Here is a 55,888-nt window from a genome sequence, read left to right on the forward strand (position 1 = left end):
CCTCCGCCTCCCGGCCCTCGTACAGGGCCTGGGCGAACTTGGTCTTCACTACGGCCGGGGCGATCGCGTTGACCCGCACGCGGGGCGCGAACTCGTGCGCCAGCTGCTGGGTCAGGTTGATCATCGCGGCCTTGCTGATGCCGTACGCGCCGATGAAGGGCGAGGCCGACAGGCCCGCGAGGGAGGCGATGTTGACGATCGCGCCGCCGTTGTCCTTCTGCCAGGCGTGCCAGGTCTTCTGGGCGAAGCCGAGCGCGGAGACCACGTTGGTCTCGAAGACCTTGCGCGCCACCTCGAGGTCGAGGTCGGCGATCGGCCCGAACACCGGGTTGGTGCCCGCGTTGTTGACGAGGTAGTCGACGCGGCCGAAGGCCGCCATCGTCGCCTCGACGGCGGCCGTCTGGTGGTCGAGGTCGTGCGCCTTGCCGGCCACGCCGATGACCCGGTCGGCGCCGAGCTGTTCGACGGCCTCCTTCAGCGCGTCCTCGTTGCGGCCGGTGATGCAGACCCGGTCGCCGCGGGCGACGAGCGCCTCGGCGACGCCGTAGCCGATGCCGCGGCTGGCGCCCGTGACGAGCGCGACCTTGCCGGAGAGTTCCACGGTCATGGTTCCTGATCCCTAGTCGAGCGGTCCGCCGGCGACGTACAGCACCTGGCCGGAGACGAAGCCGGCGGCCTCGTTCGTGAAGAAGGCGATCGCGTTGGCGATGTCGTCGGGCTCGCCGACCCGGGCCACGGGAATCTGGGTGGCGGCGGCGGCCTTGAACTCCTCGAAGCCCATGCCGACCCGGGCGGCGGTCGCGGCGGTCATATCGGTGGCGATGAAGCCGGGGGCGACGGCGTTGGCGGTGATGCCGAACTTGCCGAGCTCGATCGCGAGGGTCTTGGTGAAGCCCTGCAGACCGGCCTTGGCGGCCGAGTAGTTGGCCTGGCCGCGGTTGCCGAGCGCCGAGGACGACGACAGGTTGACGATCCGGCCGAAGCCCGCGTCGACCATGTGCTTCTGGATGGCCTTGGACATCAGGAACGAGCCGCGCAGATGCACGTTCAGAACGGTGTCCCAGTCGGAGACGCTCATCTTGAACAGCAGGTTGTCGCGGAGCACGCCCGCGTTGTTGACGAGGATCGTCGGGGCGCCCAGTTCCGCGACGACACGGGCGATCGCGGCCTCGACCTGGGCCTCGTCGGAGACGTCGGCGCCGATCGCGACGGCCCTGCCGCCGGCCGCGGTGATCTTCTCCACGGTGTCCTTGCAGGCGGCCTCGTCGAGGTCGATCACGGCGACCGCACGGCCCTCGGCGGCGAGCCGTACGGCGGTGGCGGCTCCGATGCCGCGCGCCGCGCCCGTGACTACGGCGACCCGCTGTTCAGTGGTGGACATTCCTGTGTCTCCTCGCCCTTGAGAGAACCTGTCGCGCGGTGAGCGACCGCTTAGTACCTTCGGCAGACGTGACGCTAGAAGCCCTGGCACCCGGTGTCAACGCCACACGGCGCCGGTGTGATCCATTACCTCACCAGGAGACCCAGCAACCGTTCCGTCTCGGCGGCCGGATCGGTGGTGAGTCCGGTGTGCACCGGGCCCGGCTGCACCATCGCCGAGCGCGGCGCGACCAGCCAGCGGAACCGCCGCCCCGGGTCGTCGCCGGCCGCCTGCCCGGCGCCCACGCCGCCCCCGCACACGCCCTCGACGGCCGCCAGCGCGGCCCGGATCCCGGCCACGTCGGCGCCCGGGTCCAGGGCGAGCAGCCGCGCCTCGTCGAGATGGGTGCGGGCACCGACGTAGGCCCGGGCGCGGCAGTAGACCAGCACGCCGGCGTTGATGCACTCGCCGCGCTCCACCCTCGGTACGACCCGCAGCAGGGCGTACTCGAAGACGTCCCGGTCGCCGCCCTGGCCGGACCGGGTGATGTGGCGCTCGGCCACATGGCCGGCCATGTGGATATGGCGCTCGCTCACTTGTTCTCCTCGATGCCGGTGACGCGGTCGGCGATGACGGCCGCCCGGGAGAGCAGCGGCCGGGCATAGGCCTCTCTGAGGTCGTCCGGGGTGTCGAAGCCCGGTTCGTCCGCGAGCCAGACGTCGGGGATCTCGGCGGTGACCTCGGCGAGCAGCTCGGCGGTGACCAGCGGGGCGAGCCGCTCGGCCGCGCCCGCGATGTCCGGGGCGAAGGAGGCCAGGGCGTGGTCGGAGGCGTCGTAGGGGCGGGCCGCGGAGGTCTCGACCGTGGGCCAGTTGTGGTGCCAGATCAGGGTGGCGCCGTGGTCGATGAGCCACAGGTCGCCCTGCCGGAGCAGCAGGTTGGGATTGCGCCAGGAGCGGTCGACGTTGTTGACCAGCGCGTCGAACCAGATGATCGCGCCGGCCTCCGCGGGGCTCACCGGGAAGGCGAGGGGGTCGTAGCCGAGGGCGCCGGACAGGAAGTCCATGCCGAGGTTGGTGCCGCCGCTGGACCTGAGCAGCTCCTGCACCTGCGGGTCGGGTTCGCCGAGGCCGAGGACGGGGTCGAGGGCGACGGTCACGAGCCGGGGCATCCGCAGGCCGAGCCGGCGGGCGAGTTCGCCGCAGACGACCTCCGCGACGAGGGTCTTGCGGCCCTGTCCGGCGCCGGTGAACTTGATGACGTAGGTTCCGAGGTCGTCGGCCTCGACGAGTCCCGGCAGCGAGCCGCCCTCACGCAACGCCGTGATGTAGCGGGTGGCGGTGACTTCCTTGAGCATCGCCCCAGGTTACTGGGGCCTGGTGGGACGGCGGTCGACAGCTCCGCGACAGCTCTGGCTTACGCGGGTCTGATCTCGAAAAGGTCAATATCTCGACACTGTCCGGACTTGGCGGGGGTTCTGAACAAGCGGCGCCCGCCGCCCGTACCTCTCGGCAGATCCACGCACCCCCCTGGAAGGAAATCCTCAGCATGACCAGCGCATCGATCAACTCCGCGTCGAAACCCGCCCGCCGTACGGTCATGGCGGCCGCCGGAGCCGCGGGGCTCTCCGTCGCGCTGACGGCGTGCGGAGGGTCCGACGACGATTCCTCCTCCTCGTCGGCCTCGACCGGCGGGACGACGGGTTCGACGGGGGCCAGTGAGGCCGCGAGCACCGGTGGCACGGGCGGCGGGGACAGCGCGGCCGGCGCGGCGCTGGCCGCGACCGCCGACATCCCCGAGGGCGGCGGCAAGATCTTCGACTCGCAGAAGGTGGTCGTCACCCAGCCGGCGGCGGGCACGTACAAGGCGTTCTCGGCCGTGTGCACCCACCAGGGCTGTGCGGTGAAGACCATCGCGGACGGGGTCATCAACTGCCCCTGCCACAACAGCAACTTCTCGATCGAGGACGGCAGCGTGAAGAGCGGTCCGGCGACCCAGGCGCTGCCCGAGGTGAAGATCACCGTCAGCGGCGACTCGATCACGCTGGCCTGACGTCCGGCCGTCGGAGGGCCGCCAGCACCTCGTCCGTGGTCGCGACCGTGGCGACCAGCGCGAGGGTGTGGCGGATCATCGCGGGGGTGTAGTCGGCAGGCACCCCCGCGATGGCGTCCGAGGGCACGACGGCGGTGTAGCCCCGGTTGACCGCGTCGAAGACGGCGTTCGGGATCGCCACGTTGGCCGAGACCCCGGTCACGACCAGGGTGCGGCAGCCGAGGTTGCGCAGCAGTGCGTCGAGGCCGGTGCCCTGGATCGGCGACAGCCCGTGCAGCCGTCGTACGACGAGATCCTCTCCGGCGACCTCGATCGGGGGCGCGAGACGGGTCGCGTCCGTACCGGTCAGCTGCTGGACCGGCAGGCGCTCGGCGGCACGGAACAGGCGCGCGTTGCGGTTGGCGCCCCGGCCGTCGGGGCGGCGCTCGGCGACGGCGTGGACGACCTGGACGCCGCTCTCGTGCGCGGCGCCGACCAGCCGGGCCACCTGGGTGAGGGCGCCGGACTCCCTGGCCGCGGCGGCGAGTCGGGGCAGTGCGGCACCGGGGCCGACGACGCCCCGCTGGCACTCCACCGTGAGCAGCACGGTGGAGTCGGGGTCGAGGAGGTCCCGGAGCTCTTCGGACGACGGCACGGCTCCCCCTGGTGTCGGGATACTTGCTTTTCTGACACAGTGTCAGAAAAGTCGTACTGGTAAGCAGTACACGGGAAGCAGTGACAAGAGAAGAAGAATGAGGGGGCCGGATGACCGTCACTCAGCGCCGGGGCCGGAAGATCATGATGTCGCCGGGGGAGCTGGACGCGTTCCTCACCACCCAGCGCACCTGCCGGGTGGCCACCACCTCCGCCGACGGCGCCCCGCACGTGAGCGCGCTGTGGTTCCTGTGGGACGGCAGCGCGCTGTGGCTGTACTCCGTCGTGCGCAGCAGGCGCTGGACGCAGCTGTGCCGCGATCCGCGGGTCGCGATCGTGGTCGACACGGGTGAGGAGTACGAGTCGCTGCGGGGCGTCGAGCTGTCCGGCGCCGTGGAGTTCGTGGGCGAGGCTCCGCGCACCGGTGAGCTGTGCGCCGAACTCGACGCCGTGGAGACGCTGTTCGCACGCAAGAACTTCGGCCTGGACGCGATGCCGCACGACGGGCGGCACGCATGGGTGCGGCTGCGGCCGGAGAAGGTCGTCTCCTGGGACTTCCGCAAGCTGGGCGACGGCTGACACCCAGCAGTCAACTCAGGGCGGCTCCAGCCGACTTGAGGGCCTCGACCGCCGCCCGGATCGACGGACGGCGGTCCGCGTCCGCCCGCCAGACCACGTACACATGACGGCGCACCCGCTGCTTGAGCGGGACCATGACGACCCCTTGGGGCACCGGGTCGCGTCCGAGCAGCGGCACGATGCAGACGCCCAACCCGGCGGCGACCAGCCCGAGTTGGGTATGGGTCTCGGCGGCCCGGTGGCCGACGATCGGTTCGACGCCCCGCGAGCGCAGGGTGAACATCAGCCACTCGTGGCAGAACTCGCCCTCGCCCCAGGTGATCCACTCGTCCCCGGCGAACTCCCCGAGATCCACCTCGTCCCGGCCCGCGAGCGGATGCCCGGCCGGCATGGCGACCTCGGCGGGGTCGTCCAGGACCGGCGCCTTGACCAGCCCGTCCGGCACGGGCATCGGCTTGTTGTACCAGTCCAGGACGACCGCGAGATCGAGATCGCCGCGGACGACCCCCGCGACGCCGTTCTCCGGCTCCAGCTCGCAGGAGCGCAGCCGCAGCCCCGGGTGCGCCTTGCGCAGCTCGGCGAGCGCGACGGGGAACAGACCACGTGCGGCGGTCGGGAACGCGGAGATCCGCAGCTCCCCCGCGACCTGTCCGCGCCGGGCCTCCAGATCGGACTGGGCCAGCTCCACCTGGGACAGGATCCGGGCCGCGTGCTCGGCCAGCAGCCGCCCGGCGTCGGTCAGCCGCACCCCCCGGCCGTGCTTGGCCAGCAGCCGCTGCCCGACCTCCCGCTCCAGTTTGGCCAGCTGCTGGGAGACGGCCGAGGTCGTGATGTGCAGGCCCGCGGCGGCGGCACTGACCGAACCGTGCCGGGCGAGGGCGTCGAGGGTCCGCAGGCGCTCCAGGTTCAACATGTAAGCAATGCTACGAGGTATCGGGTGCGAATTCTCGATTGTGCTACGAAGTCCTGTGCCGCATGGTTGCTGCCATGACCACCGCCGCCGACACCGCCGCCACCACCCACGCCTCGGCCTCCGCGGGCCCCCGTATCCGCCGCACGCTCGACTGGCGTCTGCGGTTCGGCGCGCTCTCGCTGATATGGGGCTTCAGCTTCCTGCTCATCAAGGTGGGCACCCATGGCTACGCCCCGTTCCAGGTCACCCTGGGCCGGCTGGTGTTCGGGACGGCGGTGCTGGCGGTCGCGATGGCGGTGCGGCGGGAGCGGCTCCCGCGCGGGGCCCGCACCTGGGCGCATCTGACGGTCGCCGCGTTCCTGCTCAACGCCCTGCCGTTCTCGCTCTTCGCCTACGCCGAGCTGACGATCCCCTCCACCCTGGCCGGCATCTGCAACGCCACCTCGCCCCTGTGGGGCATGGCACTCTCCCTGGTCGCCCTGTCCGAGGACCGGCCCACCCGGGTCCGGGTCGCGGGTCTCGGCCTGGGCTTCCTCGGGGTCCTGACGGTCCTGGGCGCCTGGCAGGGCTTCCACGGCCTGGACGCCCGCGGCACCGCGATGGCCCTGCTCGCCTCACTGAGCTACCCCATCGGCTGGATCTACGTCCGCCGCACCCTGGCCGGGACGGGGGCCTCGGCCCTGTCGATGACCGGCGCGCAACTGGGCGTGGCCGGCCTCCAGCTCGCCGTCGTGACCCCGCTGGTCGCCGGCGTCCCGGACCACTTCGCCCTGCTGCCGCTCCTGGCGATCGCCGCGCTGGGCGCCCTCGGCACGGGTCTGGCGCTGCTGATCCAGTACGGGCTGGTGGCGGAGGTCGGTCCGACGACCGCGCAGATGGTCACGTACTTCATCCCGGTGATCGCGACGGGGGCGGGGGTCGCGCTGCTGGGCGAGCCGCTGAGCTGGTCGACGCCGGTGGGGGCGGTGATCGTGCTGGCGGGGGCGGCACTGACCCAGGCACGGACGAGGTGACGCCCCAGGGGCGCGGGGAACTGCGCGACCCGCCACGACGCACCGGCAGCCGCAGACGACCGACACCCCCGCGGCCCTAGACGTAGCTACGAGAGGGAACCGGCCCCAGGGCCGAGGCCACCGCGTCAGCCAGCGGCCCGACCTCCTCCGCCCGCAGCGTCGACACCGTGATCCGGATCCCCGGCCCGGCGCTCAGCCGGAAGCGTGCCCCCGGTGACACCGCCCACCCCGCGTGCAGCAGCCTCGCCACCACCCCGGTCTCGTCCGGGACGGGCACCCACACGTTCATCCCGCTGCGCCCGTGCGCGGCGACCCCCCGCTCGGCCAGCGCGGTGATCAGCGCCTCGCGCCGTTCGCGGTACGCCGACGCCACCGCCGTAGCGTCCACCGCGCCGTCGGCCCACAGCCGCTCCACGGCCCGCTGGACGAGCAGGCTCACCCACCCGGGCCCCAGCCGCTGCCGCCCCCGGACCCGGTCCACGGTGACCTCGTCGCCGGTGAGCACGGCGAGCCGCAGGTCGGGGCCGTAGGCCTTGGCGACCGAGCGGACGAAGGCCCAGTGCCGGGTGACACCCGCGAGGGGGGACAGGGGCAGGTCGACGATGCCGTGGCCGTGGTCGTCCTCGATCAGCAGGACCCCGGGATGGTCGGCGAGGACCGTGCGCAGCGCACGCGCGCGTGCCGCGGTCACGGAGGCCCCAGTGGGGTTCTGGGCGCGGTCGGTGATCAGCACGGCGCGCGCCCCGCTCTCCAGAGCCGCACGCAGGCCGTCCGGGAGCGGGCCCTCGTCGTCGACGCCGACCGGGACCGTGCGCAGCCCGAGCGCCGGGACGAGGTCGAGGGTGCGCCCCCAGCCGGGGTCCTCCACGGCGACCCCGTCGCCCGGCTTGAGGTGGGCGGCGAGGACGCGCTCGACGGCGTCCAGGGAGCCGGAGGCCACGGTGAGCGGTCCGGCGGGCACGCCGTCGGCGTCGAGCGCGGCGCGGGCCGCCCGGGCCAGGCCGGGGTCCACGGGATCGGCGCCGTACAGGACCGGCTCGCGGTCGGCGCGTGCGGCGGCCGCCGTGAAGGCGGTCGTGAGCGGGGGCAGCAGGGCCGGGTCGGGGTTGCCGTCCGCCAGGTCGCGAACCCCCTCCGGCACATCGAGACGCGCCTTCTCCCGGCCGGTGGTGGCGGGCTTGGGACGCACCCGGCTGCCCCGCCGCCCGTGCGTCTCGATGACCCCGCGCTCACGCAGGGTGCGGTACGCGGCCGCGACCGTGTTCGGGTTCACCCCGAGCGTGACCGCCAACTCCCTCATCGGCGGCAGCAGTTGCCCCGGCTCCAGGGCGCCTTCACCCACCGCGCGCTCGATGCTCGCGGAAATGTCCGCTGCGCGCCGGCCTTCGATCCGATACTCTCCTAGCACAAAGCAGATTATGCACTAGTGCAATGGAGAGGTCAATGGAGAGCGCAATGCAGGGGACCCCTCAGCCGACACAGCGGCCCGCCGCGTACCCCGCGACCGACCGCACGGTCCCCACGCGTGCCGCACAGAAGGCCTCCTACGACAAGGACCTGGTGCACGCGATACTCGACGAGGGGTACGTCTGCCACCTCGGCTTCGTCCGCGACGGCGCGCCGGTCGTGCTGCCGACGCTGTACGGCCGGGTCGGCGAGATCCTGTACGTGCACGGCTCCACCGGTTCGCGTCCGCTGCGGATGGCGGGCCAGGCCGACCCGGGGCTGGCGGTGTGCCTGACGGTGACGCACGTGGACGGTCTGGTGCTGGCCCGCTCCGCCTTCCACCACTCGATCAACTACCGCTCGGTGGTGGTGCACGGCCTGGCGTACGACGTCACCGACCCGGAGGAGAAGCGCGCCGCCCTCGACGCCCTGGTCGACCATGTCGTCCCGGGCCGCGCCGCCGACTCCCGCCCGGCGAACAAGAAGGAACTCGCGGCGACCGCGGTGATCCGCCTCGACCTGAACGAGGTCTCCGCCAAGACCCGCACCGGCGGGGTCAACGAGGAGCCCGAGGACCTGGCCCTGCCGCACTGGGCCGGGGTGCTCCCGCTGAGCAAGGGGTTCGGCGCCCCGCTCCCGGAGGCCGACCTGGCCCCCGGCACGCCGTTCCCGGACTACCTGGCGGCCCGGTGACGCACTGACACCCGCGGGGCGCCCTCCCCCGCCCGTGTCAGGCCGTGGCCTCGCGGGCGGACGGATCCCGCTCGGGCTCACCGCCGGCGACCGGCCGCGGGGAGCCCTTGGCCGGCGCGGACGACTGGGCGATGTACGCGCCGAGCAGCACCATCGCGCCGCCGGCGAGCTGGGGTGCCGAGAGATGCTCGCCCAGCAGGACCCAGGCCAGCACGGTCGCGACGACCGCCTCCAGACAGGCCACGACCCCGGCGACCTGCGGCGAGAGCCTGCGCACGGAGAGCACCCCGGTGACGTACGCGACGACCGTGGCGATCAGCACGATCCAGCCGAGCAGCAGCGAGGCCGGGACCCGGGTGCCGTTCAGGTCGGCGGAGCCCGCGAGCACGGAGAAGTCCAGGTTCCACGGGCGGGCCACAACGGTGAGCACCAGCGCGCCGATCAGTAGACCGTACGCGATCACACCGAGCGGGTCGGGGGCGTCGTCGCCGGCGTCGCCGCCCTGGTCGGCCAGCACGAAGTAGCCCACCTGACAGCAGGCGGCGGCCAGCGCGAGCAGCAGCCCGAGGGCGTCGAAGCGGAGCCCCGACCACACCTCGACGACACAGGTGAGCCCGCCGACGGCGAGGACCACCCCGAGCGCGGCGGCGCGGGTCACCGGCCGCCGCTGCACGAACCGCACCCAGCCCAGCACCAGGGCGGGCGCGAGGTACTCCAGGAGCAGGGACACCGCGACGGGCATCCGGGAGATCGAGGCGAAGTAGAAGGCCTGGACACCGGCCACCGCGAGCAGACCGAACCCGGCGAGGAGCGCGGGACGGCGGCGCAGCAGCGCGCGGTGGCGCACGGCGAGCGGCAGCATGACCAGGGCGGCGCCGGTCACCCTCAGCCAGACCACGTGCAGCGGGTCGAGCCCCGCCTCGATCAGCGGCTTGGCCGCGACCCCCGATCCGCCGAAGGCGATCGCCGATCCGACCGCCAGCCCGAGCCCGATGCCCTTGCCGCGGCTGCCCTGACTGCTTCCAGAGGTGCGCACCGGCACATGATGACAGGCCATGACAGCACCGTCATCCCCGATGACACCTGTCTCGGGAACTGGACGGCGGTCAGCACAGCTCCTCCGGCTCGCGTACCGCCAGGCTCTCCCCGACGCGGGCGCGCAGGTCGTGCACGTCCACGCCGGCATGGGTGAGGACCTCGACGGCCCGGGCCTGCGGGTCCGCGACGAGCGCGGTGAGGAGGTCGAGTCCGGGGGTCCGGACGGCGCCCGGCCGGCCGCCGCCCGCTCCCGCCCGCTCCAGCGCGGCGGCGGCGACCGGCGAGAACCCCTCCACCGCCGGGACGACGGGCAGCGCCCCGGAGTCCTCGACCCCGCTCTGCCAGCGCAGGCCGTAACCGATGCTGCGCTGGACCAGATAGCCGAGCAGCCGGGCGAGCTGGGGCCCGTCGCCGAAGACGGCGCGGACCCGGGGATCGTGTTCGAGGAGGGAGTGCAGCAGATGGGCGGTGTCGATCTGGCGGTCCCCGTCGCGCACCGCGCGGCGGCGGGCGGCGGCGAGCACCGCCGCGGACTCGTCGTCGGGTCTCAGGTCGTCGTCCGTCCCGTGCGTCGCCTGGTCACCTGTCGACTGCCGGGGAATACGGGGTTGCACATCCCCACCTCATCAGCCCCGTCCGGCCGCGTCATCCCCGGAGGGAAGCATCTGCGCGTCCCACACAGAGCGGACACCGGTGGACGGAATCTCCTCCTTGCGGAGGAGATCAGGCCACACACCTGTCGGGGGCGCGCGCCGCCTTGACGGTTCATCAGTATTGAATGTTCGAGGTCCTGGAGCTACGTTCCGCGACACCGAAGCGCCCAGTTGCCCGACACGAGGAGGGTGGTCTCATGGCCGAAGTCAGCGCGGAGGCACGCATCCAGGCACCGGCCGAGAAGGTGTGGGCCCAGCTCACCGACTGGCCGGCCTACGGGGAGTGGAACGCGACGCACACCAACTTCCCCGGCGGCGGCCCGGACACCCTCGAGGTGGGCGCCACCTTCCAGGAGAACATGAAGCTCATGGGCTTCCCGGCCGAGGTCGAGTGGACGGTCGCGGAGCTGGAGCCGGCGCGGGTGCTGGTGATCCGCGGCAAGGGCCCGATGGCGGTGTCCGTGGCCACCCGCTACACCCTCACCCCGGACGGGGACGCCACGACGGTCCGTATCGACGGCGAGTTCACGGGCGCGGCCGTGTCGCTGATGGCGGGCAAGCTGAAGGACTCGGGAACGGCCGCCCTGAACGAGTCGCTGCGCAAACTGGGCGGGCTGGTGGCCTGACCCGGGCCGGCCACGGCCGCCGTACGACACGACGAGGGCGCCCCGCGGATCGCTCCACGGGGCGCCCTCGTCGTCGTAGGACCGCCACAGCGCCGTACGACTGCCGTCAGTCCTCGTCGGCGAGGATCAGGTACAGCTTCTTGCGGGCCTCGTTGATGACCGTGAGCGCCTTGTCGCGCTGGTCCTTGCTGCCGGTCTTCCAGACCTGCCCGAAGGCCTCCATCAGACCGAACCCGGCCTGGCGGATCTCGCCGAGCGCCTCCCAGTCGACGCCACGCGTGGCCTCCTCCCAGGGGGCTTCGGGGCCCTCCTCGGCCGCCGTACGGCCCTCCTCGGTGAGCGAGAACAGCTTCTTGCCGCCTTCGCTCTCACTGCTGATCAGACCCTCGTCCTCCAGGAGCTGGAGGGTCGGGTACACCGAGCCGGGGCTGGGCTTCCACGCCCCGCCGCTGCGCTCGGCGATCTCCTGGATCATCTCGTAACCGTGCATCGGACGGTCCTTGAGCAGGGCCAGGATCGATGCCCGTACGTCACCGCGCCGTGCCCTCCCCCTGGGTCCGCCGCGCCCTCGTCCGCCCCAGGGGCCGGGACCGAAGCCCGGTCCGCCGGGACCGAAACCGGGACCGCCGGGGCCGAAGCCGGGGCCACCCGGACCGAAGGGCCCGAAGGCCGCACGCCGGCCGCCCCGTCCACCGCGGCCGCTCCAGGGGCCGTCCTCACCATGTCCACGCTCGAATCCGTGGGTACGCATCGCCCATCACTCCATTCCATCGTTGATCTGTCGCGATGCGTCAACGATATATCGGAATAGTTCGCTTGGCAAGGTCGCTCGACAGGGCCCCGCCGATAGGGTGCGGACATGACCTCGCAGCGCGGCCCGCACGCCTATCTCTCCGAACTGTTCTCACTGGACGGCCTGGTCGCCCTGGTGACGGGCGGCAGCTCCGGCATCGGACGGGCCATCGCCGGCGCGCTCGCGGGGGCCGGGGCGCGTGTGGTGGTCGTGGCCCGCCGGGAGCCGGAACTGGTCGCCACCGTCGAGGAGTTGACGGCAAAGGGCGGCCGGGCGGCCTGGGTGAGCGCCGATCTGAGCACCCGGGACGGCGTGCGCGCGGCGGCGGAGAAGGCGGCCGCCGTGTTCGGCGAGCCGGACATCCTCGTCAACAGCGCGGGCATCAACCTGCGGCCGCCGATGGGCGAGCTGGGCGAGGACGTGTGGGACGCCACCATGGCGGTGAACCTGGAGGCGCCCTATCTGCTGGGCCTGCGGTTCGGCCCCGGCATGGCCGAGCGGGGCTTCGGGCGGATCATCCACCTCACGTCCCAGCAGGCGCACCGGGCCTTCGTCCGCAGCGGCGCGTACGGGGTCTCCAAAGGGGCGCTGGAGTCGCTGGCCCGTTCCCAGGCGGAGGCGTGGTCGCCGCACGGCGTCACCTGCAACACCCTGGTGCCCGGCTTCGTCATGACCCCGCTCAACACACGGCTGTCGGCCGACCCGGAGCGCGTGGCCGCACTGGCCGCGCGCACCATGGTCGGCCGCAACGGGCTGGCCGAGGACTTCGCCGGGGCGGCGGTGTTCCTGGCCTCCCGCGCCTCCGGCTATGTCACGGGGCAGGCGCTCTTCGTCGACGGCGGGTTCTCCGTCCACTGAAGCGCCCGCCCCGCGACCGCCTCGTCGGCGAACGGGACGGCTAGACCGCCTGTGGGGTGAACTGGTGCATCTGGTCGTTGCCCGGTTCGACGACGCCGTAGCTGCTCTCGGGCACCTCGTTCCAGGCGCCCGGGAGGTCGCCCAGGGGCTCGGAGACGACGAGCCGGGTCTCGTCGGAGACCTCCCGCAGGAAGGCGAGGTCGGGGTGGAGTTCGCGCAGGGTCTCCACCGCGGTGCTGTAGAACAGCGAGCGGGACTGTCCCTGGCTGGAGTAGCGGAAGCCCCACATCCGCTCGCCGTCGGCGACCGAGACCGTCATCTGGAGCGGGAACTCCACGTCGTGGTCGTGCCCGACCTGCTCCACGAACCCCGCCATCCGCTCGACGGCGGCCGGCGGGTCCTTCTCCAGCCCGAAGGTGAGGGCCAGGTAGAACATCATCTCGGAGTCCGTCGAGCCCTCCATGTCGAGGAACAGCTCCGGGTCGACGGCGAGGGCGAGATCACGACGGATCCGGCGGAAGTCGTTGATCGCCCCGTTGTGCATCCACAGCCAGCGGCCGTGCCGGAAGGGGTGGCAGTTGGTCTGCTGCACCGCCGTGCCGGTCGTCGCCCGGATGTGGGCGAAGAACAGCGGGGAGCGGACATGGCGGGCGATCTCCCGCAGGTTGCGGTTGCTCCACGCCGGACCGACGTCCCGGAAGACCGCCGGGACCTGGTCGTCCGACTCGGGCGCGTACCAGCCGATGCCGAAGCCGTCGCCGTTGGTCGTCTCCACGCCCATCCGGGAGTGCAGACTCTGGTCGATCAGCGAGTGCGCCGGCTTGTACAGGATCGTGTCGAGAAGGATGGGGGTCCCCGAGTAGGCCAGCCATCGGCACATGTCGTCAGCCTTCCTGTTCGCGCTCCAAGGGGTCAGGCGTACCGGTCGGGTCGCACGACGCACAGCGCCCAGATGACGAACGCGGAGAAGGCGATCATCACCACCGACCAGACCGGGTAGTACGGCAGGGAGAGGAAGTTGGCGATGATGATGAGGCTCGCGATGGCCACACCGCCGACGCGGGCCCACATCGCCGTCTGGAACAGCCCCAGGCTGACGATCACCGCGACCGCCCCGAGGATCAGATGGACCCAGCCCCAGCCGGTGAGGTCGAAGCGGAAGACGTAGCTGCTCGTCGTGACGAAGATGTCGTCCTCGGCGATCCCCATGATCCCGCGGAAGATGTCCAGCACCCCGGCGATCATGAGGGTGACCGCGGCGAACGCCGTCAGACCCTCGGCCCAGTGCCGCCCGGTCTCGCGCGCGTGCGTCGGCGTCGGATTGGTCGTCATGCCCTGCCTCGATTCGGTGACTTCGGTGTCTTCGGTGGCGTCCGGCCGCTCAGCGGTGGCTCGCGGAGCCGTGTCCGCTCAGGACCAGCTGCTTGGCCCGGTCGTACTCCTCGTCCGTGATGTCCCCGCGGGCCTTGATCTCGGACAGCTTGGCGAGTTCGTCCACACTGCTCGTCGGGGCGCCGGTGCCCTTGGCGGTGTCCCGGATGTAGTCGTCGAACTGCTGCTGCTGTTCCCTCGCCTGCGCCATCTCCCGGCGGCCCATGTTCTTCCCGCGGGCCACGACGTAGACGAACACGCCCAGGAAGGGCAGGCAGATGCAGAACACCAGCCAGCCGGCCTTGGCCCAGCCGCTGAGGTCGTCGTCGCGGAAGATGTCCACGATCACGCGGAACAGCAGCACGAACCACATGATCCACAGGAAGAAGATCAGCATGGTCCAGAAGGCGCTGAGCAGCGGATAGTCGTAGGCGAGGTACGTGTCCCCGGTCATCTCGGTCCTCCGTTCCGGGCCTGCGCCCGTCGGCCGTTGACTGCGTCTTCAGCGTGCGCACGGCAAGCGCCGGGCGCCTCACCCCGAGCGGGTGAGACCCGCCCGGTGCAGCGCCGCCCGCCAGGCGAGGGCCAGCGCGACCTCCGCGAGGCCCAGCAGCACCAGCCACAGCCCGAGCAGCCGGGTCAGCGCCCGGGCCGACTCGGTGGGCAGGGCCAGCACGACGATGCCCGCGACGACGGCGAGCAGGGCCACGGCCAGGACGAAGCCCCGGTGCGGCAGGTCCCGGGTGGCCAGGGCCGTGTAGAGGGTGAGGACGCCCGACACCAGCCAGACGACCCCGACGATCAGCGAGAGCGCGGCGATGGTCTGCAGCGGGTTGCGCAGACAGAGCACGCCGGCCAGGACGTACAGCACGGACAGCAGGAGTCCGGGCAGCCGTTCGCCGTGGTCCTCCCGGGCGAAGACGGCGACGAACCGGAACAGCCCGGTCACGAGCAGATACAGCCCGATCAGCACCGCGAGGACGTGCAGGGTCTCGTCGGGCCAGACCAGCACCAGGATGCCCGGGACGAGCGTGGCGACGGCCGACCCGAGCAGCCAGGTCCAGGAGCGGCCGAGGGCGGAGAGTACGGCGGCGGGATCCCCGCCGGGCGACGACGGCACGGTCATGGCTCCTCCAAACGGGGGTCAGTCCGGCATCTGCCGCATCTCCAGGACGCGCAGTCCCAGGGACTGGCAGCGGGCCAGCAGGCCGTACAGATGCGCCTCGTCGACGACGTGCCCGAACAGGACGGTCTGGCCGGACATCACGACGTGGTCCAGCTCGGGAAAGACCTTGGTCAACGTCTCCGACATCTGTCCGTCGACACGGATCTCGTAGCGCATGAGCCTTCCTTGTGGTCTCCCTGCGATGGTCCGTCGCGGCGGGCCGCGGAGCCTCACCCACCAGAGGTGAGACGCCGCCCGGGCCACTCGGCTGATCTGCGGCGATGCCTCCCGGCCACCTCCCGGTCAATGGGTGATGAGCAGCTTGAACGCGATGATCGCCAGGCCCAGCAGCAGGTTCACCGCGGCGGTGACGGCCACCAGCGGCCACTCGGCCCCGGCCCGTCGTGCCGCCGCCACCGACCAGCCGACCTGGCCCGCCACGGCGACCGACAGCGCGAGCCACAGCGTGCCCGTGAGATCGAGGCCCAGAAGGGGGCTGACGGCCACGGCGACCGAGGGCGGGACGGCGGCCTCGACGATCGGCCACTCCTCCCGGCACACGTGCAGCAGGACCGTGCGGCCCGGCCGCCGCTGGACCAGCCGCGCCCCGAACATCTGGGCGTGCACATGGGCCAGCCAGAACGCCACGCCCGTCAGCAGCAGCAGCCCCACCAGCTCCAGACGGGGGAAGTCGCCCAGCGCTCCGGCGCCGACCACGACGGACGCGGCGAGCATCGAGCCGTAGACGCCCCCGGTGTAGTCGGCGCGGGACCGCCGCCCGAGGGTGGGCTCCCTGGCCCTGAGGTGCTCCGTGTCGGACATGCCGAGCTCCTTCGCGGGTCAGACCGCGCCGGCGCGCGAGGGCTGCGGACGACGGGTGGGCGGCCGGCCCGGCAGGTGCGAGGTGACGAGAAGACTGGCCAGGGTGACGCCTCCGGCGGCGAGGATGCCCGCCTTCAGACCGTCGAGCTGCGCCGTGGCGTAGGCCTCGGTGAGCGCGTCGACCTCGGCCGGCGGCAGCCCCGCCTGCTCGGCCGCCGAGCGCACCTGGTCGGTGGGCACGAAGGAGATCCCGGCCTCCAGGGCGATGCTCGTGCTCTGCACGGTCTCCTCCGACAGCCGCGGGTCGTTCTCCACCTCGGTGGTGAAGGCCTGGGCGAGGGCACCGACGAGCAGGGACCCGATGAGCGCGGTGCCCAGCGCGGACCCGAGGTTCTGGGCGGTGAACTGCAGCCCGCCGACCTCGCTGCGCTCCTCCTCGCCCACGCTGGACTGGACGACGTTGCCGAGCTGCGAGGCGAGCAGGCCCATCCCGATGCCGAGCAGCCCCATCGCGCAGCCGAACTGCACGTCGTCGATGTCCGGGTCGATGGTGGCCAGCAGCCACACGATGGCGGCGAGCAGGGTCAGCAGGGCGAGGCGTACCACCAGGCGCGCACCCGCCTTCCGCCCGAGCCGGGCGGCGAGCGTGGACGCCACGAGCATGGTGACGGACACGGGCACCAGGCGCAGTCCGGTCTCGAAGGCGTCGAAGCCCTGGACGACCTGGAGGTAGAGCGGGATGGCGAAGAACAGCCCGAGCAGGATGAGGTTCTGGCTGAGCAGACACAGCAGGCCGGAGCGCAGGGTGGGCTGGTGCAGCAGGTCGAGATGGACCAGGGGGTCGGCGTGGCGCCGCTCCTGGTGCCGCTCCCAGTGCACGAAGACGGCCAGGACGACGGCGCCGAGGCCGATCACGAAGAGGGTCGGCGCGAACCCCAGGACGGTGAAGGGCGGATTGCGTGGCTGCACCCAGCCCCAGGTGCCGCTCTGGAGCACCCCGAGCACGCCGAGCGCCAGGCCCACCGCCGACAGCGCGGCGCCGATCCCGTCCAGCCGCGGCCGGGGCCCGGTCTGCGGGATGTCGGCGATCACACGGCGGAAGGCGAGGATCGCCAGGACCACCACCACCTCACCGGCGAAGACCAGCCGCCAGGTGAGGTACGTCGTCACCCAGCCGCCCAGCAGCGGTCCGACCGCGATGCCCGCGCCCGCGAGCCCGCCGATGACGCCGTACGCGACGGCCCGGTCCCGCCCCCGGTAGGAGGCGGCGACGAGGGCGGCCATGGCGGGCAGCACCATCGCGGCGCCCAGCCCCTCGATGACCGACCAGCCCAGGGCCAGCACCCACACGGTGGGGGCGGCGGCGGTCAGGGCCGAGCCGACCGCGTAGACGCCGAGGCCGAACAGGAACATCCGGCGGCGTCCGAAGATGTCCCCCAGTCTGCCGCCCACGATCATGAAGGCGGCCATGACCAGGGCGTACAGCGTGATGACGCCCTGGATGGCGGTCACCTCGGTGTCGAAGTCCTCGACCAGCTGGCTGATGGAGACGTTCATGACGGACGTGTCCAGCACCATCAGGAACTGGGCCGTGCCGAGGACGATCAGAGCCCGCCAGTGTGCCACGGTGTCCACCTCGCCGAGTCGGCCCGGAACGCCGGTGGGCGTCGGCCGGGCGGCGACCGCGACCGACCGGCCGCCCTTCCATCGCAGCTCAGGGGGCCGTGCGGTGCCTCACCCGTCACGGGCGAGTCTGCGGGCCGGCGAGGCGGGGCGGCTGGTGCGGGGCGCGGCTTCGGCGGTCAGGCCGTGAGCGGCCGGAAGACCTTCCTGAGGTCCTGGGCCTGGCCGTCGTCGATCCACGCCAGCGGCGCGTAGTGGTAGGCGACGCCCGCCGGACGCGCGAGCAGCGGCCGCCCCACGGCGTCCGTGGGCCACTCGACGGCGCCGGTGACGGTGCGGGCGGCGAAGGTCCAGTGATCGCCGGAGACGTACCGTCCACAGGGCGCGAAGTAGATCTGCACCCCGTCCTCGAGGTCGATCCACTCGCCCTCGACCAGCTTCACCGCTCCGCCCTCCAGCCTGGGCGCGCCGCGGCGGCGGCTCTCCAGCTGGTCCCAGCGCCGCAGATACGGATGCCGCCCCGGCTGCCGCCCGACCGTCGGGTCCGGCTCCCCGGACAGCCGCACCCGCCGCCCGGGCAGGTCGATCTCGACCACCTGGAGCAGGTCGAGGATCTCGCCGCGCCCGGCGGACGCGTCGTCGCCGACCTCGACGAAGTCACCGACGTCCAGGTCGAGTTTGTCGTCGCGGCCCAGTGCCTCCAGGGTGACCCACTCGTCGACGTCGGTCAGCGGCAGCACCACCGACCCGTTCTCGCGCGACCACTTGTACGACGCTTCGCCGGCCTCGCCACCGCGGTGGATCTCCACGCGGTAGAGCTGGTTCTCCGGTCCGCGGTAGCGCGCGTCCGGCGCCACCAGGCACGGGTCGTTCTCGACCCGCGCCGGCCGCTCGGAGTGCGCGGCGAGCCGGCAGGTGCGGTCCTGCTGCTCGGCGACCCACGCGTCGAACGCCCCCGCGGGATCACTCCACCGGTCCTCCCCCAGCTCCAGGGGCAGCACCTGCCAGTCGACCCGTACCCGCGCCGTGGTGTCGGGCAGCGCGGCGCCGAGCGCGGTCTCCCGCAGCAGGGGGTCCTGTACGGCCGTCACCAGCCGGTCGTGCACCCGCAGGTAGGCCAGGAACGGGCCGGACGGCAGCTCGTCCTCGACCCGCTCGGCATCGCGGTAGGCGTACGGCTGGTCCCAGTACGTCCACGCCGGGTCGCACCCGGTGCTGTCGTCGGTCCTCGCCGCGGCCTTCGCGGACGCCGTCCTCTTCGCGGCCACGAGCTTCTTCGCGGCCGTGTCCGGGTGATCGTGCCCGGTCTCCGTCGGCCGGCCGCCGCACTCCTCCACCGCCGGCAGCGGTTCCGGACGGGTGGCGTCGACCGGGATGCCGTCCACGTAGTACCTGCCGGGCGCGATGGTGAGCGAGGCCTTCTCGCCCTCGGACTCCGCGTCGTACTCGATCCTGAAGCCGTCACCGGGCCCGCCGTGCCGGCCGATCAGGTCGGCGGCCAGGGCCCGGTCGGCCGCCAGACCCAGCTCGGCCTGCTCGTTGGCCTCGGCGTCCAGCAGCACCCGGCCCTGCTGGCCGACCACCGCGACGTAGTGCTCCTCCGGCCGGTACGTCCGGCGTGAGAAATCGCCGTGCATCCTTTCCCTCCCGTTTCCTCGATCGGCGCCGTGTCAGTTGGCCGGGACGATCCCGGCGTCCAGACCGGCCGGGGTGAACTCCGCGAGCCGCGCCCTCAGGTTGTCCTCGCGCTGCGGCTGGTACAGGTCGTGCAGCACCCCCAGCTCGGAGCCGTCGTCCGCGCCCCGGGCGATCTCCGCCGCGCACGACGGCGCGAGCTGGAGGTAGGCCGGCGCCCCGTACCGCCGGCCGGTGAACCGGGGCCGTACCCGCGCGGCCTCCAGCGCACGCAACCGCGGCAGGTCGGCCGGGTCCACGTCACCCGACTCGGCGAGCCGCCGCAGGTCCTCCGCGACCAGGTCCGGCTGGCAGTGGTAGCGGGGCGGGGTCCGTGAGCCCGGCGGCACATAGCAGAACCGCAGGCACCCGATCCCCCGCCGCGCGACGTGCATCAGACCGTCGAAGACCGCGTTCTCGCCCAGCCGGACCGCGTGCGCGTGCACCTCGCCGATCACCGTCGACCGCCGTACCGTCAACTCCGCGTGCGCGTGCCGGCAGTCCGGCGCCGACACCGCCTCGCGGTCCGCGGCGGTCGCGTCCAGCACCGAATCGGTGACGCACACGGTGACGGGATCGGTGCGGACCTCGTCGTTCACCACCAGGATCGATCCGAGGACGCTGTGCGCGATCTCCACGCACGCCGTGGTGTTCTCCAGCACCAGACTGGGCTCCTCCGGGTGGGTGGGGCGGCAGTGCGGCTCCAGCGACCACCCGGGGACCAGCGTCGAGTGCCGTACGACGACCGCGCCCATCGGCCCGGTCACGCTGACCCCGCGGCCGGTGACCAGCAGCCCGTCGAGCACGAACCGCGGCGGCGGCCGGCGGTCGCCCTCCTCCGCGCGGAGCGCCCGGATCTGCAGCGAGTCCGGCCGGTTGCTGTACCAGTCCAGCAGCCGCAGCACCGGCCGCCTGCGCTCCGCGCCACGCACCTCCAGCCGGTCCCCCGGCGACAGCACGAACTCCAGCTGCTCCTGGTACGCCCCGGAGTCCGCGATCTCGATCACCGCCTCCGGCCGGCCGCCATCGCGGTTGTCGCGCTGCCAGGCCGCGTAGGCCTGCTGGATCCGCTCGAACTCCTCGTCCGGCCCCACCCGGTACACCTTCGCCGCGCCCGGCGTCGTCACGTCCCGCGGGTACTCCCCGCCGCCGAGGCCGGACGGCTGGAGGAAGTGGTAGCTCACCCACACCCCGCGGCGCGGCGCCGACCGCGCCCCGAACACGATGCGCCCGAGCTCCGGGTCCACCACCACCTGGCCGCGCCGCGCCCGGTAGAACCAGCCGGACAGGTCGGCCACCACGATGTCGCTCACCGGCACCGGGTCCCGGTGCCCGTCCCGCCAGATCGCGAAGCTCTTGTCCCGGCCGTAGAAGTCCGGCAGCCGGTCGGCCAGTTCGCGCCGGGTGATCGGCGCCGGCACATGCTCCCGTCCCGCGAGGTGCTCCGGCGAGGGCTCGGGCACCGGCCCGGTCGCCAGCGGCACGTCGTTGCCGAGGATCGAGAACGTGAACTGGTTGCGCGCCCGGTCGATGCAGTACGCCGGTGCGTGGGTCAGCGGCTGCGGCCTCAGCCGCCACACGTAGGCCCCGACGTTCGCCGGCCGGTAGCGGCCCGGCCGCCGTGCCGAGCCGATGCGCGCGGCCTCGGCGAGATGGCCCTGGGTCTCGAACGGCCCGCCGATCCCCACCAGCGCCGCGTCGTCGCGCACGTCGACCAGCCCCGGTGCCGCCCGGGCCCGCCGCGCCGCCGCCTCGTCCGAGGACGGGTACAGCCTGATCGGCTGGTCACGCAGCAGCAGCCGGTGGAACTCGACCGCCCGGGACGGCCAGTCGGCCACCGACGACGCCAGCTCCTCCAGCATGGGCAGCGTGCCCTTGCGCCGCCGGGACGCCACCGTCGCGGCGACGTCCCGGCGCGGCGCCAGCCGGGCCACCAGCCGGTCCGTGGCCGCCGTCGCGAGCGCCTCCTCGTGCCCGGGCAGCAGCCGGTAGCCCACCAGGTCGCCTAGATAGGGGACCGCCCAGCTCTCGGCGGTCTCCACGAACCAGTTGTCGTAGAGCCGCTCCAGGTCGCTCTGCACCAGGTCGACCTGCTCGCCGATCACCGCGAGCAGCGCCCGCAGCGCGGACCCGTTCTCGGCGTCGGTCTGGCGGAGGTGCAGCGCGATCAGTTCGCTCAGTCGGTCCGGCCTGCGGCTCATCCGCGTACCTCCTTCAGGATCAGCGTGGTCGGGACGGCGGGTGACAGCAGCACCAGCTGTGCGGGCCGCACGCCGGCGAACACCACGACCCGGGTGCCCGCCGGCAGCGGCTCGGCCGGTGCCAGCCCGGGGTTCAGCCGGAGCAGTTCGGCGACCGTGATGCCGGCCTGTGCGGCGACCGAGGTCAGCGACTCGCGGTAGGACGCGGGGGCGGCGCCGTCGAGCGGCCGCACGTCGTGGTACTCGACGGCGTAGGACGCCCGCCGGGCCGGCACCGTCGGGTTCGGCGTGGTCAGCGTGGACGCCAGCTTCTGGAGCCCGGCCGGCGTCAGGCTGCCCGGGACACCGGCGAACACGTCCACGTCGACGTACTCGACGCCCGGCACCGCCTGCGCGGCGGCGATCGCCTCGGACAGGTACGCCGGCTGGCCCAGCTCACGGTTGTCGAACCCGAGCCGTTCCAGCAGCGCGCGTCGTACCGTCGGCTCCACCAGGTCGTAGGAGTGGTCCGGCGCGATCCTCAGCCCGGCCGACATCACCAGCAGCACGAGCTCGCGCACGTCCACCCGGACCGGCAGCTGCGGGTCGCCGTACAGCGCGAGGGCGGAGCGCAGCGAGCGGACGATCTCGCCGTCCTCGTCGAGGGTGATGTCACCGGCGCCCGCGATGGTGACGTGCATCAGCTCGCGGCCGGCGAGGATCCGCCCTGCCGCGGCCCGGCCGATCCCGGCCCGCGACCTGGTGAAGTCCTCGTAGTCGGTGATCCCGACCAGCCGGTCCAGCGCCGCCACGGAGAGCGGGATCTGCCGCCGGGTCTGCCGCAGCCCGTCCGGATCGGCCCCGCCGCCGGCCGGCAGCGGGTTGGTGACCCCGGTGACGCCGAGCGGGCGGGTCAGCGGCGTGGTCACGGTGTCGGCGGCGACATTGCCCGCGGCGCCGATACCGACCCGGTAGCGGGCCCGGACGTTCTCGTGGCCGGTGGACAGCCGGGCGCCGTGCACGCCGTCGCCGAAGCCGACCGTGGTGCGGCCGTCCTCGCCGGTGCCGGTGACGTAGACCTTCGCGGTGGGCGGCTGACCGGCGAGGCTGTCCACCTCCTGCCACAGCACCCCGTCGACCCGCACCTGGAGCGTGCTGCGGGCGCCGCGCGGGTTGTCGGCCGGCAGCCAGGTCAGCGGTGCGGCGAACAGCGTGAAGCGCTGCCCGGCCCGCCCCGCGTCGCCGCTGCCGATCGGCTCGTCCCGGGTGGCGCCGGCGTCGGCCCGTACGACATTGCCGTGGACCGTCACCGTCGTTCGGCGGTAGGTGTACGCCAGCGGTCCGGCGAGCGTGATCGTGGTGTGCACCGGCTCCCCGGGTTTGGCCGGGTCGACCGCGTGCGAGACACCGGCGACCATCGCGAGCTCGGCGGCCCGCACCCCGGGGGTGCCGGGGATGTCGGTGCGCTCGCCGGACACGATCACCCAGCGGCCCGGCTCGAGTTCGTCGTACAGCTCGGCCAGCTCGACGACTCGGCCGGCCACGTCCTCCGGGATCGGCTCGGTGGCGACGGTGAGCGGCTCGCCGCCCGCGTACACCGTGGTCCTGCGGATCTGGGACAGCTGGGTGTCCTCGGGGCCGAGCCACGCGTCCGCCAGGGTCAGCTCGGTGACCTTGCCGGTGATGCCGAAGTCCGCCTGGGAGATGACCCGGGCGGTCTCGACCCGGGTGACCAGCTTCTGCAGCGACGGTACGGCGCCGGGCCGCTCGATCACGACCCAGCTCTCGGGTCCGATGCCCGGGTACACGGCGTCCAGCACGAGCACCTTCGTCGACACCGAGCTGGTGGTCGTCAGGGCGACCGTGGCCCGGTCCGGGTCTTCTGCCCGCTCGGCCCGGCCGAGCACGACGTTGACGCCGCCGTGGGTGGTGGTCTCCTCGTCGCCGGGCTGGAGGTCCTTGACGACCGGCTCCGGGTCGGTCCCGAGCGTCGGGGCGACCTCGACGGTGATCTTGCCGTGCGGTGTGCCGCTGTCCGGCTTCGGTCCGGTGAACGTCACCGTGCGTGCGACCTCGTTGCCCCAGCACTGCAGGGTCACCGTGGCCGGTGCGCCGGCCGGTGTCGTGGTGGTGACCCAGACCCCCAGCGGCCCCACCTGGAGGAGACCGGAGAACGGCAGCGTCTGCGAGTCGCCGACCGGGCTGCCGGACTCGATCCACCGGGGGACGAGCGTCTTCGGCGTGCCGTCCTCGTACTCGACGGTGAAGGTCAGCGACTTCGACCCGGTCAGCGGCCACTCGACGTACCCGACGATCCGCCCGTTCCTGTCGTACTGCGGCTGATGCGGGGCGGTGGCGCCGAACGGGGTCGCCACCGTGCGCATCGCCTGGAGCCCGGCGAGCGGCAGCGGCCTGGTGAGGTTGACGTGGCGCCAGGCCTCGTACAGGGAGGCGAGCCGCGGGTCGAGCGCGGTCAGCAGCCGGACACCGGCGTCGGATCCGGTGCCGAACACGTTCGCCGGGTCCAGCCGCAGCGCGCGGGCGGACGACGGCTGCGGGGTGAGCGGTTTGCGCAGCGAGCCGAGCAGCGCGGCCAGTCCGAGCAGTGCCGGGTCGTCCGCGCCGGTGGCGGTGGTGGTGACGAAGCGGGCGAGGGCGAGCCGGTCGAACAGGTTCCCGTCCTCCTCCGTGGGCCGGTCCTGCTCGGGCTCCAGCCGGCCGGCCTGCTCGCGGATCGCGGTCAGGTCCGTGCGCAGTGCGGCGAGGAAGGCGTGCACCGCCGGGTACGGGGCCGCCGCCGCCAGCGACTCCTCCAGCAGCTGCAACGCGGCGTCGAGCGCCCGCGCGAACTCCGTCGGGGTCGTGATCGCGTCCGGGTCCCCGTCGTCGCGGGCTTCGATCACGCCGGGCTCGGACGGCAGCCGGTCGCGCAGCGGCACGAGCACGGTGTCGACATAGCGTCCGACAATCCTGCTGTCGCGGTACTTGTCGTCCTCCAGCAGTTCGGCGACCTTGTCCCGGAACCCGTCCTCCAGCGCGGCGAGCGTCGGCGGTTTCGCGCCCGGCATGAGCACCGAGGTGATCCCCTCGGCCTCGTCGACGGTGCTCGTCTGCACCACGTCGAGCGCCTGCCGCCCCGGTTCGGTGCCGAACACGAACAGCAGCCGGTCACCGGTCTGCAGCCGCGCCCCCGCACCGGCCAGGTGCACCTCGCGCCGGTCGATCGTGCGGCCGGACAGCAGCCGCACCGGGTAGGGCCGCCGCCGCCGCACCTTCAGGTCGTTCCACGCCGCCCGGGCCGCGAGGTCCTCGACGGTCTCGAACGACTGCGGCTCCTGGCCCGTCCCCGGCACGCTCTGGGCCCGCGACCCGGCCGGGATCGTGACCGCCCGGTCCCGGTCCACCTGGTAGGCGAGGTACACGCCCGCGCCGACGCCCGGCCGCGGGGTGTGCCCCAGCAGCCGGCCGAACAGCAGCAGCGAGTCCGCCCGGGTCGCGGTGCGCAGGTATCCCTCGTTCGCCACCCGCTCGGTGTGGAACCCGAGCAGATCGCCCAGCACCGCCCAGGCGTCGAGCCACGACAGCGCCGGGTCGTCCGGGGTGCGTACCAGCAGGTCGCGCAGCTCCGGGTACGCCGGGCCGGACAGCCGCGCCAGCGTCGACGACCAGAACGCGTGGTGGTCGCCGGTCCGGTACGCGATCTGCGGCAGCCCCGGCGGGTTCGCCCGGCTGAACGGCGTCTCCAGCTCGGTTCCGGTGCAGCAGGCTCCGCCGCCCGCACCGCACCGACAGCCCCCGGTCATCGGCCTCCCCCGATCTCGATGTGCAGTCGGCCGTTCTCCGGCCGGTCGCGGTCGTCGTCCAGCTGGGCGACCTCCAGCGGTCCGATCCGCAGCAGGCCGTCGTCCAGTTCGCCGGCGTCCGGCGCGAACAGCCTCCTGAGCCGGGTCACCAGCACGCTCGTCACGCCCGGTACGGCGGCCGCCGCCGCGACCACCCGGCTGATCCGCACCGGATCGCCGAACGTCACCGCGTCCGGCGCGAACAGCGCCAGCACGGTCCGCCGCACCGCGTCGCGCACATGACCGCGCTGATGGCCGGCGGCGGCACAGACCTGGAGCTCCAGGTCCACGGGCACCGCCGTCGCGGGCCGCACGACCACGTCGTGCCCGATCCGCCGTACGCCGTCCAGCGTGTGCGCGACCCGGGCCAGCAGCCTCGCGCCCGGCGCCCCGGTGCCGAGGGCGTCGACCGCGACGTGCACCTCCTGGCCGGTGCCGGTCCAGCGCAGGTCGGCCGCCGCCCGCTGCACCCCCGGCACCGCCGAGGCCAGTTCGGCGTAGTCGTCCGGGGTCACCGCCCGGAGCCTGACCCGGTGCGGCTGGAGCGGCGCCAGCCGTCGTACGTCGTCGAGGGCCTCCGGCTCGGTCCCGCCGCGCGCGGGCAGCGGGTTGCGCACCAGCGTGACGGCGTCGTCGTGGCCGTCGCACAGCACCAGGTGCCCGATGGCCTCGGCACCGACGTTGCCCCCGGTGCCGTTGCCCACGCGATGGCGGACCGCGATCCGCCCGCCCGGCGGAGGCGGCTCGCCGTGCACGCCGTCGCCGAACCGCAGGGTCAGCCGGCCGTCCTGCTCGGCCTCGCCGACGAACGCCTTGGTGTCCGGGGTCGCGGTCAGCAGATCGCGGCGCGGCGTCCACTCCCCCGCCGGGGTGCCGTCCGGTGTGCGGGCCGTGACGGTCACCGCGGGCAGCGCGGCGCGGGGGTCCTGGGCGAGCGCGGCGAAGGCCGGTCCGGCCAGCCGCGGGTCGTCGGCCCGCAGACCGTCGGCGTACGCCGGACCCCAGGTCTGCGCGAGCTCCTCCAGCAGCCAGCCGCCGAGCACCTCGCCGTCGCGGGCCCGGCGGGACAGCCGCGCCAGCCGCCGGATCCTGGCCCCCAGGAACGCTTCGTAGCGCAGCAGCAGGTCGCGCAGCGCCCGTGCCTCGTCGTGGGCGAGGCCGAGCCGGTCCAGCACCGTCTGCCCGACCAGGAGCCGCAGCTCGGCGATCTCCTCCTCGGTCAGCGGCCGGGCCGCGCGCCACAGCGTGGTGATCCGCGCCCTGGCCCGCGCCGCGATGCCGTCGAGCAGGTCCGCCTGCCCGGACGACACCAGCGCGGGGTCCGGGTAGGCCGTCCGGTGCGTCACCGGCCCGTCGGCCGGCTCGGGGCGGAACGGCTCCGCCGTGCCCGGGTAGGTGAGCTGCGCCAGCAGCGTGTCCAGGCTCGCCGCCTGGTCGGCCGCGGGCGCGCCGGCGTCCAGTCCGGCCCGGTCCAGCGCGGCCCGGCCGACCAGGGCGCGCACGGTCGCGACCTGTTCCTCGGTGAGCTGCTCCCCGCGCCGCGCCACGGTCATCAGCCCCACGACGGCCTCCCCGACGGGCCCCTGCTCGGGACGGTCCGGACAGCAGCCGGACGCGCACACCGGCGGGGGCGCCGCCGCCGCCGGGACGTCGTACTCCTCCGGGCTGCCGCCGCAGAAGGTCAGGTCGCGCCCGTGGTCGACCAGGACGACGTTGCCCCGCGCGACGGTCACGTCGACGAGCCGCTCGCACGCCGGGCCGCCCGTCGTGGTCAGACAGGCGCCGAACGTCAGCGCGTCCTCGTCCGCCCAGGTGACCTCCACGACCGCCCGGTCGTAGAGCGCGTCGCACGCCGGCGTCACCGAGGTGAGCCGCACCACCTGCCGGTGCGCCGGGTCGGCGTCGGCCGCCGCGCCGGTGCGCGGGCCGAGCACCTCCTCGATCACCAGCAGGTCACCGGGCACCAGGTACAGCCCCTCGTCGACGAGCGTCGCGGACGTGGCGCCCTTCGGCAGACAGCACTCCTCGTCGCCCCAGGTGTGGAACCGGATCCGGTTGTGCGTCGGCCGCAGCTCGGTCTCCCCGCTCGCGAGCGGCTCGAAGACCTCGGTCCGCACGGCCGGCGGCAGGGCGGCCAGCGCCGCCTCGGTCACGACCGCGCCCAGGTCCGGCCGCTCCACCGGGTCCACCTGGCTGACGTCGATCGCCGCGAACCGGAACGTGCCCGGCCGCAGCGTCACCTCGTCGTCCACGCCCAGCGTCACCGCGGCCCGCGCGTTGCACCCGTCGTGCATCGGGTAGTCGACCAGCCGGACGTGCCGGCGCACCGAGGTCCGCCGCCGCGCGGTGTGCAGGTACGCCTCGGTCGCCACCGCGTCCAGCTGGTACTCCAGCTGGTCACCGACGTACGCGAGCAGCTCGACCACGGTCGTCCCGAGGTCCGGCACATGCCGCTCGACCCAGGAGGGCGCGACCAGCGTCATCCGGTCCAGCAGTTGCCGGCGCAGCGTCGCGTAGTCCCGCGCCGTGTAGTCGATCACCGGTGCCGGGCGGGCGTCGTGCGCCCCGCCGCACCCGCACACGCAGTCGGACCGGGCCGGGCACTGCGGATGGAACACGAAGTCGGCACGGGAGTAGCGCGGGTCGAACCCGGCCCGCGGCTCGGTCCCCGGCCGCCCGTAGGCGTCCGGCTCCACCACGGACAGCGTGTACGGCGAGGTGTCGCCGGTGCGGTCGACCACGACGAACGCCCGGTCGTCCAGGTCCGCGTCCTCCGCGCGCTCGATCGTCACCTCGGTGACGTGCACTCCGGTGATCCGGCGGCCGCCGTCGATCCGGATGTTGCCCGGGGTGAGCCGCTTCGGCGCCCTGCCGAGGAACGTCACCACCAGCGTCAGCCCGTCGTCGTGGGCCTCCACGGCATCGACGCCGTTGAGCCGCGCGGCCCTGATGTCCCCGCGCCGGTGCCCGGTCCCGCACGATGCCGTCGCCCCGGTGCTCATGGCGCCCTCCCTTCGAAGGTCTCGGTACGGCGGTCACCGGTCGCGCGGACGAGGTACGCCACCCGGACCCGCAGCACGTTGTCGTCGCTGTCGACCACCACCGCCTCGATCTGGATCGCGTCCCCCAGCCAGCGCTCCAGCTGTGCGTGGACGGCCAGTTGCAGGGTGGCCGCCAGCTCCGGGCTGTTCGGCTCGAAGACCAGGTCCAGCAGGCCGCAGCCGAAGTCCGGCCGCATCACGCGCTCGCCCGGGCTGGTGAACAGCACCAGCTCGATCAGGTCCCCGAGGTGGCCGTCGTAGCCGACGTCGGCCGTCCGCCCCCGTCTGTCCACCCGGAACGGGAAGTCGATGTCGATCCGCTCGGTCACTTGCTCAGACCCCCTTGGTTCGTTGCTGTACGACCGTCACCAGCGGCGGCCCCTGCGGGACCTGCTCCGCGCTGAGGCACAGCCCGGTCGACGCCTGTGTCACCACCGGCGCCCCGGCCACCGTCACCCGCGCCGCCGGTGTCACCCAGCGGATCGTCACGCAGGGCTGGGGCTTGGGCCCGACGGTGAACGGGCAGCCCGCGATCAGCCAGGTGCCGGCCACGGTGGCGGCCGGCAGGCCGGACAGGTTCACCCGTGGGGCGGCGGGCAGATACGACGCCCGCCCGCCGTGCGGGCAGCTCACGGTCGCGTTCACGTGCAGCAGGTTCGTCATGGTCAGGTCACCGTGAGCCCGCCGGTGTTGACGTCCACCACATTGCCGACCAGCGAGATCGTCGCGCCCCTGCCGTTGCTGATCAGGATTCCGGTGTCGTTGACCGTGATCATCGCCCCGCCCGGTGAGCGCAGGGTGATGCCGGGGCCGCCGGGCAGGTCGGACATGAGGACGCTGTACTGGCCGCGGGTCTGCAGCAGGATGTTCGGCTGCCCCGGCGGGCCGGCCAGCGCGGGCGGCGGCACCTCGGCCACCGAGCCGAACCAGCAGCCCGTCCAGATCGGGAAGCCGGGGTCGCCCTGCTCGAACTCGATCCACACCCCGGCCCCGACCACCGGGACGGCGTACATCCCGGTCTGCGGACCGGCCACCGGAAGACACGGCATCGCGAACGTGCACGGGGTGTCGCCGAGCACGTCCGGCACCGTGGCCTGGATCCGGCCCTGCTGCAACGGGTCGACGTTGTTCACCACGGTGCCGCGGTACTTGCCGAGATACTTCGTCGCTTCTGGCATCTGTCGTCCTCACGGGAGCACGGCCGGGGTCAGGGACACCAGGCCCTCGCGGGCCAGGGTGAAGTTCTGGGTGTACGAGCCGCGCTGCAGGTTGTGCGTCACGGACTTCACGTAGTAGAGGCCGTCGTACGTCAGCCCCGCCCCGCGCACCCCGACCAGCTCGCGCGCCCGCAGCACCTGTCCGTAGCGGGTGACGTCCAGCTGGCCGGAGCCGCTCACCGCGTCGGACGACTCGACCGCCTTGGCGAGCGCCTCGGCGACCGCCTGCGCCGGCTCCTTCTTCGCGGTGTCCGCGAGCACCTTCTTCTTCAGGGCCGGCGCCGGCCGGGCCGCGAGCGGCGGCCGCAGCACGCTCACCTCGGGCACCGGCAGCAGCAGCGCCACCTTGGTGGCGGGGATCTGGACGCGGGCGACCGGCTGCTCCCGGGCCGAGCCGTCGAAGCCGAACGTCATCTGGTCCACGTTCGACAGATGGTCGGAGTTCACGGTCAGCGCGTGCTGCGGGACGCCGAGCCGCACCTCGGGTCCCCAGTAGCCCTTGCTCATCCCCGGCACCGGACCGGGGTCGAGGTAGAAGACGTACCCGTTCGCCTTGGCCAGCTCGTTGAGGTATTCGAGATCGGTGCCCGTCTGGACTTCCACCCGCTGTGTCGGCAGCGGTGTCTGCGGCACCAGCTCGGGGACGATCAGCGGCGCGATCCCGTACTGGGCGTACCGCGCGATGATCGTCGCCACCCGGATCGCCGGACCCATCGCCGGATACGTCAGACCCTGCCGCGGTTCGAGGTTCATCAGCACCGTCAGGTCCTCGCCGGTCAGCGTCAGCGTCGACTGTCCCGGCACCCCGCTCACACCGACCTCGTGCCGCAGGACGATCCCGTCCATCAGCACCGTCGGCGTCCCCCGCACGATCGCCGTCAGCACCACCCGGGTCGGCGGGTCGAAGAACCCGGACGGCAGCAGGGTCCGCCCGATCAGCCCGCTCTTCGACAGGTCGAACGCCAGCTGGAACCCGCTGCGCTGCCCCGCGCTGACCGTGATCTGCGCCGACAGCAACGCCTCGGTCACCGCCTCGGGCGCCGGCACCGCGATCTGCCGCCCCATCATCAGCAACAACCGGACGGGCGCCTCAGCCATCGCTCCCCTCCCTCTCCGTGCACCGCCGTCGTCCCGTCAGCCGGTCTGGTCCGGCAGCGTGATCCGCAGGACCCGGCCCGGGGTCCGGGTCAGGCCGGCCGGATCCATGACGGGGTTCGCGTCCGCGATCCGCCACCACTGCTCGGCGTCGCCCAGGTACCGGTTCGCCAGGTTGTCGGCGCGGTCCCCCTCGGCCACCACGTGCTCGTCGATCTGCACCAGCCGCTCCGGCGGCGGCAGGATCCGCCGCGGTGTGTACGGGATCTCGCGCCCGTCCGCCGTCGTGTGCACCGACTGCCCGACGCCGTGGTACCTGCTGGTCCGCGGATACGGATCCGGCGCCGGAATGTCATCGAGCATCCCTGCCATGCCCTGCCCCCTTCTTCGTTCGGTGTACGAGGATCAGATGCCGGTCAGTCCGAGCTGGGCGAGCCGGCCCGCGGCGAGCTGCCCCGCCAGGCGCTCCTTCTGCGCGAGATGCGCGAGATACAGCTCCGCGCCGCGATGCCCGGCGGGCAGGTCGCTGACGGTCAGCAGCCGCAGCCCGACCGCGAGCGTGGCCCGGATCGGCTGCAACTGCTGGTCGAACGCCTCCTCGGTGACCGAGAGTTCGGTCAGCCGCACCGGTACGACGCGTCGCGGACCCCAGACGAACAGCGTCAGCGGCTGCTCGACGGGCGTGATCTCGAGCATGCCGAGCCCGGCCAGCCGGCTGTTCGCCCGCACCTGCGCGGCCGGCGGCTGGATCAGCATCTCCAGTGCCGCCAACTGCGGATGGACACCGAGCGGCGACGGCACGGTGAGCTGGTCGGTGGCGTCCAACTCGGCGGTGAACTTCCACGACTCGACCGCCGGCCCCTTGAGCCGCAGCGCCTCGGTCCGATCCCCCTGCTGCTCCCCACCGCCCACCTGCGGCGCGATGCTCCGCTCCAGGGAGTCCGGATTGAACTGCAGCACGACGACCCGCTGCGGTGTCCCCCGCTCGGGGTCCACGATCACGATCCCGGCCTGCACCGGCTTGGGGAGATCCGCGTACCTGGTCATGCCTGTTCCCCCTTGAACCGGCCGGCGATCGCCGCCGCGCGGCGCAGTTCCGGCACCTCGTCGGTCGTGGCGACTCGTTCCAGCAGCTCCCCGAACTCCGGCCAGCGCGAGAACGCCGTCGCCCAGATACCGGCTCTGCGGATGTCCTCGGCGTCCGCTTCGATCGCTGCCGCGATCCGGCGGTGGATCTCCTCGTCGAACGCCGCCGGTGCGCCGAGTCCCAGGCGCAGGATCGCCGACGCGTGCTGCTGCGCCGTGGCGGCCGAGTCGACGTCGTCGAGCAGCTGCTCAGGGGAGGGCGCGCGGAACAGTTCGGCCAGGACATCCGCCATCTCGTTCACGTTCCGTCGGTCGTCCCCCTCGACCTGGAGGAAGCAACTCGCCAGCGAGGTCTCCTCGACGTAGTAGAGGTCCAGTCCCGGAGCCAGCTCCCAGGCGAGTTCGCGCGTCACCCCGAACCGTGGATCGGAGGTGGCGTCCCGGATCAGCTTGAACTCGCGCCGGCTTGCGAACTCCGTCAGCGCCGGCAGCGCGGAAGGGCCGGGCAGGACCAGCCTCCGGCTCCTGCATACGTCCACAGTCATCGACTCCTTCTCGTCACCGCGGATCCAGGAACCCGAGTCGGCGCAGCACCATGTCGATCACCTCGTCGTCCACGCGCTGGAGCAGCTTCGGCCTTTCCTCCGGAAGAACCACCACTCCCTCGCCGAAGTGCAGCGCGAGCAGGATGTCGATCTCCTTGCGAAGCATTCCGACCGGAGTCTCGAGTCCTCGTCTGAGCTGCTCGTCGGTCTTGCTCCTGTTGTAAGGAACCCGGAAGCGCATGCCCTCGACGTACTTCTGGTCCAGCTTCGACAGCCGATCGCGATGCTGCCCGACATAGGCCAGCTGGTCGGCGGGGGACATCGCGGGATCCAGCCCGCTCCTGACCGCCGACAGCTGGCGGAATGCCTGGACCGACCCGGCGCGCATCCAGGAGTTCTCACGGTGGGCCGTCTTCAGCATCGACGCGACACGATCGGGAGGCGTGTTGACGATGTGCTGCAGATTGGCACGTCCGATGAATGCCCCCTCGGGCGCCCTCAGGCCCTCGGCCAAGGTGTGCGTCTTCTGCAGGTACACGGCCGCAGCGGCTGCCCTGGTATCGGGAAGGCTGTTGTAGTCGTTGAGCTGGGCGAAGCGCAGATAGTCCTGGAACTTCTGCGCGCCCACGTCCTTGACGCCTGTCTGAATGATCCCGAAGTAGGACTCCCGCATCATCTCGCCGGTTTTCGGGTCCTTCATACGGAAGACACCGTTCGAGCCGACCTCGATCGGGAAGCGCGCGTTCTCGGCCTGGATCAGTTGAACGGGATTCCCGGCCGTCTTCTGCACGGACATCTGGTGGAATTCGGCCAGTGTGTGGCCACCCTGCACGGCAGTGAGCGTGGTCGGGTCGGCCGGCTGTCGCGCGCCTTGGCGTGCCGAGCCCTCACGTTGGCGACGAAGGATCTCGTCGATCCGCCTGGCCACGCGGTGGCTGATGTCCAGAAGCCGTACCGTCTCCTCGTCGGTGACGGGCTGCTCGGGGCTCAGACCGGCACGGATCTGTCCCTTGCCGCCGTTCGAGAGGGAGAGCCTCTTGAGGCGGTACCAGCCCCGCAGGCCGGCCAGGACTCCGAGCAACGGCCCTTTGCGCACCCCGGACTTCAAGAGCCTCCGCAGCACGGGCCGCAGCCTCGCGATGATCCGGGCGAGCCGCACCTCCTTGGACTCCTGGGGTTTCTTCCTCTTGTTCCGGCGGTTCTGCCCGCGGCGGTCCGCGACCTTCTTGCGCCAGGCCCTGAATTTCTCCCTGCCCTTGGTCACCAGGTTCTTCAGCTTGCGGGCGCTCGTCCTCAGCGCGCGGCCGAGCCTGCTGTTCGCGAGCCTGGCACCCAGGCGCCTGATCGTCCGGTTGACCGTCTTCAGTGCGGGCCCGACCACCCGGCCGACCGCGCCCGCCGCGCGCCGTACCCCGTCGGCCGCCCCGCGCAGCCCGCTTCTGGCCGCGGCGCCCACCCGACGCGCGCCCGAACGCACCGCCCGGGCCCCCGCGGTGACCCCGCGCCTGACCGCCTGCGCGGCGGCGACGGCACCGCGCCTGACGGCCGTCACCCCGCGCCGTACCGCCTCGCGGGCGGCGTTGACCCCACGGCCGGCGGCCTTCTTGACGGCGCGGGCGCCACGGCCCAGGCCCTTCATGATCCTCTCGGCGATGCCCTTGAGCTTCGTGCCGACGCCCTTCAGCGCCTTCCCGATCCGCGCCATCAGGAAGTTCGCGATGAACTCCAGCAGTGCCACCGCACCGGCCGCGACGGCCCGCGCGAACAGGCACGCAGCCGCCACACCACCGGCCTTCACCGCCTTCAGGAAGGTCAGGAACGCGCTGAACGCGGCGATGACCCTGCTGACGCTCTGGTAGGCCGCCATCACGCCCTGGGCGATCGCGATGATGCCGCCGGCGGCCGGGACGATCAGGCCGATCAGTTTCTCGACGACGATCGAGACGATCATCGCGGGCAGCGACCTCACGATCGCCTGCCAGGCCATCCTGCCGATCTGCGCGACCGACATACAGCCCTTCACCAGCACGTTCCACAGCATCCTGCCGATGCCGACGACGGACTCGACCTTCTCGTTGAACCACACCTTGACCGCGGTCCTGATCGCGCCCCAAAGGAAGGTGCGGACCCCCTCCCTGGCCGCGGCGCCGAGCTTGCGGATCCAGCCGATCGGGTCCGGCGCGATGTCCTTGACCAGTGCCGCGAGTTCTCCGAGAAGCTTGATCGCGGAATCGACGAACGCGATCGCCTTCATCACCGCGCCGCGGACCACCTCGACGGCCGCGAGCAGCGCCTTCTCGTACAGCCGCAGAACCGCGACCAACGCGCCGGCCAGGGCGTCGATGAGCGCGTTGACCGCCTTCTTCAGCCGGTCGGCGAGCTGCTGCACCTTGGCGACGGCGGCGTCGCGCATCGAGACGATCGCCCTGCGCATCTTCTCCGCGACGGCGGGGAAGACCGTGCCGATCACACTCACCACGGCCAGCAGCACGTGCGCGAGGCCCTTGATGAGGCCGGTGATCGCCTTCGCGGCCAGGTCGATCAGTCCGTCGACCGCCTTCTTGAAACCTTCCTTGATCGCGTCGATCGCCTTGACCGCCAGGTCGAACACGCCCTTGATCACCGAGACGAGGGCGTCGAAGGCCGCCTTGACCTTGGACTTGGCCCAGCTCCACCAGTTGGCGGACTCCTCCTTCCCGGCCTCGCGCTCCTTGCGGGCCTTCTCCTCGGCGCCCCGGCGCTCCCTCCCGATCCGGTCGTTGTCCTCGTTCCTGCGCCGGTCGACGGCGGCGTCGGCCTCGGTCTTCTTCGCGCCGGTGTCCTCGCGGGCCTTGGTGTGCGCGTCGTTCGCGGTCCTGGTGTTGTCCTCGACCGCCCTGTCCTGCTCGTCACGCCACTCACCGCGCCGGCCGGCCGCGTCCTCGCGCGCTTCCTGGCGTACGGCGGCCTGCTGGTCGCTGTTCTCCGCGACCGTCTGCCGGACCCGGGCCCGGTTGTCCGCCTTCGCCTGGTCGGACTGGTTCTGCTTGTCCTGCCGTGCCCCGCCCATCCGGCCGCGGCCGTCGGCGAAGCCCGCCTGGATCTGCGGGCCGCGTTCCTGTGCGGCCACCGCCGACACCGTGTCCGGATCCGCCCCGCCGGTGCCCGGACCGCCCGCCTCGGCGGGCGCGCCGCCTGCGGGTGTGCGTCCTGGCACCGAGGCGGTGAGCGTCTCGCCCGGCGCGTCCGGGTAGACCTGGTCCTCGCCCAGTCCGACCGCCGCGTCCTGCCGTCCGAGCGCGTGCGTCCGGTTGATCCGGTCCTCGGTCTGCCGGCGCTGCTCGTCGGCGAGCGCAGGATCGGTCTCACCTGCGAGCCTGACCCTGGGCACGGCGCCGACGGTGGTGTACAGCCGGTCGTCACGGGTGGGTACGCCGTTGACCGCGCTCTGGAGCTGCTGGATCTCGGCGTCACCGGCCTTGTCCTCACCGCCCCCGGCGACGACCGGGTCCTTGACCCGGGTCGCGGGATTCGGGGTGTCCGCGGTCGGGGGCGGGGCGGCCTCCCGCTGCCGGGCGAGCGTCTGCGGGGTCACCTCGCTCATCGGCTCGACCGCGGTGGACACCGGCCCACCGGTCTGCGGGGCACCGGCCTGCGTCCGGGGCGCGCCGCTCGGGCGTTCGAGGGCCGGCGGGGCGTCCCGGAGGTCCTGGTGCTCCTGGCCGACCGTGGTGCTCACGGCCCGGTCCACGCCCCCGAGCGCCTGTGCCATCCGGGCGGGCGGCTGGGAGGAGACCGTCGTGAGCGCGGCCGTCGGCTCCTGGCCGGAGAGGTCCGGCGGCTGTGCCTGCGGCCTCCTCTCGGCCGGGGCCGGTGCGCCGCCCCCGCCACCGCAGCCGGCTCCGCCTCCGTCCTGGGTGTCGGCCTCCGTGGTGGCCGCCGGCGCTCCGGCGCATCCGCCGCCGCCGGTCTCCAGCGAGCCCTCGGGCCCGGCGCCGGGAGCGGTGCCCGCGGGCCCCGGCTGTCCGGGCGCCGTCGACTGCGCCGCCCCCGGGCCACCGCCGGGCGCGGCCTCCGCGAGCTGCGGGTCGCCCGGCATCGGTTCGGTCGCCCGTGGCTCATCCGGCACGCGCGCGCCCGGCCCGAGCGCCGTACCGGCGCCCGACACGGCCGAGGAGCCGACGGAGTCGGGGGCTGCTGCGGGCCCGGCCGTCGCGGGGGCGGCTGCCGGCGCCGTCGAGGCCGGACCGGCGACGGTCGCGGCGGGGTCGGCGGCAGCCGGTGACGGAGCGGCGGCCGTCGAGGGGGCCGGTGCCGAAACCGCCGGGTCAGCGGCGGCGGGCTCCGCGAAGCCGGTCGCCGAGCCTGAGGCGGCGTCGGCCTCGGACGCCGTCCCCGGCTCGTCGGACGCTGCCTCCTCCCCCTCGGCCTCGACCGCCCTGTCCTGCGGGCTCTCCGCGTCCGCGCGCTCCAGCTCCGGCTCCGCGGCCCGCTCGGCCTGCTCCGCGCGCTCCAGGTCCCGTGGCTCGGCCTCGACCGGCGGCGGTGCGGGCATGCTCGGCAGCTCGCGCGGCTTCGGCGGGGTGGACCCCGGCGCGGCGTTCAGTTCCTCGTCGGCGGTCGGCACCGCGGAGAGGTCCGGGTCGGTCTTCGGTACCGGGTCCGGGGCCGGTTTGTCCGCCCCGGCCTCCCGCTCGGCCCGGTCGGCGGCCTGCTGGGGCGGTTCGGGCTCGGTGGCCGCCTCCGGCGCCGGTACCTCGGACTCCGCGCCGGCCTCGGTGTGGAGCGGCTTCTCCTGCTCCGGCGGTTCGTCCTGCCTGCCCTGCTCCTTCACCAGCCCGTGCCGGGCCAGCGGGCCCTGCGGGTCGTTCGCGACCGCCTCTGCCCGGTCCTCGCGCACCGGGTCCGCGCCTCCGCCGTCGACCGGGGCGGCCGCCCCGGCCTGGGCCCCGACGACCGGTGCCCGACCGATCGGCTCGGGCGCGGCCACCTCCGGCGGCACGGCCCGACCCTCCGCCGCCGCCTCCGCCCGAGCAGGCCGGTCCTCGGCGGCGGGGTGCTCCTCGCCCTCCGCCTCCGGCCGCTCACCCTTCTCGGTGGCCTTGCGGTGCTCCTCGTCCTCGCGTTTGTGCAACTCCTCCCGGGCGGAGTCCTCGCGGCGCCGGTCGTCGAGCGCCACACCCTTCTCGCGCTCGGCGTCCTGCTGGTCCCTGACGTCCCTGGCGTCCCTGGCGTCCGTGTGCGCCGCGTCCTCGCCGACCCACTCCCCCTTCCCCTCCCCCTCCCTCTCCCGGCCCCGCTCCTCGCGCCCGTCGCGCTCCAGGTCCGCGCGCTCCCGCTCGTCCCCCGCCGTCCGCTCGGCCCGGTCGCGCCGCTCGGTCCGCTCCCGCTCCGCCGGCTCCACGACGGGCTCCGGCACCACGGCGGTGTCCACCGGCGGTCCCGCGGACGTCTCGGCGGCGAGGACCAGCTGTTCGACCCGCAGCTGGTCGGCCGACGACAGCCGCTGCCGCAGCCGGTCCAGTACAGCGGTCCGCAGCTCCGGAGCCAGCCGTACGAGCTGCTGCCGCACGCGCCCCGCCGCGTCCGCCGGGTCGCCGCGCAGGGTACGCACCACGCCGGCGACGATCCGGTCCACCAGCGCCGCGGGGTCCAGCTGTTCGGCCCGCAGCTGGGACACGTCGACGCTGATGAACCGCAGCCACGACACCGGCTGCGCGCCCCGCCGCGCCACCGCCTGCTCGCCGCCGCCTCGGGCCGCGGCGCCCCGGTCGCCGGGGCCACGGTCCACCTGCGCCTCGGCCTCGCGCTCGACCCCGTCCAGCGGCCGGCTCAGCGCGCCGTCCTGCCGGCCGAGCCGCAGCCGGCCGGGCGCGTCCGGCCGCTGCACGGTGTGCAGGAGCTCGTGCGCGAGCAGCCGCAGCCCCTGGGCGGTCTCCGGGCGGTACCTGCCCGCGGCGAAGAAGACGTCCTGGCCGACGGCGACGGCGTCCGCGCCGACCAGCGCGGCCAGCGCGGCGGCGTCCCGGTCGCTGTGGATCCGGACCGCGCTGAAGTCGTGACCGAGCCACTCCTCCATCACGCGCCCGACCCCGGGCTCCAGCGGCTTCCCGGCCTGCGCGAGCACCGCCTCCGGTGCCGGGGGCGTGCGCCGTGCCCCTTTTTCCCGCAGCGGTGTGGACCGCTTCGGGCGCTTGCGGCGCGGCGGCTCCGGCTGCTGCTGCCGTACCGGCGTGACGGCGCTCATCGCACCAGCCCCCGGTGCACGGCCCGCGCCAGCTCGCGCCCGAGCCGGCGCGGGGACGTCGTGGCGGGCAGGGGACGCAGGCCGCTCAGCACGTCGTGCGCGACGGCCTCGGCGGCCGGCGGCCGCTCGGTCAGCAGCCGGGTGAGCTCGCGGGTGAACGCGCGCGCGATCCGGTCCGCGTCGGCGCGTCGCATGCCGTCGACGCCACGGATCACCAGCTCGTCCACGTGCAGGCTCACACCCATCCGGCCACCTCCGTGGAGGTCACCGAGCGCTCGAGCTTGGCGTACTCGGTGTGCGCGGCGGCGAGCAAATGCCGCATCCGCAGCTCGGTGCCCTCGTCGGCGGCGAGGAAGGCGGCCGACAGCGCGATGTTCCGGATGCTGCCGCCGGCCACCGTCAGTTGCGCGAGCCGGTCGACCGCGACCCCGTCGGCCGGGACCCGGGGAGGGATCACCCGCCGCCAGATCTCGGCCCGTTCGGCCGCGTCGGGGAACGGGAAGTCCACCACGAACCGCAGCCGCCGCAGGAAGGCGTGGTCCAGGGCCTTCTTCTGGTTCGTGGTCAGGACCGCCAGGCCCCGGTACGACTCCATCCGCATCAGCAGATAGCTGACCTCGAGGTTGGCGTACCGGTCGTGCGAGTCCTTCACCTCGCTGCGCTTGCCGAACAGCGCGTCCGCCTCGTCGAAGAGCAGCACCGCGCCGCCGCGCTCGGCCGCGTCGAAGATCCGGCGCAGGTTCTTCTCGGTCTCGCCGATGTACTTGCTGACCACCTGGGAGAGGTCGATGACGAACAGGTCCAGCCCGAGCGCGCCCGCCACCACCTCGGCGGCCAGCGTCTTGCCGGTGCCGCTGCCGCCCGCGAACAGCGCGGTGACGCCGAGCCCGCGCCGCAGCACGTCCTCGAAGCCCCAGTCCTGGTGGACGGTGGCGCGCTGCCGGACGTGCGCGACGATCTCTCGCAGGATCCTGCGCTGCCGCTCCGGCACCACCAGGTCGTCCCAGCCGGCGCGCGGCTCCACCCGGCGGCCCAGCTCGTCGAGCGCGATCCGCGCGTGCGCCAGGCCCGCACGCCAGGCCGCCTCCCGCACATCGCCGCCGGCCTCGCGGGCGGCCGCCCCGGCGGACCGGATCACATGCCCGGGCAGGCTGAACTGCGCCACGAGTGCCGCCACGTCGACCTCACCGCCGCGGCCGTCGAGCTCGGCACGCCACAGCTCGCGCTGCTCGGCCTGCTCCAGCGGCTCGACGACGAACTGCGCGCGGTGGGTCGCGGCGGCGGTGAGCGGGTCCTGGCCGGACAGCACCACCGGCACGCCAAGCATCGCCACGAACGCCTCCGCGGCCGTCGCCTGTGCCGTCCCGGCGACCTCGACCAGCAGCACGGCGGGCAGCAGTACCCCCTCGCGCTCCCAGAGCCGGGCCAGCACCGCGCGGTCCGCGGGCTCGGCGGGCAGATCGGCCGCCGACAGCGTGAACGTCGTGAAGCCGGCCGCCAGCGCGGCGGTGACCGTCACCTCGCGCCGGGTCTGCAGGTCGCCACCGGACAGCGCCGCCACCCGGTCCGCGCCGACCGCCGCCGCCAGTTCGGCCGCCAGCCGCGCCTGCGACTTCGGCAGACGGCCGGGTACGGCGGTGCGCGCGACCAGTCCCTGGAGCCGCGGCTCGACCTGGGACACCCCCAGCAGGAAGTGCAGCACCCGCTCGTCGATCCTCAGCCGCGCGGTGGTCAGCACCCCCTCGTCGGCGACCTCGACGAGCCGGTACCGGCGCAGCGGCGCGTCCGGTGTCAGGGCGCTCCAGTGCGGCTCGGCCAGGGCGGCGAGGGCCAGGGCGAAGGTCGGGAACTCCGGCCCGCCCGCCGCCGCGCAGCGCGCCGCCGCTTTCGGCCCCAGCTCCATGGCCGCGCACAGCACCAGCAGGTCCCGCTCGAACGAGGTCAGCCCGAAGCAGGCGACCACCGTCGCCAGCGCGCCTTCGTCGTACGGGACCCCGCCGCGGCCTTCCTCCGGGGCCCCGTCGGCACCGGTGTCCGTCGTCGCGTGCCGGGACCGGCGCCGCAGCCGTCCGGGAGCGCCGCCGTCGGCCGCGTGGTCGGCGGCGGCCCGGGCGTGCGCGTCGAGGCGTGCCAGGACACCCGCCACGGCCTGGGCCATGACCGCCGCGTCGGCCTCGCGCCCGTCGTCGTCCATCAGAACTCCACCGCCGGTGTGCGCAGGTCCTCGCCGACCGCCGTGTCGACGCCGTCGATCCGCAGCCGCAGCAGATAACCGCCCGCGGCGACGCCCGGTGCCACGACCGCGACCGTCTTCGGGTCCCGCGGACCGGGCAGCGGGTACGCCGCGTCGAAGCGGTGGCCGCCGGGCCCGTCGAGCCCGTCCAGCAGCAGCGACACCCGCTGCCGGTCGCCGACGGGGGTGTCCAGCGTGGCGAGGACCCGTCCGTCGGTGACCTCGGCCGCGGTCACGGTGGCCTGCCGCGCCATCGCGATCTCGTTCGAGTCGAGGACGCGGACCGAGTCGCCGAGCGCGATCTCGTGCCGTACCCGTACCGGGTGCACCCCCGGGGGCAGGGCGGCGGGCGGGGTGAACACCACCCGGCCGTCGTCGACGGCGGAGGGGGCCACGGGCTCGCCGCCGACGTCGACGGTGACCTTCTCGCCGTTCAGGTCGTGCCCGGTCAGCACCACGTCGTGGCCCGACGGGACCGGGCCGGGCCGTGGTGCGGCGTCCGAGCCGGCCGGGCGGCTGCGCAGTTCCTCCACCACCGGGCGCCGGCCCGGGACCACCCGGACCCGGTGCTCCCGGACGGGGCGGCCGGCGGCGGGCGTCTGCCTGCTCTCGAGCAGCAGCAGGGACGCCTCGAACGCGATCGACGGCGTGTACGGCGTCTGGATCAGCATCGACCACAGCTTCGACAGGTCGTCGAGGTCCATCTTCGAGGGCGTCAGCCGCACCGCCTGCGGCGACGCCGCGAGGTCGGCGCCGGCCAGGAACGCCTGTCCGGCGGCCGTCTCCAGGTCCTGCGCGGACAGCGCGGGCTGCTCGTGCAGGGTGCGTGCCACCGAGCCCAGCAGGGCCTGCGGCACGAGTTGGGTCTCGTTGCCGTAGCAGCTGATCAGGTAGTGCAGGTCGTAGGCCGCGGTGGGGGTCCGCAGCAGCCGCCCGGCCCCGTCCCGGGTGGGTGTGTCGGCGTTGCGCCGGGACGCGTTCGGGGTGATCCGGTAGCAGAACACCGTGATGGTGGGCTCGGTGACCGGTTCACTCGGCGGTTTGCGCGCCTCCACCTGGACGGCGTAGGGCACGTCGGACTGCACCGAGCGGGCCAGCAGACCGCGCAGCGCCTCCGTGGCCTGGGCGATCGCCAGGTGGTTGCTCATCTCGCCTCCCGCCGGTCCAGGAAGGCCTCGAGGCCGACGGCCGGCTCCGGCCGTACGGTCCGGCCGGTGCGTTCCCGCCTCGGTTCGGGCGCGGCTGTCGTCACCTCGAGCCGGCCGATGGTGACCTGGACCGCCGGTTCGGCCGGTGCGGACGGTGCCTCGCGCCGCCGGACCTCACCGGCGGTCCGGGGCGGGGGAGGCAGGGCCGCGGATCTCGTCCGCGCGGCGGCCGCGGGCCGGACGGAGCGGGTCCGTTCCGGGGCGTCCGCGACAGGGCGTCGGGACACCGGCTGGGCCACGACCTCGACGACGGCGTCCGCCGACAGCACCAGCCGCTCCACGACGCTCCGCAGGACGGCGGGTGCGGTCATCTGGTCGCCGCCCGGTGACTCCGGTGGCACGGCGCGCACCGTCTCGATCGACCGTACGGTCCGCTCGATCCGGCTGAGGACCGACGGTCGTGGCGCGGGGGTCTCGTCCTGACCGGCCGGGGCCGTCGCGCCGGGTGCCGGCGAGGCCTCCCGCACCGGTTGTGACGGGGCGACGGCCGCGTCGGTCTCGGTCTCGGTCGGCGGCGCCGCCGGAAGCCGCTCGAACGGCATCGCCAGCCGCGGCCGTGCCCGCGCCACGGCGGCGTCCGGCAGGGGCGTCGCCCCCGTGCGGGCGAGCAGCCGGTCGAACAGGTCCGGTGTCCGTGTGTCAGCCATGTCCGGCCAGCTCCAGGTAGTAGCGGCGGCGCAGCGGGGAGAGCGCCAGGACGTCGGGTTCGGTCCACCCGTAGCTGGAGGCCAGCGCGTGGACGTCGGCGAGCGTCGTACGGGCCCAGGAGTCGAGTTCGTCCCACAGGTAGGCCGCGATGTCGAGCTGGGCCCGCACCTGCCCGCCGCAGTCCGGGCACGCCATGGCGAACGAGATGTCGGCCGCCGGATCCGCCGCCGCCACCGCCTCGGCCAGCAGGTGGACGACGCGCTCGGGCAGCCGGTCCGCGGGCACCGCCCGCTCACCGCGCCGCGCGTCGAGCACCAGCCGGGCCGCGAGCCCGCGCCGTGGATCCTCCGCGCCCCGGTCGTACACCGCGAGCAGATCGGCGGGCGTCGGCAGCCGGAACCGTACGGTCCAGTCCCCGTCGGTCAGCGGCTCCGGCTCGGCCGCGGGCGCGGGTGCCGCCAGACCCGTCGCGTCGACGTCGAACTCCAGGTCCGCGCCGCACGCCGGGCAGTCAGTCCGGACCGACAGGACCTCGCCGAACAGCGCGGCGCGCAGGCCGAGCAGGTCGGCGTCCCGGGTCCCGACCGGCACGCCGAGCAGTTCGTCGGCCGACCGCCCGGGCCGGGCCAGCGCGTGCAGGAGTACCGCCCGCTGGGCCGAGGAGGCGGGCAGCGCGAGCCCGATCTCCCAGGCGGCGAGCAGCTCCTTCGGGGCAGCCACCTCGCGCCCCTCACGGAATCCGGTACGACGGCTCGGCCGGCTCGGCGACCTCCAGGTCCCGCTCCCAGCCCTCGCACTCCAGCTTCAGGTGCTGGATCGCGACCGCGTTCGCGTTCGCGTCCATCTCGCCGAGCACCTGGTACTCCGACGGGAACGCCCGGTACACCTTGTAGGCGAGCGCCACCTGCCCGGCCTCGTTGAGGACCTGGATCACGATGTCCTTGCGGAAGTCCTTCAGCGAGGACTCGCTGCCGAGGCCCTGGCCGACCATCCAGACCTTGTTCGCCCAGCGGTCGAACTCCGGGTCGTGCGTGACACCGCGTTCGATGGTGATCGCCTCGAACTCGGTCCGGCCGGCGGATTTCCTCGGTGAACTCGGATCACCGCCATTACGGTGTTTGATCACCTCGGTGGTCCTTTTCAGCGGGCTGATCTTGCTGCACCCGGCGACGGTCTTTCCGTCCCAGAGCACCAGGAACTTGAAGTTCTTGTAAGGGTCGAACCGCTGCGCGTTGACAGTGAACTCCGCCATGGTGAATTCCTCACACCTCGATCCGGCCGGCCATCTGCTCGATCTTCACCACGACGAACTCGGCCGGTTTCAGCGGCGCGAAACCCACGATCACATTGACGATGCCGCGATTGATGTCGTCCTGGGTCGTGGTGTCCTTGTCGCACTTCACGAAGTAGGCCTCGCGCGATGCCGTGCCCTGGAACGCGCCCTGGGTGAACAGGGTGTGCAGGAAGGCGCCGACGTTGAGCCGGATCTGGCCCCACAGCGGCTCGTCGTTCGGCTCGAACACCACCCATTTCAGGCCGCGGTACAGGCTCTCCTCGAGCATGAACGCCAGCCGCCGGACGGGGACGTACTTCCATTCCGACGCGAGCGCGTCCGCGCCGAGGAGGGTGCGCGCCCCCCAGACGACCGGGCCGACGACGGGGAAGCTCCGCAGGCAGTTCACGCCGAGCGGATTGAGCAGGCCGTTCTCGGCGTCGGACATCTTGACGCTCATCGAGCGCACGCCGGTGAGCCGCACATCGGTCCCGGCCGGCGCCTTCCACACACCGCGCTCGGCGTCGGTCCTGGCCATCAGCCCGGCGACCGTTCCCGACGGCGGGAACGCGCGCAGCCGGCCGGTCAGCGGGTCGGTCATCGTGATGTGCGGGAAGTACAGCGCCGCATGGTCGCTGCGGACCGCGTCGTACGCCGGCAGACCGCTGCGGGCCTGCTCGATGCCGGTCCACTCCGGCGGGCTGTCGACGATCAGCAGCATCCGCTTGTCCTCGCAGAGCTCCACGGCGGTGGCGATCACGCCGATCGCGTCACCCGCGTAGTCCGGCCCGGCCAGGTCGGGAAGGCAGAGCAGGTTGACGTCCGGCTCCTGCCGCAGTGCCTGCATGCCGGTCTTGTCGGCCTCGCTGCCGCGGAACTCGGCGTCCGTCGGCGGCCGGCCGTCGCCGCCGCCCTCCAGCGCGTACGCGGTCGCGTGGGCCGTGGTCAGGCCGAGCGCGTTCGCCACCTCGCCGGTGAGCGTCATCGTGGTGCCCGGCGTCCCGGCCAGCACCTGGAGCCGTTTGCCGGCCACGTCGACGTCCGCCCTGGTGAAGGCCCTGTCGGGCGACGCCGCCCGCAGTCTGCGCTCCAGCAGCAGACCGAGGGCGGTCAGCGAGGCGGGCCTGGTGTCGGTGGCGGTGTAGAGCGTGATCTCGACCGGCTGGACGCCCTGGACGGTCGCGGTGAGCTTCTTGTCGGCCAGGTCCGGCAGCCGGTCGACCGGTCCCGAGACCGTGCCGGAGAAGTCGGGCACCGCCTCACCGGTCGCCCTGATGTCGATGTACGACGACTCGTTGACGACCGTTTCGACGAAGCGGGGCGCGTCGGCGCTCATCGACAGGTGGCGGTAGCGCTCCAGCACCGCTCCGGAGGCGTCCAGCACGCGCAGGCCGAACGTGTCGTCGGCCGTGCCCGGGTCGATCGCGACCCGCAGCCCGTTGCCCCAGTCGCTGGCGTCCCGCGAGGTCACGGTCAGCGCCTTCGGCTCGCCGCCGGCCGCGATGTCCTTCGACGCCGGCCGGGCGCCCTTCGCGACCCGGACGACGACCGCGACCGAGCCGCCCGCCAGGAAGAACTGCTGCACCGCGTAGCTCAGCAGGCTCTTCGTGTCGAGGCCGCCGTACTGCCGCTCGAAGTCGGCGAAGCTGGTGATCGTCACCGCCTCGTCGATCGGTCCGCGCCGGGTCGCCCCCACGAACGCGGTCACCGACGTCGTCACGGCCGTGATCGTGCGGACCCCGCTCGACAACTCCTCGATGTACACCCCGGGATACGAGACAGACGTCGCCATACCCTCCCCATTCCCCTTTGTGTTTTAGGCATGACCGAAAAAAATCGCACGCGAATATACGAATGTGAGCGACGATCGAAAAGAAGATTCCCCTGCCCCGCAACCCCTCCCCCGAGAGATTTGGCCGACCCATATCGACCGACACCATAAGTAACATGCACACAGCGTCAGGGTCAACCACTCATCGTAATTTCCACTACCTGACAACCCGACTTTATAATCAATTGTGATCCAGTAGTCCGAGTTCCCGTGCCCGGCGCACCGCGTCATGGCGGCGGTTGACCCCGAGCTTGCGGTAGGCGCTCTTGAGGTGGGTCTTGACCGTGTTCACCGACACATAAAGATCGGCCCCGATCTCCTCGGTGGACATCATCATCGCCAGCCGTTGCAGCACATCGCGCTCACGTCCGCTCAGCTCCTCCACCACCACCGCGGGTGCCTCCCCGGCGGGCGGCGGGGGCGCGCCGGGGGTGAGCCAGCCACCGGCCAGTTCCCGGAGGGGGCCGGTGCGCAGGAGGGGCCGGAGCCAGGGGCCGGTCTCCAGGAACGGACGGCGCAGCCGGTCGCGCCGCGCCTCGCGCAGGGCCCGGGCGACGAGTCGGCGCGCGGCGCCGGGATCACCGGTCCGCTCGGCGGCCCGGGCCCGCACCAGCGTGGCCCGGACGGTCACCGCGGGCCCGCAGTGGTCCTCGGGGCGCGTCCGGTCGAGCAGCTCGACCGCCTCGCCGGGCTCCCCCGCGGCCAGCCGGGCCCGCGCCTCCTCCACCGCGCAGGCCACCTGGTCCTCCGGCACCTCGCGCAGCAGCCGTACGGCGGCCTCGGGCCGGCCTTCCGCGAGGTGCGCGGCGGAGGCGACCAGCGCCGACTGCCCCGCCGCCCAGGGCGAGACGACCTCGGCGGTGACGGCCGGCTCCACCGCGTCGAGCGCGCCCCGGGTGTCGCCGCGGGCCAGGTGCAGCCGGGCGGTGGCGAGGGCGCGGCCGGCCTCCATCACCGGGTCCCGCAGCGCCGGGTGCGACTCGGCCGCCGCGTCGAGGAGGGCCTGCGCCTCGTTCAGTTCGTTGCGGTCGACGGCCACCGCGGCCAGGACGAGCAGCCCGATGCCGGAGCCGGCCGACCGGGGCAGTCCGAACCGTTCCGTCTCGGCCATCGCCGCGCGGGCCCTGCGTTCGGCCCGGCCGGCCCAGCCGTCCAGGCAGTCGATCAGGGCCAGCCGGCCGAGGGCGTCCTCGCGCAGCAGCGCCGTCGAGGCTCCGCCGGGGCAGTCGGCGGCGGGGGTGAGGGCGGCCCTCGCCTCGTCGAACCGCCCGGCCCACAGCCGGGTCGAGCCCAGATGGGTCAGCAGCAGCGCGGTGAGTTCGGGGTGCTTGTCCAGCAGATGGGCGGGGACCTGTCCGCGCACCTTCTCGGCGTCCGCCGCGGCCGCCTCCGCCCGCGCGGGCGAGCCGGTCAGCCGGGCGGCGGAGGCCTCCAGCAGGGCGCAGCTGAGGCGGGCGGCGGCCTCGTCGGGGATGGAGGCGTCGCCCGGCGAGCCGTCCGCCTCCGGAGCGTCCGCGGCCCCGTCGACGGCGTCCGTCCCGGGAGGGCCCGCGTCCGAAGAGCTCGCGCCCGAAGAGCTCGCGTCCGAAGAGCCGCCTGCCTCCCTCTCCGCCAACCCCCGCTGTGCCTGCCGCAGATGAGCCAGCCCGTGCTCCAGATCGCAGCGCGACAGGTCCCGGGCCGCCCGGACGATTTCCGTCGCCGGGCTGCCGGCCTCGGGGCCCATGTGGGAGAACAGCTCGACGAGATCGTCGGAGCGCAGACCCGTGAAGAGCTGGCCGATTGCCAGGTCGTCGACCAGGGCGCTCGCGGTGAACTCCCAGTCACCCGCCGCCGCCCCGTGCCCGAGGGTCTCCGTGAGCAGTCCGGACCGCCCGAACCAGTGGGCGGCCCGCAGATGGAGCTCCGACTCCAGGCCGGGCGCGCGCACCCGCAGATGCGCCCGCAGGATCTCCCCGAACAGCGGGTGGAGGCGGTACCAGGCGTGTCCGAGGTCCTCGACGAACGCGTTCTCCCGGTGCAGCCCGGCCAGGATCGGCTCGGAGTCGCCGCGCTCGGTCAGGGCGTTGGCGAGCTCGGGACAGAGCCGTTCGAGGACGCTGACCCGCAGCAGCAGGTCCTGGACCTCCGGGCTCTGCTGCTTGAGTACCTCCGCCAGCAGGAAGTCGGCGACGGTGCTGCGGTCGGCCTCGAACTCCTTCAGATACGTCTCCGGATCCGGGCTCTCCTGTGCGGCGAGGGCGCACAGGCGCAGGCCGGCGGCCCAGCCCCGGGTCCGTTCCACGAGCGCTCCCGCCGCGGGCAGGGGAAGGCTGAGCCCGTGCAGCGCGAGCAGTTCGGCCGTCTCCTGCGGGGTGAAGGCCAGCTCCGCGCCGCGGATCTCGGTGAGCTGTCCGGCGGCGCGGTAGCGGTGCAGCGGCAGCAGGGGTTCCGTGCGGGTGACGAGGATCAGGCGCAGACCGCCGCCCGCGTGGTGCAGGACGAACTCCAGCTGCTGGGCGATGTCGGGGTCGCGGACCTGGTCGTACTCGTCGAGGACCAGGGTGACGGGCCGCTCGCGGGCGCTGAGGTCGGCGGCGAGCCGCGCCAGCAGGGTGTGGGTGACCCGGCTGGCGTCCGCCGGGCTGCCGACCCCGGAGGGCGGCGGCACCCCGGCGGCCCGCAGCGCCTGGAGCAGATAGGCCCAGAACATGCCGGGGCCCTGGTCGGCGGCCTCGGTGGTGAACCAGGCCACAGAGGGCTCCCGCTCGGCGGCCCAGTCGGCGACCAGCAGGGTCTTTCCCGCGCCGGCGGAGCCGTTCACCATGGTCAGCGGGGTGGTCAGGGCCTGGTCCAGATGCCCGAGCAGCCGCTTGCGGCGCAGGAACGTCGTGGGCCGCGCGGGAATCGCGAACCGCGTCCGCAGATACGGATCCCCTTGCGGATCGGCCCCCGGAGCCTTCGGCTCCGCGTCGTCTTCCTCGAAACCTGCCATGCGCTCACCGCCCGGTGTCGATCGTGGGTAGCGCTCGCCTCCTCCAGCATCGCAGGGACCGCGCTCCCGCGCAGCGGGAGGAAACCGCAGGTCAGATACGTGCCGTCGGGCGCCTGCCACCACCGGGCCCGACAGCACGGGTCCGGAGCGGCCCGCGGGAACCGGTCCAGGCATCCTGGATTGGCCTTGGCCGACGGCTCCGCCGACCCCCTACCGTCACCGCCATGCGGATTCGAATCGTCGACGCCTTCACCGACCGCCCCTTCGCCGGCAACCCGGCCGGGGTGCTGCTCCTCGACGCCTTCCCTGGCGACGACCAGCTCCAGAACGTGGCCCTGGAGGTCAACCACGCCGAGACGGCCTTCGCCCACCCCCTGCCGCCGGGCGGCGAGGCGGACTGGGCGCTGCGCTGGTTCACCCCCGTCGCCGAGGTCGACCAGTGCGGCCACGCCACCCTGGCCACGGCCCACGTCCTGTTCGGCACGGGCGCCCACACCGGCCCGGTGCGGTTCGCCACCCGCAGCGGCGTCCTCGTCGCGACCCCGGCCGAGGACGGCTCGATCACCCTGGACTTCCCGACCGCTCCGCTCACCCCGGTCGCCCTGCCGGACGGGGTCGCCGAGGCCCTGGGCGCCGAACCGCTCACCGCCCTCGACACCGGCCCCCATCTGGGCGACCTGCTGGTCGAGCTGGCCGACGAGAAGACCGTGCACGCCCTGCGGCCGGACCACGGGGCACTCGGCGCCCACTCCCGGCGCGGCATCATCGCCACGGCCCGCGCCGAGAACCCGGCCCTCGGCTACGACTTCGTCTCCCGCTGCTTCTTCCCGAACGTCGGCATCGACGAGGACCCGGTCACCGGCAGCGCGCACACCGCGCTGGCCCCCTACTGGAGCGAACGGCTCGGCCGCACCGCGCTCACCGGTCTCCAGGCCTCCCCCCGCTCCGGCCGGGTCCGCACCGCACTGCGCGGTGGGCGGACCCTGCTGACCGGCCGCGCGGTGACGGTCATCGAGGGCGAGCTGCTGGCCTGGTGAGCGGCCGGCGGCTCAGGCCGTGGGCAGCCAGGACACCTTCCCGGCCAGCAGGGCGTACCCCACGAACGCGCCGATGTCGAGCAGCGCATGGGCCGCCACCAGCGGCCCCACCCGCCCCCAGCGCCGGTAGAGCAGGACGAACACCATGCCCATCACCATGTTGCCGATGAACCCGCCGATGCCCTGGTAGAGGTGGTACGACCCGCGCAGCACGGCACTGGCCACCAGCGCCGTGCCGGGCGTCCAGCCGAGCTGTCCGAGGCGGCGCAGCAGATAGCCGACCACGATGACCTCTTCGAGGATCGCGTTCTGGAGCGCCGACATGATCAGCACGGGGAACTTCCACCACACGTCGGGCAGCGCCTCGGGGACGACGGTGAGGTTGAAGCCGAGGCCGCGGGCCAGCAGGTAGAAGGCGATGCCGGTGCTGCCGATGACCGCCGCGACGCCGGCGCCGCGCCCCAGGTCCCACCAGGGCCGGCTGCGGTCGAAGCCGAGCGTGCGCAGCCCGCTCTGCCCCTCGCGCACCAGCAGATGCGCGACGAGTGCCACCGGGACCAGCGCCGAGGCGATCCCGAAGAGCTGCCAGGCGAGGTCCAGCCAGGGCCGCCCCGGCGCGGCCGAGGCGTTGAGCGTCGCCGCCTGGTCCTTCAGCCCGCCCGGCTTGGTGACCGACCCGATGAAACTGATCAGCGCGGACACTCCGCTGGCGCCGAGCGAAAGCCCCAGCACAAGCAGCGTCTCATCCCGGAAGATCCGCCGAGACGGCCGCTCGTCGTACACCTCGCCCACCCGCACACCCGCTTCCGTTCAAGGGACACCACAGCTTGCCCGATGCCACGAAAGCAAGTGGAACCACCCCTGGCCTAACAGCCGACGGGGCGCATGCCGACCTCAAGGGGCGCGGGGCTGTGTCCATATGCGGCTCCGCCGCGTGGGCGCGATCACCCCCCACCGCCCCGCACCCGGCACACCACCGCACACCCCCCCGCCTCACCCGACCGACACCACCTCCGGCACCCCCACGGGCCACGTATGCACAGCCTCCCCCGCATGCATCAGCTCCGCATAGCGCCGCGTCATCGCGGCCAGCGCCGCATCCCGCGACAGCCCCGCGTCCACGGCCCGCCGGAACGTCGCCACCTGCCAGGTCGCCCCGTTCGCCCGCCTCCGGCACCGTTCCTCGATCACCCCGAGGTAGTAGTCCCGGTCGGCCGGCTCCACCCCCCACGCGTCCAGCCCGGCCTCCGCGAGCGGCAGCAGCTCCTCCCGTACGAGACTGACCGCGTCCACCTCGCCCACTCCCCCGAGCCGCCCGCGCCGCGGCCACTGCAACCGGGCGTCGATGCCGTACCGGCAGGCCGCGTCGAAGTTGGCCTCGGCCGCCTCGAACGGCAGCCGGGACCACACCGGCCGGGCGTCCTCGGCGAGGGCGCGGACGACGCCGTAGTAGAAGGCCGCGTTGGCGATCACGTCGGTCACGGTGGGCCCGGCGGGCAGTACCCGGTTCTCCACCCTGAGATGGGGGACGCCGTCGGCGATGCCGTACACGGGCCGGTTCCAGCGGTAGACGGTCCCGTTGTGCAGGACCAGCTCGGCCAGGGACGGGACCCCGCCCGCCTCGAGCACCTCCAGCGGGTCCTCCGCGTCGCACAGGGGCAGCAGTGCGGGGAAGTAGCGCAGATTCTCCTCGAACAGCTCGTACGCCGAGCTGATCCACCGCTCCCCGAACCAGGTCCGCGGCCGTACCCCCTGCGCCTGCAGTTCGGGCGGCCGGGTGTCGGTGGCCTGGGTGAAGAGCGGGGGCCGGGACTCGTGCCACAGTTCGCGGCCGAACAGGAAGGGCGAGTTGGCACCCACGGCGATCTGCGCGGCGGTGACGGCCTGGGCCGCGTTCCACACATCGGCGAAGCGGGCCGGGGTGACCTGCAGGTGCAGTTGCACGGAGGTGCAGGCGGCCTCGGGGACGATCGACTTCGAGGTGCACGACAGGTGCTCCACGCCCTCGATGTCGAGGGCGAAGTCCTCGCCCCGGGCGGCCACGATCTGGTCGTTGAGAAGGGTGTAGCGGTCGACGTCGGAGAGATTGCTGGAGACCAGGTCGTCACGGTCGAGAGTCGGCAGAATACCGATCATCACGATTCCCGCGTCGACCTCGCCCGCCTTTCGATGGGCATATGCCAGTGACGTACGGAGTTCCTCGGCGAGCCGGTCGAATACCCGGCCGCCCAACCGGTGTGGAGCTATGTTGACTTCCAGGTTGAACATGGCGAGTTCTGTTTGGAAATCTCGGCTCGCGATCCGTTCGAGCACTTCGCCATTCAGCATTTTCGGCAGGCCGTCGGCGCCCGCGAGATTCAGCTCGATCTCGAGCCCCATGAGGTTCTTCGGCCGGTCGAAGCGCTTCTGGGCCAGAAGCCGCTCCAGCCCCGTCAGGCACCTTCGGAGCTTGTCGCGGTACTGCTGCCGATCGGACAGGTCGAACGCGCCCGCCACGACCTTCTCCCCCATCGAAGCGTCCCTCCTCGCATGGGCGGGCCGGTGGTCCGGCCGCCGGTCTCCCGGGTCAGGTGGGATGATGCCCAGCCGGACCGATCGATAACGTCCCCGTCGGCTCCGGCTACCCGCTACGCTGACCGGAAGCGTCCGGACTGACCGGAGGCACATTCACGGGGCAAGCGGCAGACCGCTCTTTCACTATCTCCCGGAACTCGAACTCGGGAACTCGTGAAAAAATCCGACGAGAATGGGCCGACCATAGCGTGCGCATAACCCGAGGTCATCGCGGCGTCCGCCGTCCTGAATCGGGATGATTCACACGTATCGCCGACCGAATGGACGCTTGCCGAGTGTCCCGGAAGCGGCTAGACGAAACACAGTCTGAACACGTGTCGTATAAACTCCTCGCACAAGGCGGAGAAGGTGGACCCCGCGGTCGAAGGAGCCTGTCGTCCAGGTGACGGCAGGCCGCTCGCGCACCCCGGCTGTCCCAAGACCCCGGCCCCTGCCTCTCCGACCTTCACGAGAGCTAGCTGACAGCGCCGTCCGCCCCCGCCCTCGCGCCACCGCCTGTGAATGAGAGGCGACCCATCATGCCGCTGCACGTCCCTCCGGCTCCCGCGCCCGCCCTCCGCTCCGTCCTCACGGCCCTCGGTTCCCCCACCGCGGTCCGTGAAGCCCGAACTCCGTCCCTGCGCTCGGCACAGGACGAGGCCACCCCCGAACTCCCGCTGCCGCTGCACGTCCTGGACCGGATCACCGCCGAGGGCGTGTCCGCGACGCGACTGGCCGGCTGGCGCTTCCTGATCCGTTGCGGCGACCGGGCCGTGGCAGCGGCCGAGACCCGGCTCACCCCGGACGGCTGGGCGTTCTCCCATTTCTTCGAGGGCCCCTACATCGCCTCCACCGAACGCGCCCTGCGGCAGGCCGAGTCGGCATCCCAGCCGTACCAGGCGCGACTGCTGTCGGTGCCGGGGCTCTACATGCTCACGCTCTGGCTGCACGGCGACACCGACTCCGACGGTGCCACCGGCCATCCCGCGGCGACGGATCTGCTGGTGCCGCTGGCCCCGGCGCCGCCCGGGATCGCCGCCCATCGCGCCCACCGCGTCGCCGAGTTGCTCCCGGTGCTGACCCTCCGGGTGACGCCGTCGGCTCCGCCGCCCCTGCTGGGCTCGCCCGCCTGACGCGGTACCGCGCACCCGCGGACCGCAGTCCCCGTACCCCGGCACCACGGCCCCGGCACCAGGGCCGCGGTTCCGGGGTACGGTGCCGTCCGCGGTGTTCGTCCCCGCGCCGTCCCCGCGCCGTCCCCGCGCCCCCGTCCGGACTAGCCCTATCCGGCCACTGAAAACCACCCGAAGTGACAGTGCAGTTGAGATGAACCGCCCGCGCGGGTGATGCGTCATGAACCTGTGAGAGGCGGTGCCGCGAAATCCCTGCGGAACGACGTCCGTAGGGCAACACTGGGTTCCGACCGACTTATCACAACGGGGGGCGGCCATGAACGACGTACACGACGCTTCACGCCGCGGGACAGACTCGACCACACTCACCACACACATCACGCCAGAGCGGAAGAACCCATCCATGTGCCAGCACCAGCCGCCGTGCCCGACAGCAACCTCCGCCGACCGGGAGTCCGCCCGGCTCGTGGCGCACCACCCGGAACAGGGCTGGAGCCTGCTGTGCAACGGCGTCCTCCTCTTCGAGGACACCGGTGAACTCCTGCCGGACGGCCGGGTCATCGCCCCGCACCGGGTCACGACCGCAGCCTGAGCAGGACCGGACGGCGCGGGACCGCCGTCCGGGGACTTCGAGGGGCCGGACCGCAGCAGGCCGCTGCGAACCGGCCCCGACGCGTGTCCGGGCCCGCTCACTCCTCGTAACCCCCGCCTTCCCTTCCGTACGCACGGGTTTTCCGGAAGACTCCTGGAAGTTTCGGCACCGCGCCCGGAACGAGGCGACGGAGGTGGGGGAATGACGGCGGACGGCACGGCATCCGCGGGCCGGGGCAAGGTCACCATCACGGAGATCGCCCGCCGGGCCGGGGTCTCGGTGCCGACCGTCTCCCGGGTGGTCAACGGCCGCTCCGACGTCTCCCCGCGCACCCGGGCCCGGGTCGAGGAACTGCTGCGCGAGCACGGCTACCGCAAACGCCCCGCCGCTCCCTCCGCGTCCCGCGCGGCCCTGCTCGACCTGGTCTTCAACGACCTCGACAGCCCGTGGGCGGTGGAGATCATCCGGGGGGTGGAGGAGGTCGCCCACGCGGCCGGGGTGGGCACCGTCGTCTCGGCGATCCACGGCCGCTCCGGGGACGCCCGTGAGTGGATGCGCAATCTGCGGGCCCGCGCCTCCGACGGCGTCATCCTGGTCACCTCGGCCCTGGAACCCACGCTGCACGAGCAGTTGCGCATCCTGAACGTCCCGCTGGTGATCGTCGACCCGATGGGCTCCCCCGCCCTCGACACCCCGACGATCGGCGCCGCCAACTGGTCCGGCGGCCTCGCCGCCACCCAGCATCTGCTGGCCCTGGGCCACCGCCGCATCGGTCTGATCGCGGGACCGCCCCGGCTGCTGTGCTCCCGCGCCCGCCACGACGGCTATCGCGCCGCCCTGGAGGCGGCCGGCCTCACCGTCGACGAGAGCCTGGTCGTCCCCGGCGACTTCCACCCCGAGTCGGGCTTCACCGGCTGCACGGCGCTCCTCGACCTCCCCGAACCGCCGACCGCGCTCTTCGCGGCGAGCGACCAGATGGCCCTCGGCGCGATCGAGGCGCTGCGCCGGCGCGGTCTGCGCGTCCCGGAGGACATGAGCGTGGTCGGTTTCGACGACCTTCCCGAGGTCCGCTGGTCGTCCCCGCCGCTGACCACCGTCCGCCAGCCCCTCGCCGACATGGGCAAGCTGGCCGTCCGCACGGTCCTGCGGCTGGCCCGCGGCGAGCACCCCGACTCACCGCGGGTTGAACTGGGCACGGAGTTGGTGACCCGCGCGAGCACGGCACCGCCGAAGGACTAGTCGAGCGCCTCCCGGATCGCGGTGTACGCCGGCTTGGGCGCGAGTTGCTCGTCCCAGGGCAGGGCGGCTCCCTGCCCCGGGAAGAAGGCCGGGATCCAGCTGTACTTGTCGGTGTAGTCCCACACCGTGATGCCGACGCACCGCCGCACCGCGAGACAGGCCTCGGTCAGATCGCCGTACCACTCGGCCTGCTGGGCCAGCTTCTCCTCGGTCGCGGGCAGCAGCATCCGGATGTCGACCTCGGTGAGCGCGGTGTCGAGGCGGAGGCGGGCGAAGCGGCGGAGGTTGTCCTCCAGGGTGGTCGGATAGCCGTACTGGAGCGCGAGATGGGCCTGGAGGCCGATGCCGTGCAGCGGAACGCCCTGTGCCTTCAGCTCCTTGGCCAGCCGGTAGTAGGCGTCGCTCTTCGGGCCGACGGCCTCGATGTTGTAGTCGTTGAGGTACAGCTTGGCCTTGGGGTCGGCCTGGTGGGCCCAGCGCAGGGCGTCGGCGATGTAACCGGGGCCGAGGGTCTTGTAGAAGACGGTCTCGCGGTAGGTGCCGTCCTCGTTGAACGCCTCGTTGACCACGTCCCAGGCGTAGACCTTGCCCCGGTAGTGGCGCACCTCGGTCTGGATGTGGTT

General features: G+C 73.1%; 50 protein-coding genes (2 of these 50 cut by a window edge). 10 read left to right on the forward strand and 40 right to left on the reverse strand.

What is annotated here, in order from left to right:
- The 4 genes from ACYQ8Q_RS08335 to ACYQ8Q_RS08350 form a co-directional block, all read right to left on the reverse strand.
- Positions 1 to 607 carry the 5' portion of an SDR family oxidoreductase gene (locus ACYQ8Q_RS08335; protein WP_460063204.1) on the reverse strand. 149 nt of this gene lie to the left of the window's left edge, so 607 of the gene's 756 nt are visible here — the first part of the coding sequence; it begins with the start codon at positions 605 to 607; its stop codon lies off the left edge, out of view.
- A 12-nt stretch (positions 608 to 619) separates the two neighbouring features.
- Positions 620 to 1,381, reverse strand: a complete 762-nt coding sequence (gene fabG / locus ACYQ8Q_RS08340) for a 3-oxoacyl-ACP reductase FabG (protein WP_358994133.1) — start codon at positions 1,379 to 1,381, stop codon at positions 620 to 622.
- A 125-nt stretch (positions 1,382 to 1,506) separates the two neighbouring features.
- Positions 1,507 to 1,956, reverse strand: a complete 450-nt coding sequence (locus ACYQ8Q_RS08345; RefSeq protein ID WP_460063207.1) for a DUF3037 domain-containing protein — start codon at positions 1,954 to 1,956, stop codon at positions 1,507 to 1,509.
- A complete protein-coding gene (locus ACYQ8Q_RS08350; protein ID WP_460063210.1) occupies positions 1,953 to 2,717 on the reverse strand; it encodes a HipA family kinase in 765 nt (254 codons plus the stop codon). Before ACYQ8Q_RS08350 ends, ACYQ8Q_RS08345 begins: the two co-directional genes overlap by 4 nt.
- A gap of 191 nt (positions 2,718 to 2,908) precedes the next feature.
- On the opposite strand from ACYQ8Q_RS08350, the gene ACYQ8Q_RS08355 reads away from it, so the two are divergent.
- Positions 2,909 to 3,412 carry a Rieske (2Fe-2S) protein gene (locus tag ACYQ8Q_RS08355; RefSeq protein WP_460063211.1) on the forward strand — a complete coding sequence of 168 codons (504 nt, stop codon included), beginning with the start codon at positions 2,909 to 2,911 and terminating at the stop codon, positions 3,410 to 3,412.
- Here the strand turns inward: ACYQ8Q_RS08355 and ACYQ8Q_RS08360 are convergent.
- Positions 3,399 to 4,046 carry a cysteine hydrolase family protein gene (locus ACYQ8Q_RS08360; protein ID WP_460063212.1) on the reverse strand — a complete coding sequence of 216 codons (648 nt, stop codon included), beginning with the start codon at positions 4,044 to 4,046 and terminating at the stop codon, positions 3,399 to 3,401. The genes ACYQ8Q_RS08355 and ACYQ8Q_RS08360 overlap by 14 nt on opposite strands.
- A gap of 110 nt (positions 4,047 to 4,156) precedes the next feature.
- Here ACYQ8Q_RS08360 and ACYQ8Q_RS08365 point away from each other — a divergent pair, with 110 nt between their 5' ends.
- Positions 4,157 to 4,624: a pyridoxamine 5'-phosphate oxidase family protein gene (locus ACYQ8Q_RS08365; protein WP_460063214.1), complete on the forward strand. Its 468-nt coding sequence runs from the start codon at positions 4,157 to 4,159 to the stop codon at positions 4,622 to 4,624.
- 10 nt (positions 4,625 to 4,634) lie between these two features.
- On the opposite strand, the gene ACYQ8Q_RS08370 is transcribed toward ACYQ8Q_RS08365, so the two are convergent.
- Positions 4,635 to 5,537, reverse strand: a complete 903-nt coding sequence (locus ACYQ8Q_RS08370; RefSeq protein ID WP_460063216.1) for a LysR family transcriptional regulator — start codon at positions 5,535 to 5,537, stop codon at positions 4,635 to 4,637.
- 74 nt (positions 5,538 to 5,611) lie between these two features.
- Between ACYQ8Q_RS08370 and ACYQ8Q_RS08375 the strand changes: the two genes are divergently transcribed.
- Positions 5,612 to 6,550, forward strand: a complete 939-nt coding sequence (locus ACYQ8Q_RS08375) for a DMT family transporter (protein ID WP_460063218.1) — start codon at positions 5,612 to 5,614, stop codon at positions 6,548 to 6,550.
- A gap of 76 nt (positions 6,551 to 6,626) precedes the next feature.
- Here ACYQ8Q_RS08375 and ACYQ8Q_RS08380 read toward each other — a convergent pair whose 3' ends face one another.
- Positions 6,627 to 7,958: an aminotransferase class I/II-fold pyridoxal phosphate-dependent enzyme gene (locus tag ACYQ8Q_RS08380; protein WP_460063219.1), complete on the reverse strand. Its 1,332-nt coding sequence runs from the start codon at positions 7,956 to 7,958 to the stop codon at positions 6,627 to 6,629.
- Positions 7,959 to 8,005: 47 nt separating this feature from the next.
- Here ACYQ8Q_RS08380 and ACYQ8Q_RS08385 point away from each other — a divergent pair, with 47 nt between their 5' ends.
- On the forward strand, positions 8,006 to 8,689 hold the full coding sequence (locus ACYQ8Q_RS08385) for a pyridoxamine 5'-phosphate oxidase family protein (protein ID WP_460063222.1): 684 nt from the start codon (positions 8,006 to 8,008) through the stop codon (positions 8,687 to 8,689).
- Positions 8,690 to 8,726: 37 nt separating this feature from the next.
- On the opposite strand, the gene ACYQ8Q_RS08390 is transcribed toward ACYQ8Q_RS08385, so the two are convergent.
- Both ACYQ8Q_RS08390 and ACYQ8Q_RS08395 read right to left on the reverse strand, forming a co-directional pair.
- The gene (locus tag ACYQ8Q_RS08390) at positions 8,727 to 9,731 is read right to left on the reverse strand and encodes an EamA family transporter (protein WP_460073217.1); all 1,005 of its coding nucleotides are present in this window, start codon (positions 9,729 to 9,731) and stop codon (positions 8,727 to 8,729) included.
- Positions 9,732 to 9,795: 64 nt separating this feature from the next.
- Positions 9,796 to 10,341, reverse strand: a complete 546-nt coding sequence (locus ACYQ8Q_RS08395; protein ID WP_460063225.1) for a Clp protease N-terminal domain-containing protein — start codon at positions 10,339 to 10,341, stop codon at positions 9,796 to 9,798.
- Between the two features lie 236 nt (positions 10,342 to 10,577).
- Here ACYQ8Q_RS08395 and ACYQ8Q_RS08400 point away from each other — a divergent pair, with 236 nt between their 5' ends.
- The gene (locus tag ACYQ8Q_RS08400; protein ID WP_460063226.1) at positions 10,578 to 11,006 is read left to right on the forward strand and encodes a type II toxin-antitoxin system Rv0910 family toxin; all 429 of its coding nucleotides are present in this window, start codon (positions 10,578 to 10,580) and stop codon (positions 11,004 to 11,006) included.
- A gap of 106 nt (positions 11,007 to 11,112) precedes the next feature.
- Here ACYQ8Q_RS08400 and ACYQ8Q_RS08405 read toward each other — a convergent pair whose 3' ends face one another.
- A complete protein-coding gene (locus ACYQ8Q_RS08405; protein ID WP_358994099.1) occupies positions 11,113 to 11,757 on the reverse strand; it encodes a PadR family transcriptional regulator in 645 nt (214 codons plus the stop codon).
- Between the two features lie 108 nt (positions 11,758 to 11,865).
- On the opposite strand from ACYQ8Q_RS08405, the gene ACYQ8Q_RS08410 reads away from it, so the two are divergent.
- Complete coding sequence (locus tag ACYQ8Q_RS08410) at positions 11,866 to 12,657, forward strand: SDR family NAD(P)-dependent oxidoreductase (protein ID WP_460063229.1); 792 nt, start codon at positions 11,866 to 11,868, stop codon at positions 12,655 to 12,657.
- Positions 12,658 to 12,697: 40 nt separating this feature from the next.
- On the opposite strand, the gene ACYQ8Q_RS08415 is transcribed toward ACYQ8Q_RS08410, so the two are convergent.
- The 27 genes from ACYQ8Q_RS08415 to ACYQ8Q_RS08545 form a co-directional block, all read right to left on the reverse strand.
- Positions 12,698 to 13,537, reverse strand: a complete 840-nt coding sequence (locus ACYQ8Q_RS08415; RefSeq protein WP_460063231.1) for a class II glutamine amidotransferase — start codon at positions 13,535 to 13,537, stop codon at positions 12,698 to 12,700.
- 32 nt (positions 13,538 to 13,569) lie between these two features.
- A complete protein-coding gene (locus tag ACYQ8Q_RS08420; RefSeq protein WP_460063232.1) occupies positions 13,570 to 13,989 on the reverse strand; it encodes a DUF7144 family membrane protein in 420 nt (139 codons plus the stop codon).
- A gap of 49 nt (positions 13,990 to 14,038) precedes the next feature.
- Positions 14,039 to 14,482 (reverse strand): SHOCT domain-containing protein, encoded by a 444-nt coding sequence (locus ACYQ8Q_RS08425; protein WP_460063234.1) that lies wholly within the window; start codon positions 14,480 to 14,482, stop codon positions 14,039 to 14,041.
- Positions 14,483 to 14,560: 78 nt separating this feature from the next.
- Entirely contained in the window at positions 14,561 to 15,154 is a 594-nt protein-coding gene (locus ACYQ8Q_RS08430; RefSeq protein WP_460063235.1) for an HdeD family acid-resistance protein, read from the reverse strand.
- Between the two features lie 18 nt (positions 15,155 to 15,172).
- Positions 15,173 to 15,370 (reverse strand): hypothetical protein, encoded by a 198-nt coding sequence (locus ACYQ8Q_RS08435; protein ID WP_460063236.1) that lies wholly within the window; start codon positions 15,368 to 15,370, stop codon positions 15,173 to 15,175.
- Positions 15,371 to 15,496: 126 nt separating this feature from the next.
- A complete protein-coding gene (locus ACYQ8Q_RS08440) occupies positions 15,497 to 16,015 on the reverse strand; it encodes a hypothetical protein (RefSeq protein ID WP_460063237.1) in 519 nt (172 codons plus the stop codon).
- Between the two features lie 18 nt (positions 16,016 to 16,033).
- On the reverse strand, positions 16,034 to 17,641 hold the full coding sequence (locus tag ACYQ8Q_RS08445; protein WP_460063239.1) for an MFS transporter: 1,608 nt from the start codon (positions 17,639 to 17,641) through the stop codon (positions 16,034 to 16,036).
- Between the two features lie 176 nt (positions 17,642 to 17,817).
- Positions 17,818 to 19,275 carry a DUF6519 domain-containing protein gene (locus ACYQ8Q_RS08450; protein ID WP_460063241.1) on the reverse strand — a complete coding sequence of 486 codons (1,458 nt, stop codon included), beginning with the start codon at positions 19,273 to 19,275 and terminating at the stop codon, positions 17,818 to 17,820.
- 33 nt (positions 19,276 to 19,308) lie between these two features.
- Entirely contained in the window at positions 19,309 to 21,513 is a 2,205-nt protein-coding gene (locus tag ACYQ8Q_RS08455; RefSeq protein WP_460063244.1) for a hypothetical protein, read from the reverse strand.
- A complete protein-coding gene (locus tag ACYQ8Q_RS08460; protein WP_460063245.1) occupies positions 21,510 to 25,295 on the reverse strand; it encodes a putative baseplate assembly protein in 3,786 nt (1,261 codons plus the stop codon). Before ACYQ8Q_RS08460 ends, ACYQ8Q_RS08455 begins: the two co-directional genes overlap by 4 nt.
- A complete protein-coding gene (locus tag ACYQ8Q_RS08465; protein WP_460063247.1) occupies positions 25,292 to 28,336 on the reverse strand; it encodes a putative baseplate assembly protein in 3,045 nt (1,014 codons plus the stop codon). The genes ACYQ8Q_RS08460 and ACYQ8Q_RS08465 overlap by 4 nt, the downstream gene beginning before the upstream one ends.
- The gene (locus ACYQ8Q_RS08470; protein ID WP_460063249.1) at positions 28,333 to 28,704 is read right to left on the reverse strand and encodes a GPW/gp25 family protein; all 372 of its coding nucleotides are present in this window, start codon (positions 28,702 to 28,704) and stop codon (positions 28,333 to 28,335) included. The genes ACYQ8Q_RS08465 and ACYQ8Q_RS08470 overlap by 4 nt, the downstream gene beginning before the upstream one ends.
- Before the next feature lie 4 nt (positions 28,705 to 28,708).
- Positions 28,709 to 29,038, reverse strand: coding sequence for a hypothetical protein (locus ACYQ8Q_RS08475; protein WP_460063250.1), 330 nt, complete (start codon positions 29,036 to 29,038; stop codon positions 28,709 to 28,711).
- Positions 29,039 to 29,040: 2 nt separating this feature from the next.
- Positions 29,041 to 29,553 (reverse strand): phage baseplate assembly protein V, encoded by a 513-nt coding sequence (locus tag ACYQ8Q_RS08480; protein ID WP_460063252.1) that lies wholly within the window; start codon positions 29,551 to 29,553, stop codon positions 29,041 to 29,043.
- Positions 29,554 to 29,562: 9 nt separating this feature from the next.
- A complete protein-coding gene (locus tag ACYQ8Q_RS08485; protein WP_460063253.1) occupies positions 29,563 to 30,690 on the reverse strand; it encodes a hypothetical protein in 1,128 nt (375 codons plus the stop codon).
- A gap of 36 nt (positions 30,691 to 30,726) precedes the next feature.
- Positions 30,727 to 31,059 (reverse strand): hypothetical protein, encoded by a 333-nt coding sequence (locus ACYQ8Q_RS08490; RefSeq protein WP_460063254.1) that lies wholly within the window; start codon positions 31,057 to 31,059, stop codon positions 30,727 to 30,729.
- 33 nt (positions 31,060 to 31,092) lie between these two features.
- Positions 31,093 to 31,734, reverse strand: coding sequence for a hypothetical protein (locus tag ACYQ8Q_RS08495; protein ID WP_460063256.1), 642 nt, complete (start codon positions 31,732 to 31,734; stop codon positions 31,093 to 31,095).
- Positions 31,731 to 32,318: a hypothetical protein gene (locus ACYQ8Q_RS08500; RefSeq protein ID WP_460063257.1), complete on the reverse strand. Its 588-nt coding sequence runs from the start codon at positions 32,316 to 32,318 to the stop codon at positions 31,731 to 31,733. Before ACYQ8Q_RS08500 ends, ACYQ8Q_RS08495 begins: the two co-directional genes overlap by 4 nt.
- A 13-nt stretch (positions 32,319 to 32,331) precedes the next feature.
- Positions 32,332 to 38,544, reverse strand: a complete 6,213-nt coding sequence (locus tag ACYQ8Q_RS08505; protein ID WP_460063259.1) for an eCIS core domain-containing protein — start codon at positions 38,542 to 38,544, stop codon at positions 32,332 to 32,334.
- Positions 38,541 to 38,783, reverse strand: a complete 243-nt coding sequence (locus ACYQ8Q_RS08510) for a hypothetical protein (RefSeq protein WP_460063261.1) — start codon at positions 38,781 to 38,783, stop codon at positions 38,541 to 38,543. The genes ACYQ8Q_RS08505 and ACYQ8Q_RS08510 overlap by 4 nt, the downstream gene beginning before the upstream one ends.
- Positions 38,780 to 40,738 carry an ATP-binding protein gene (locus tag ACYQ8Q_RS08515; RefSeq protein WP_460063263.1) on the reverse strand — a complete coding sequence of 653 codons (1,959 nt, stop codon included), beginning with the start codon at positions 40,736 to 40,738 and terminating at the stop codon, positions 38,780 to 38,782. Before ACYQ8Q_RS08515 ends, ACYQ8Q_RS08510 begins: the two co-directional genes overlap by 4 nt.
- Positions 40,738 to 41,925: a DUF4255 domain-containing protein gene (locus ACYQ8Q_RS08520; RefSeq protein WP_460063265.1), complete on the reverse strand. Its 1,188-nt coding sequence runs from the start codon at positions 41,923 to 41,925 to the stop codon at positions 40,738 to 40,740. The genes ACYQ8Q_RS08515 and ACYQ8Q_RS08520 overlap by 1 nt, the downstream gene beginning before the upstream one ends.
- Positions 41,922 to 42,632, reverse strand: a complete 711-nt coding sequence (locus ACYQ8Q_RS08525) for a hypothetical protein (RefSeq protein WP_460063266.1) — start codon at positions 42,630 to 42,632, stop codon at positions 41,922 to 41,924. The genes ACYQ8Q_RS08520 and ACYQ8Q_RS08525 overlap by 4 nt, the downstream gene beginning before the upstream one ends.
- Positions 42,625 to 43,353 (reverse strand): hypothetical protein, encoded by a 729-nt coding sequence (locus ACYQ8Q_RS08530; RefSeq protein WP_460063267.1) that lies wholly within the window; start codon positions 43,351 to 43,353, stop codon positions 42,625 to 42,627. The genes ACYQ8Q_RS08525 and ACYQ8Q_RS08530 overlap by 8 nt, the downstream gene beginning before the upstream one ends.
- Positions 43,354 to 43,363: 10 nt before the next feature.
- Positions 43,364 to 43,885 carry a phage tail protein gene (locus ACYQ8Q_RS08535; RefSeq protein WP_460063269.1) on the reverse strand — a complete coding sequence of 174 codons (522 nt, stop codon included), beginning with the start codon at positions 43,883 to 43,885 and terminating at the stop codon, positions 43,364 to 43,366.
- A 10-nt stretch (positions 43,886 to 43,895) separates the two neighbouring features.
- Positions 43,896 to 45,698, reverse strand: coding sequence for a phage tail sheath subtilisin-like domain-containing protein (locus ACYQ8Q_RS08540; protein WP_460063270.1), 1,803 nt, complete (start codon positions 45,696 to 45,698; stop codon positions 43,896 to 43,898).
- 220 nt (positions 45,699 to 45,918) lie between these two features.
- Entirely contained in the window at positions 45,919 to 48,711 is a 2,793-nt protein-coding gene (locus tag ACYQ8Q_RS08545) for a LuxR C-terminal-related transcriptional regulator (RefSeq protein ID WP_460063272.1), read from the reverse strand.
- A 224-nt stretch (positions 48,712 to 48,935) separates the two neighbouring features.
- Between ACYQ8Q_RS08545 and ACYQ8Q_RS08550 the strand changes: the two genes are divergently transcribed.
- On the forward strand, positions 48,936 to 49,748 hold the full coding sequence (locus ACYQ8Q_RS08550; protein WP_460063273.1) for a PhzF family phenazine biosynthesis protein: 813 nt from the start codon (positions 48,936 to 48,938) through the stop codon (positions 49,746 to 49,748).
- 12 nt (positions 49,749 to 49,760) lie between these two features.
- On the opposite strand, the gene ACYQ8Q_RS08555 is transcribed toward ACYQ8Q_RS08550, so the two are convergent.
- Both ACYQ8Q_RS08555 and ACYQ8Q_RS08560 read right to left on the reverse strand, forming a co-directional pair.
- A complete protein-coding gene (locus tag ACYQ8Q_RS08555) occupies positions 49,761 to 50,546 on the reverse strand; it encodes a CPBP family intramembrane glutamic endopeptidase (protein ID WP_460063275.1) in 786 nt (261 codons plus the stop codon).
- Between the two features lie 195 nt (positions 50,547 to 50,741).
- Positions 50,742 to 52,259, reverse strand: a complete 1,518-nt coding sequence (locus ACYQ8Q_RS08560) for a glutamate-cysteine ligase family protein (protein WP_460063277.1) — start codon at positions 52,257 to 52,259, stop codon at positions 50,742 to 50,744.
- 581 nt (positions 52,260 to 52,840) lie between these two features.
- Here ACYQ8Q_RS08560 and ACYQ8Q_RS08565 point away from each other — a divergent pair.
- The 3 genes from ACYQ8Q_RS08565 to ACYQ8Q_RS08575 all read left to right on the forward strand — a co-directional run bounded on the left by ACYQ8Q_RS08565 (position 52,841) and on the right by ACYQ8Q_RS08575 (position 55,265).
- Complete coding sequence (locus ACYQ8Q_RS08565) at positions 52,841 to 53,434, forward strand: hypothetical protein (RefSeq protein WP_460063278.1); 594 nt, start codon at positions 52,841 to 52,843, stop codon at positions 53,432 to 53,434.
- A gap of 403 nt (positions 53,435 to 53,837) precedes the next feature.
- Complete coding sequence (locus tag ACYQ8Q_RS08570; protein ID WP_340383564.1) at positions 53,838 to 54,026, forward strand: DUF5999 family protein; 189 nt, start codon at positions 53,838 to 53,840, stop codon at positions 54,024 to 54,026.
- Positions 54,027 to 54,227: 201 nt separating this feature from the next.
- Positions 54,228 to 55,265, forward strand: a complete 1,038-nt coding sequence (locus tag ACYQ8Q_RS08575) for a LacI family DNA-binding transcriptional regulator (protein WP_460063280.1) — start codon at positions 54,228 to 54,230, stop codon at positions 55,263 to 55,265.
- Here ACYQ8Q_RS08575 and ACYQ8Q_RS08580 read toward each other — a convergent pair.
- Positions 55,262 to 55,888, reverse strand: the 3' portion of a protein-coding gene (locus ACYQ8Q_RS08580) for an endo-1,4-beta-xylanase (RefSeq protein WP_460063282.1). 429 nt of this gene lie beyond the right edge of the window; 627 of the gene's 1,056 nt are visible here — the last part of the coding sequence; its start codon lies off the right edge, out of view — the gene reads right to left on this strand; the stop codon is at positions 55,262 to 55,264. The two genes, ACYQ8Q_RS08575 and ACYQ8Q_RS08580, sit on opposite strands and share 4 nt — an antisense overlap.

The organism is Streptomyces sp. YKOK-I1, from assembly GCF_054660435.1.

What these genes read in the sequence shown, in the direction of transcription:
- ACYQ8Q_RS08425 (WP_460063234.1), bottom strand. Translation starts at nt 14,482, where the DNA reads ATGACCGGGGACACGTACCTCGCCTACGACTATCCGCTGCTCAGCGCC.
- ACYQ8Q_RS08440 (WP_460063237.1), bottom strand. Translation starts at nt 16,015, where the DNA reads ATGTCCGACACGGAGCACCTCAGGGCCAGGGAGCCCACCCTCGGGCGG.
- ACYQ8Q_RS08455 (WP_460063244.1), bottom strand. Translation starts at nt 21,513, where the DNA reads ATGAGCCGCAGGCCGGACCGACTGAGCGAACTGATCGCGCTGCACCTC.
- ACYQ8Q_RS08500 (WP_460063257.1), bottom strand. Translation starts at nt 32,318, where the DNA reads ATGACTGTGGACGTATGCAGGAGCCGGAGGCTGGTCCTGCCCGGCCCT.
- ACYQ8Q_RS08540 (WP_460063270.1), bottom strand. Translation starts at nt 45,698, where the DNA reads ATGGCGACGTCTGTCTCGTATCCCGGGGTGTACATCGAGGAGTTGTCG.
- ACYQ8Q_RS08535 (WP_460063269.1), bottom strand. Translation starts at nt 43,885, where the DNA reads ATGGCGGAGTTCACTGTCAACGCGCAGCGGTTCGACCCTTACAAGAAC.
- ACYQ8Q_RS08375 (WP_460063218.1), top strand. Translation starts at nt 5,612, where the DNA reads ATGACCACCGCCGCCGACACCGCCGCCACCACCCACGCCTCGGCCTCC.
- ACYQ8Q_RS08480 (WP_460063252.1), bottom strand. Translation starts at nt 29,553, where the DNA reads ATGCCAGAAGCGACGAAGTATCTCGGCAAGTACCGCGGCACCGTGGTG.
- ACYQ8Q_RS08575 (WP_460063280.1), top strand. Translation starts at nt 54,228, where the DNA reads ATGACGGCGGACGGCACGGCATCCGCGGGCCGGGGCAAGGTCACCATC.
- ACYQ8Q_RS08460 (WP_460063245.1), bottom strand. Translation starts at nt 25,295, where the DNA reads ATGACCGGGGGCTGTCGGTGCGGTGCGGGCGGCGGAGCCTGCTGCACC.
- ACYQ8Q_RS08365 (WP_460063214.1), top strand. Translation starts at nt 4,157, where the DNA reads ATGACCGTCACTCAGCGCCGGGGCCGGAAGATCATGATGTCGCCGGGG.
- ACYQ8Q_RS08525 (WP_460063266.1), bottom strand. Translation starts at nt 42,632, where the DNA reads ATGGCTGACACACGGACACCGGACCTGTTCGACCGGCTGCTCGCCCGC.
- ACYQ8Q_RS08565 (WP_460063278.1), top strand. Translation starts at nt 52,841, where the DNA reads ATGCCGCTGCACGTCCCTCCGGCTCCCGCGCCCGCCCTCCGCTCCGTC.
- ACYQ8Q_RS08465 (WP_460063247.1), bottom strand. Translation starts at nt 28,336, where the DNA reads ATGAGCACCGGGGCGACGGCATCGTGCGGGACCGGGCACCGGCGCGGG.
- ACYQ8Q_RS08420 (WP_460063232.1), bottom strand. Translation starts at nt 13,989, where the DNA reads ATGACGACCAATCCGACGCCGACGCACGCGCGCGAGACCGGGCGGCAC.
- ACYQ8Q_RS08475 (WP_460063250.1), bottom strand. Translation starts at nt 29,038, where the DNA reads ATGACGAACCTGCTGCACGTGAACGCGACCGTGAGCTGCCCGCACGGC.
- ACYQ8Q_RS08550 (WP_460063273.1), top strand. Translation starts at nt 48,936, where the DNA reads ATGCGGATTCGAATCGTCGACGCCTTCACCGACCGCCCCTTCGCCGGC.
- ACYQ8Q_RS08450 (WP_460063241.1), bottom strand. Translation starts at nt 19,275, where the DNA reads ATGCACGGCGATTTCTCACGCCGGACGTACCGGCCGGAGGAGCACTAC.
- ACYQ8Q_RS08370 (WP_460063216.1), bottom strand. Translation starts at nt 5,537, where the DNA reads ATGTTGAACCTGGAGCGCCTGCGGACCCTCGACGCCCTCGCCCGGCAC.
- ACYQ8Q_RS08405 (WP_358994099.1), bottom strand. Translation starts at nt 11,757, where the DNA reads ATGCGTACCCACGGATTCGAGCGTGGACATGGTGAGGACGGCCCCTGG.
- fabG (WP_358994133.1), bottom strand. Translation starts at nt 1,381, where the DNA reads ATGTCCACCACTGAACAGCGGGTCGCCGTAGTCACGGGCGCGGCGCGC.
- ACYQ8Q_RS08505 (WP_460063259.1), bottom strand. Translation starts at nt 38,544, where the DNA reads ATGAGCGCCGTCACGCCGGTACGGCAGCAGCAGCCGGAGCCGCCGCGC.
- ACYQ8Q_RS08490 (WP_460063254.1), bottom strand. Translation starts at nt 31,059, where the DNA reads ATGGCAGGGATGCTCGATGACATTCCGGCGCCGGATCCGTATCCGCGG.
- ACYQ8Q_RS08430 (WP_460063235.1), bottom strand. Translation starts at nt 15,154, where the DNA reads ATGACCGTGCCGTCGTCGCCCGGCGGGGATCCCGCCGCCGTACTCTCC.
- ACYQ8Q_RS08495 (WP_460063256.1), bottom strand. Translation starts at nt 31,734, where the DNA reads ATGACCAGGTACGCGGATCTCCCCAAGCCGGTGCAGGCCGGGATCGTG.
- ACYQ8Q_RS08410 (WP_460063229.1), top strand. Translation starts at nt 11,866, where the DNA reads ATGACCTCGCAGCGCGGCCCGCACGCCTATCTCTCCGAACTGTTCTCA.
- ACYQ8Q_RS08545 (WP_460063272.1), bottom strand. Translation starts at nt 48,711, where the DNA reads ATGGCAGGTTTCGAGGAAGACGACGCGGAGCCGAAGGCTCCGGGGGCC.
- ACYQ8Q_RS08485 (WP_460063253.1), bottom strand. Translation starts at nt 30,690, where the DNA reads ATGGCTGAGGCGCCCGTCCGGTTGTTGCTGATGATGGGGCGGCAGATC.
- ACYQ8Q_RS08515 (WP_460063263.1), bottom strand. Translation starts at nt 40,738, where the DNA reads ATGGACGACGACGGGCGCGAGGCCGACGCGGCGGTCATGGCCCAGGCC.
- ACYQ8Q_RS08570 (WP_340383564.1), top strand. Translation starts at nt 53,838, where the DNA reads ATGTGCCAGCACCAGCCGCCGTGCCCGACAGCAACCTCCGCCGACCGG.
- ACYQ8Q_RS08355 (WP_460063211.1), top strand. Translation starts at nt 2,909, where the DNA reads ATGACCAGCGCATCGATCAACTCCGCGTCGAAACCCGCCCGCCGTACG.
- ACYQ8Q_RS08560 (WP_460063277.1), bottom strand. Translation starts at nt 52,259, where the DNA reads ATGGGGGAGAAGGTCGTGGCGGGCGCGTTCGACCTGTCCGATCGGCAG.
- ACYQ8Q_RS08350 (WP_460063210.1), bottom strand. Translation starts at nt 2,717, where the DNA reads ATGCTCAAGGAAGTCACCGCCACCCGCTACATCACGGCGTTGCGTGAG.
- ACYQ8Q_RS08415 (WP_460063231.1), bottom strand. Translation starts at nt 13,537, where the DNA reads ATGTGCCGATGGCTGGCCTACTCGGGGACCCCCATCCTTCTCGACACG.
- ACYQ8Q_RS08400 (WP_460063226.1), top strand. Translation starts at nt 10,578, where the DNA reads ATGGCCGAAGTCAGCGCGGAGGCACGCATCCAGGCACCGGCCGAGAAG.
- ACYQ8Q_RS08520 (WP_460063265.1), bottom strand. Translation starts at nt 41,925, where the DNA reads ATGAGCAACCACCTGGCGATCGCCCAGGCCACGGAGGCGCTGCGCGGT.
- ACYQ8Q_RS08435 (WP_460063236.1), bottom strand. Translation starts at nt 15,370, where the DNA reads ATGCGCTACGAGATCCGTGTCGACGGACAGATGTCGGAGACGTTGACC.
- ACYQ8Q_RS08385 (WP_460063222.1), top strand. Translation starts at nt 8,006, where the DNA reads ATGCAGGGGACCCCTCAGCCGACACAGCGGCCCGCCGCGTACCCCGCG.